Here is a 55,325-nt window from a genome sequence, read left to right as displayed (position 1 = left end):
TCCGCGCCAACGCCGTGTCGCCCGGCTGGACCTGGTCGGGCGTGCTCGACCAGATCTCCGGCGGCGACCGGGCCCGGGTCGAGGCCGTGGCCCGGCCCTTCCACATGCTCGGCCGCATCGGCGACCCCACCGAGGTGGCCGAGGCCGTGCTCTTTCTGTGCTCCGACCACGCCCGCTTCATCACCGGCGCCAACCTGGCCGTTGATGGCGGCTATGCCGCCCTGGGCCCCGAACAGGGCCTCACCCCCATCCTGGAGTTGCTGTCATGACCCCGCTGTTCCGCTTTCGTCTGCTGCCGCTGTGCGGCCTGATCCTGGCCGGCCTGGCCGGCCTGGCCACCCTGCCGGCCCACGCCACCAACGGCACCATGCCGCACGGCTACGGCATCGCCTCGCAGGGCATGGGCGGCGCCTCCATCGCGCTGCCGCAGGACGCGGTGGCCGCGGCCAACAACCCCTCGGGCATGGCCTTGCTGGGCCAGCAGCTCGAAGTGGGCCTGGCGGTGGTGCTGCCCAAGCCCTCGGCCACCTTCGGCGGCACCGACTTCGACGGCGGCGGCCTGAAGGCCATCCCGGTGCCGGAGTTCGGCTATGTGCGGCCGCTGGACGACCAGCAGTCGGTCGGCCTCTCGGTCTACGGCAACGGCGTGGCCACCAAGTACCGCCAGTCCATTTCGGGCGGGGCCGGCAGCGCCAACGACGGCGCCAATCTGACCCAGGTGATCTTCTCGCCCACCTATGCCCTCAAGCTCAGCCCCACCCAGGCGGTGGGCGTCTCGCTGGACCTGGCCTACCAGCGCTTTCGCGTCAACGGCGTGCCCGATGTGAATGGCGTCGAAGGCCAGGGCTACGAGTCCTCCACCGGCGCGGGCCTGAAGCTGGGCTGGACCGGCGAGGTGCTGCCTGGCGTCTCGCTGGGGGCGATGTACGCCTCGCGCATCCGCATGGGCAAGCTCAAGGCCTACAGCGCCCTGCTGGCCGACGGCGGGCAGTTCGACGTGCCCGAGCGCTACGGCCTGGGCCTGGCGGTGCGGGCCCCGGCCGGCCTCACCTTCGCGGCCGACGTGATGCGGGTGAACTGGGGCGACATCGCCTCGCTGGGCAACGCCCTGACCAACCCCCAGCCCGGCTTCGGCTGGCGCAACCAGACCATCGTGCGCGCCGGCGTCGCCTGGGACGTCCAGCCCCAATGGACGCTGCGGGCCGGCTACAGCCATGGCACGCAGATCGTCAGCAGCGACAACACGACGCTGAACTACCTGGCCCCCGTCACCCCGCAGGAGCACCTGACCCTGGGCGCGACCTGGAAGCTGGACGCCCGCCAGTCCCTCAGCCTGGCCTATGCGCGGGCCCTGGGCACCACCGTGCATGGCACCGGCCCCAGCACCGGGGTGGACGTGCGCATGTCGCAAAACTGGCTGGCCGCCGCCTGGTCCCGGGCCTGGTGAGGCCGCCTTCCCGCTGACTCCTGAAAGCCGAGCATGACCACGACCTCTCCCCTGACCCCCCTGTGCGCCGTGGCCGACGTGCCTGCCGGCGGCTGCCGCCGCATCGCGCTGCCCGGCCGGCCGCCGCTGGCGGTGTTCCGCATCGACAGTGGCATCCACGTCACCGACGACACCTGCACCCATGGCGACGCCTCGCTGTGCGATGGCGAGATCGAGGACGGCCTGGTGGAGTGCCCCTACCACCAGGGCGCTTTCGACATCGCCACCGGCAAGCCGGCCGGTGCGCCCTGCACCATCGCGCTGCGGGTCTACCCGGCGCAGGTGCAGGACGGCCAGGTGCTGGCCGCGCTGCCGGTGCAGGAGCCGGCATGACGGTGAGCCTCAACGGCGGCGAGGCCTGCTTCGAGGTCGCCGAGGGCGACACCCTGCTGCGGGCCGCGCTGCGGGCGGGCGTGGCCCTGCCCTACGAATGCGGCGTGGGCGCCTGCGGCTGCTGCCGCTGCGAGGTGGAGCAAGGCCAGGTCGAGGTGCTGTGGGCCGAGGCACCCGGCCTGAGCGAGCGCGACCGCCGCAAGGGCCGGCAGCTGGCCTGCCAATGCCGGCCGCAGGGTGACGTGGCGCTGAAGATGCGCCTGGACCCGCGCGGCACCGCCCCCACGCCGCCCCGGCGCCAGACCGCCACGCTGCGGGCGGTGCGCCCGCTCACGCACGACCTGCGCGAGTTCGTGTTCCAGACCGAGACCCCGGCTGCCTTCGAGCCCGGCCAGTACGCCTTCCTGGGCCTGCCCGGCCTGGCGCGCGAGCGGGCCTATTCGATGGCCAACCTGGCCAACGCGGCGGGCGAGTGGCATTTCTGCGTGCGCCGTGTGCCCGGCGGCGAGGCCAGCCAGTCGCTGTTCGACACCCTGCGGCCGGGCGACAGCGTGGCGCTGGACGGCCCCTACGGCATGGCCTGGCTGCGGCCGGACGTGGTGCGCGACATTGTCTGCATCGCCGGCGGCTCCGGTCTGGCGCCGATGCTGTCGGTGGCCCGCGGCGCGGCCGCCACGCTGCTGCGCGAGGGCCCGCGACGGCTGGACTTCTTCTACGGCGGCCGCACGCCGGCCGACCTGTGCGGCCGGGCCGAGCTGGCGGCGCTGGGGGTGCCGGGCGAGCGTCTGCGCTACCACGCCGCCGTCTCCGATGCGCAGGCCGCGGCCACCGCCGGCTGGACCGGCGCAGTGGGGCCCATCCATGCCCTGGTCGAGCAGACCTTGGGCGAGACCCTGGCCGAGCGGGAGATCTACCTGGCCGGCCCCCCCGGCATGGTGGAGGCGCTGCTGCCCCTGCTGCAGGTCACGCACCGGATCCCTCCGGAGCGGATCCACTTCGACCGCTTCTTCTGAGCCCGCGCGTTCAGTGCCAGCCGCTGGGCGGCACCGGCAGGCGCAGGGCCAGCGCCAGGCCGGTGAAGACGATGAACAGCAGCAGCTCGCCGGCATTGGCCAGCGCGCCCAGCAGGCTCAGCCAGAAGGGCAGGCCCAGGCTGACGGCGACGCACATGGCCACGGTCAGCAGGCCGGCCAGCACGCCGTGCACCTTGACGTAGTGCGGCATCCAGCGGCGCAGGGCGTCCAGGTTGCCCACCCGCATCGCGCGGTGCAGGAACAGGTCCCCCTGGGGGGCCTGCAGCAGGCCTACCGGCAAGAGGTAACGGGTCCAAAGTGAACGGCTGGGTGGCATGCGCAGCTCCCGGATGAACAGCGGTCGGGGATGTCGAGATTGTCCAGCATCAAGGGTTAACCCTTTAATTTGCTGGGGGACTGACAGGGCGTTTCGCGTGCATTTCCACGCGGTTTGCGCCCCTTTCCTCACCGCCAGCCCACTGCCACGTGCCGACAGATGCTGCCAGATTCGGCAGTGCGCGGCAGACTTGCGCCGGCAGAGGCGACACGGGCTGGCGCCGTCGCCATCGGGCAAGTCATTGTCCAGATTGGACTTTTCGGCGGGATGGGGGCTGGCATGGGGCTTGATAGCTTGGCCAGGAACATGAGCCCATGCCCCTGCCCTGGAGACCCCCACGCATGACCCCTTCTCCCACCCCCTACGACCGCCTGGGCGGCGAGGCCGGCGTGCGGCGCCTGGTCGAGCGCTTCTACGCGCTGATGGACGAGCTGCCCGAGGCCTACACCGTGCGGCAGATCCACCCCGAGAGCCTGGCCGGCAGCGCCGCCAGCCTGTTCAAGTACCTCAGCGGCTGGTTTGGCGGGCCACCGCTGTACACCGCCGAGAAGGGCCACCCGCGCCTGCGCATGCGCCATCTGCCCTACCGGGTGGGGCCGGTGGAGCGCGACGAGTGGATGCTGTGCATGCGCCAGGCCCTGGCCGAGACGGTGGACGACGCGCCGCTGCGGGCCGCGCTGGAGAAGGCCTTTGCCGACATGGCGGAGCACATGGTCAACACCGCGGGCGAGGCCTGCGCGGGTGCGGCCCCGGCCACTTTGCTCTGAACCGGTCTTTGGCGGCGGTTCAGGCGTCCTGCACCAGGCTGCCCAGCGTGCGCAGGGCCGTCTCCACCGCGTCGTCCATGGCGCGGCCGCAGCTCAGGCGCACGCAGCCGTCGTAGCGCCGGCCGGTGGAGAACATGGAGCCCGGCGCGATCTTGATGCCCCGGGCCAGCGCGGCGTCGAACAGGGTGTCGCCGCTGGCGCCGTCGGGCAGCTGCAGCCACAGCAGCATGCCGCCCTCGGGCAGGGTCACCCGGGTGCCGGGCGGGAAGTGGGTGGCGATGCGGTCGGCGTAGGCGTCGCGGTGCTGGCGCAGCGCCTCGTTCAGCCGCCGCAGGTGGCGGTCGTAGGCGGGGCTGTCCAGGAACTCGGCCACCGTGGCCTGGGGCAGCTCCTCCGGGAAGCGGCTCTGGGTGTACTTGAGCATCTCCACCCGGGCCTGCCAGCGCCCGGCCAGCATCCAGCCCAGGCGCAGGCCGGGCGCCAGGATCTTGCTCAGCGAGTTGCAGTGGATGACGCCGCCGGCCCGGTCCCAGGCCTTGAGCGGGCGCGCCGGCTGGGGGTTCATCTCGCCGTAGATGTCGTCTTCGATCAGCGCCACGCCGCGTTCGGCGCACAAGGCCACCAGGGCGGCCTTGCGCTCGTCGGGCATGGTGCAGCTCAGGGGGTTGTGCAGGGTGGGCATGACGGCGACCGCCTGGATGGACGGGTCGCTGTCCAGCGCAAAGGCCAGGGCCTCCACCGACAGGCCGTCGCGCGGGCTGGTGGGCAGCTCGATGGCGCGCAGGCCCAGGGCCTCGATGATCTGCAGCAGGCCGTAGAAGCTGGGCGACTCCACCGCCACCGTGCCGCCGGGCCGGGTCACCGCCCGCAGGGCCAGGTTCATCGCCTCGGTGGCCCCCTGGGTGATGACCACTTCTTCCGGCGCGGCTGTCACACCGCGGGCCAGGGCGCGTCGGGCCAGCGCGGCGCGCAGCAGCGGGTGGCCGTACCGGCGGGTCATGCTGACCAGGACGTTGGGCTGCAGCCGCAGCTTGCGCTGCATGATGCGCGAGAGCGCCTCGCCCGGATACAGCGCGCTGGGCCCCACCGCCAGCGCCAGGTTGGCGCTCACCGGCTGGCGTTGACCGCGGGCCAGGATCTCCGAGACATGGGCCGAGATGCCGACATAGGCCGCCGGGTCGATGGGCTGCAGGCCCTGCTCGGTGGCCGGGGGCAGGCCGCGCCGGCGTGGGTGCTGCACGAAGTAGCCCGAGCGCGCGCGGGCCTCCAGCCAGCCTTCATCCTCCAGTTGGCGGCAGGCCTGCAGCGCGGTCGACAGGCTGACGGTGTGGGTGCGCATCAGCGTGCGCACCGACGGGAAGCGGTCGCCCGGGCGCAGCGAGCCGGCGTGGATGGCTGACCGGTACTGGTCGGCGATGCGGCGGTACAGCGGGTTCATGGCGCGGGCCAGTGTGGGGGCGGGGCGGGCATCGGAACAGGCACAGAGTGTCGCGGATCGGACCGGAACAGATGGCCTGCAAGGCCGCTGTTGCGGGGCGCCCCGTGCGCGGCTGTGCCTGCCGGGCAGCGGACCGGCCGCGCACAGTGGAGGCCATGCACAGCGATGATCTGACCCCTCCCGCCGCCGTCACCCACACCCTGGCCGCCGGCCAGTGCCTGAGCCTGCAGCTGCGCCGGGGCGACCGGCTCTGGCTGGCCCAGGGGCGCCTGCAGGCCCGGCCGCCCGCCCAGTGGCTGGGCGAACGCCTGTGGCGGCCGGTGGCCGTCTGGGCCGAGGGGCATCAGGGGGAGGTGCAGGACGCGGGCGAGTGGCAGTGGCAGGCCCTGTCGGCCGCCACGCTGCGGCTGCAGCGGCGGGCCCCGCTGGGGGCGCGGCTGTGGGGCTGGACGGTCGGCGGGTGGGCCCGTCTCACAGCTCGCTGGCCCGGTCGGCCCGCCCGCGTGCCTTCTCCACCGGGTATTTGGCCGCGTTGACCACCATCTTGCGCGCGGCCGCGTCCAGCAGGTCCACCTCCAGCGCGCTGGCCAACTGCACCAGGTAGAGCAGCACGTCGGCCATCTCGGCGGCCACCGCGTCCTTGGCCGGCCCCGGCTGGGCCAGGGCGCGGCTCTGGTCCTCGGTCAGCCACTGGAAGTGCTCCAGCAGCTCGCCGGCCTCGACGATCAGCGCCGAGGCCAGGTTCTTGGGGGCATGAAAGGGCTGCCAGTCGCGCTCGGCAGCGAAGTCGTGCAGGCGTTGGGGCAGGGTCTCCCAGCGCAGGGGGTCGGCATCGTTTTTCATCGGGCATGTGTGCTGCCGGGCGGGGCAGCTCAATTTGTATACAGATGTGTCGATGGCGTGAAGGGCACGGTTCCGGCGTCTGCCAGATCCGCCTGGCGTGCGAGGCCACATTGTCGATCGCCGCTCCGCTGGCCTGGGCTGCCGACGCACCGCCGCCCCCCACCCTGGCCCATTGCGATGCGCCCGTGGCCTCCGTGATGGTGGGCAAGATGCAGTGCAAGGCCGCCAACGGCAACAACGGCGGCGCGGGGGCCTGCGGTCTGGCCGCCCTGCTGCAGATGGCCGATGCGGCCAATGGCGGGCTGAGCAATGTCAGCGGCATCGCCGACGGCATCAAGGACGTGCTGGTGACCGCTCTGTCCGAAAGCGGCTGTTTTGAAGTGCAGGACCGCGAGCAGCTCGACGAGATCGCCAAGGAACTGGAACTGGCCGGCAAGAAGGTGCAGACCCAGCAGGCCGAGTTCCTGATCTCCGGCGCGGTGACCCAGATCGATGTCAGCACCGAGAACAAGAGCTTCGGCGCCGGCCTGCCGCCCTTCGTGGGCTCCATCGGCACCAAGACCCAGAAGGCCGCGGTGGCCCTGGACATGAAGCTGGTGTGCGTGGAGACCGCCAAGGTCGTGGCCTCCAAGCGCGCCACCGCTTCCACCGAGGACAGCTCCTTCTCGGTCGGCGGCTTCGGCGGCTCCCTGTCCAGCCTGAAGGGCACCAACCTGGAGGCGGTGACCAAGGACGCCATCGTGCAGTCGGTCAACTTCCTGGTGGACGCGGCCCGCGGCGCCCGCACCGCCAGCGTGGCGGGCGCCCAGCCGACGCCCTGATCGCACGGGCGCATTGCACCCCGATCAGCAACGAAAAAGCCCCCGGGGGTACCGGGGGCTCGTGCCTCGCAGACCTTCAGGCCCGCGAAGAGGACTGGGGCTGTTCAGCCACTCAGTTGCTGGCGGCCGGGGCAGCGGCTTCGGCCTTGGCAGCGGCCTTCTTCTTGGCAGCGTGCTTCTTCTTGGCAACCTTGTGCTTGGTGGCGGAAGCGGCGGCGGCCGGCGCAGCAGCGGCGTCGGTGGCAGGAGCATCCGCGGCAAAGGCGCCGGCGGCGAACACGGTGGCGATCAGGGCAGCGAACAGCTTGGTCATGATGGGCAAGGACTTGGAGTCCGTGGGTTGAAGATGTCTGTACAACGAAGCCCGGAAACCTCCGGTTGACGGTCTCGAGGACAATTTGCAAAAAGTTGTCTCTGAGCTGTCTTGAACCTGTCCACCTTGCTCGACGCCATCGCCCACCTCCAGCCGGTGGATTCTGCCCAGCGCCTCTTCCACGGCCGCGGTGGCCGCCATCCCGGCTGCGAGGACTGGACCCTGGACGCCTACCCGCCGGTCTGGCTGCTGACCTGCTTCGCCCCGGTGGACGAGACCACCCTGGCCACCGTCCAGGCTGCCTTCGCGCGGCGCTGGGCCGAGGTGGCGCCCGGCCAGGCCCTGAACCTGGTCTTCCAGCAGCGCGACGAGGTGCGGGCCCAGACCCGTCTGCTCAGCGGCAGCGTGCCCGAGCCCCACACCGTGGTCGAGGACGGTGCCCGCTACAAGGTGCACCTGCTGCGCGGCTTCAACCATGGCCTGTTCCTGGACATGGCCGAGGGCCGGCGCTGGGTGCGGGCCCAGGCTGTGGCCCGGCCTGGCTTGACCGTGCTCAATCTCTTTGCCTACACCTGCGCCTTCTCGGTGGCGGCCCTGCAGGGCGGTGCCGGCCGGGTGGTCAATGTGGACATGGCCGCCGGCGCCCTGGGCATCGGCAAGGCCAACCATGCCCTCAACGGCCTGAGCGCCGGGGCCAGCTTCCTGCCGCATGACCTGTTCAGCAGCTGGGGCAAGGTGGGCCGCGGCGGGCCCTACGACCTGGTCATCGCCGACCCGCCCAGCTACCAGAAGGGCAGCTTCGTGGCCGAGAAGGACTATCCCCGCCTGCTGCGCCGCCTGCCCGAGCTGCTGACGCCCGGCGGCCAGGCCCTGCTGTGCCTGAACTCCCCCAAGCGCACCGAGGCCGAGCTGCGCACCTGGGTGGCCGAGCACGCGCCCACCCTGCAGGTCACCGAGCGCCTGCCCAACCCGGCGGCCTTTGCCGATGCGGATGAGACGCGCTCGCTCAAGGTGCTGGTGGCGCGGCGGCCGGACTGAGCCCGCCGCGGCCTGTCCTGGTTAGCATGGGCCGATGAGCTTTCCCACGCTGGAGACCCCGCGGCTGCGGCTGCGCGAACTGACGCTGGACGACGCCCCCGCCCTGCTGGCCATCCATGGCGACGGCCCGGCCATGCGCCACTTCGGCACGGACCCCCTTACCACCTTGGCCGAGGCCGAGGACCTGGTGCGGCGTTTTGCCGCCTGGCGCCAGCAGCCCCACCCCGGCGTGCGCTGGGGGCTGGAGCGCCGTGCCGATGGCGTCCTGGTGGGCAGTTGCGGCCTGTTCGCCTGGAACCGCGAATGGGCCAAGTGCAGCACCGGCTACGAGCTGGCCCGCACGGCCCGCGGCCAGGGGCTGATGCGCGAGGCCCTGTGCGCGGCCTTCGACTGGGGCTTCGCGCAGATGGGCCTGCACCGCATCGAGGCCCAGATCCACCCGGACAACGCCCCTTCGCTGGCCCTGGCCGAGGGCCTGGGCTTCGCGCGCGAGGGCCGGCTGCGCGAGGTCGGCTTCTGGGGCGGGCAGCGGCACGATCTGCTGCAGCTGGGTCTCTTGCGCGGCGACTGGGCGCTCCGCCGGGGCTGAGACACCGGCGCCACCGCATCAGGCGGCTTCCCGGCCCGGTTTTCCGGGCTTTGCCCCGGGCCCGCGCGCCCAACACTGGCGGCATCCCGAGGACACCGCCATGAACACCTCTCTGCCCGCGGCCGTCGGGGCCGCCCTGGCCCTGTGGGCCCTGCTGACCAGCCCGGCCCAGGCCGACCTGAGCCCGCTGGACACGCCCGCGCTGCGGGCGGTGAGCGCCCAGGCCAGCCCGCAGCCGCCCTTGCCGGGTGGCCTGGCCGCGCTGCTGCCCGCGGGCAGCTACAGCGTGGACACCGTCGACCGCGCCACCTTCCTGGCCCAGTTGGCCCAGCGCGGTGTCAATGGCCTGCCCGCAGCGCTCTATGACGGCCGCGACGTCAGCCAGTACAACTTCGCCGACCAGCCCTTCGACCTCAGCCTGGACCTGGCCCGGGTGATCGCCCAGCAGGCCGCGCCCAGCCTGCACCCCCTGGGCACGCTGACCTTCAGCGGCATGAACCTGGGCGGCACGGTGGTCTGGGTCTGGGGCCATTGAGCCGGGGCGCCTGCGGCGCGGACAATCCAGGGTTCTGAACCCTTGTCCTGTCCCGGACACCCGGAGCCCCGCGTGAAGCCCTACACCATCGAAGTCCAGCGCCTGAAGTCCATCCGCCACGACCACCACGGCCTCATCGAAGTCAGCCTGGACGCGCTGGTCTCGGCCCGTCAGGCCGCGCGCGATGACAGCGAGGCCGGCGCGCCCTCCACCTGCCTGAGCATCCCGGTGGAGCACGCCCGCACCCTGGTGCTGCTGCTCAAGCAGCAGTTGAACGAGCTGGACAAGCTCAACCCGCGCAGCCGGCGCTCCGGTCGGGCCTGAGCGCACTCAGCCCGCTGTCTCGTCGCCATTCCCCACCGGGGAGGGCTGGGTCGCCAGCACGTCGGCCAGCCGGGGGGCCTGTCCCTGACCCTGGGTGTTGGCCATCCAGTCGTCGAAGGCCTGCTGCAGATCCGGCGGCGCGTTGGATGGGCTCACCTGGGTGTCCAGGCCGTCGTCGGCGCTGGCGGGGCTGAAGCGCCAGGAGGTGTCGCTTGGGGTCATGGTGATGTCCATGTCACGGGTCCTTCTGTCAGGGGGAGTCGGCCATGCCAGGCCGAACCCCCATCAGACGGCGAACCGCGCCCCGGCGATGACACGATGAGGCCCCACGTGTCAGCGCCTTTCACATGGGCTTCACGCCGGTTCGCGCCGCGACGGCTTGGCGACAGCCTGGAGGCCATATCGCCTCATCTCAACGACGGGCCAGCGACCACTTCATCGGCAGGCCGGCGCAACAAAGCACCTGTTGCTGGTAACGGTGCAAAGTCACGTAGTCAGCTGCCTCGCGCAGGGGCAGGTCAAGTTGCTGCCTCAGCAAGGCATGGGCCGCCCGAATGATGTCCTCACACTGCTGCGGACGATGCAGCAGATCGGCCACGGTGGCCTCGATGGCCTCGCGTTCAGGAGGAACCGGGACGTAGTGGACCCAGGGCTCCAGGCCGGCGTCCAGTGCGGTTTCCCATTCGGACTCGACCATCAGCGTGACGGAGTTGGAGAGCAGGCTCCAATACTTGTTGGAGCCGATGTCATTGCCATCCACGACCAGCAGGAACTTGGCTTGTTGCTGCTCTTGCTGGGTCAACCGCTCTCCCACCAGCCCTGACATCAGATCCTGCAGCAGAGGGATCTTTGGCAAGACGGAAAGCTCCTGCTCGTTCAAGGTGAATTTCACATCGGCGATGCGGGAGTCCTTCAGGGCGTGAGCCACTCGCCAGCGCGCCATCTGAGGAAGATATTTCTCGGTGAGACTTTCCCGGCCCTCCCGAAACGATGAAACAGCCCACCACAGATCGGTGCCCTCCAGTCGCGCCGTGCCTGTGCACCGACCGCGCCATACCACTTTGTCGGCCTTGTGCTGAAAGGGCAGTGGGTCGGGGGAGATCGGCAGGTTGGGACCTCCGGGTCCCATGTAGTTCCATGCCAATGGCATCAACACCACCTGCCCTCTTTGGCTGCGGCGTCGGCAAAACTGAATCAGGGGAACGCCGTTCAACTCTGGCAGCGACTGCTGATAGTCCCAGCCTTGAGCGTCATGCCAGTTCGTGGCGAACTTGCCACTGAGCTTCCAGTCATGGCACAGGTTGGCAAAACGGGTTTGACGCCGGGCCAGGCCGGCATGTTGGGGTGGACCGTTCTCCACGAACATCTGGCCAGATTCGTCCCATTTGCTGCGAACGCCCCCTTGGGTGGGCGTGAAATAACGCAGTCCATCGAGATCGAGAACGCCGATGTGAGAGATCCGTCGGCAAGCGTCCAGTCCAGATGCGCTGAGCACCAGCGCCCGATCTTCCGGAATGTCGGCCCAACGGAACTTGATCTGGTCATCTAGCCAAGTCATACGTCAAACTGCTCGTTTGGATACCCAATACACCTGATCCGGCGGTGGGGTTGTCACGCGTGGCCTGTCCAGGGGGGCGACGAATGGCCCGGGGTTGGCCTCTCGATGCGCTCACGGGACGAGTGCCCTCAGGCCATCAATTTCAAGGGGCCCATCGCCCCATTGTGCCGCCTGTTTCTCGTGGGACCACCTCACCATGCCCCGGCTTCCCGCGCCCGAGCCGGTCCGAGTGCCTGGCGCCGCAGCCGGCCCGGGCTCTGCCCCGTCCAGCGCCGGAAGGCCTGGTTGAACACGCTCTGGTCGGCATAGCCCAGCTGCCGGGCCAGCGCGGCCAGCGGCAGCGTGCCTTGCCGCAGCAGGGTCAGCGCCAGGGCGTGGCGGTGCGCATCCAGCAGGGCCGAGAAGTGCGTGCCCTGGGCGGCCAGCCGCCGCTGCAGTGCGCGCGGGTGCAGGCCCAGGGCACGGGCTACCGTGGCCTGGGTGCACGGGCCCGGCGGCAGCAGGCGCGCGATGTGCTGATGCACCAGTGCCACCGTGTCGGGCGCGTCCGGCGCGTCCGGCGTGCCCGGTCTCGGGGGCGCGGTCAGCCGGGCCAGGGTGTCGCGGATCAGCGGCGCGTACTGCGTGTCCTGGATGGCGGTGGGGGCGTCCAGCAGCGCGGCATCCAGCTGCAGTGCGGTCTGTGGCGCGCCCCAGCGCAGCGACGCGCCCAGGCCGCGCGCCAGGGCCCGGCGCACGGCGGCATCGGCCGGGGCCGGGCAGGCTAGCCGCACCGCCTGCGGCGCGAAGTCCGGCTGACCGCTGACGAAGGCCACCGCATTGCGGGTCACCGCCATCGCAAAGGCCAGTAGCTGGGTCTTGGGCTCCTCGGGGCAGGCCGGGCGGTAGCTCAGCACGGCCCGCGGGCCGGCCACCTCCAGCGCCATCGTGAAGGCGTCCGAATGGGCGCCCAGCCGGTCGCCCAGGGCCGTCAGGGCCTCGCCCACCCGGGCCGGCAGCCGCGCCGCCAGGCCCACCGCGCCCAGCAGGCTCAGGTGCTGCACGGCCGCCAGCCGCAGCCCGAAATCCGGGCAGGCCCAGTCGCGCGCGCCGGCCTCCAGCAGCCGGCACAGGCCGCGGTAGGGCAGTCGCACCTCCGGGTCGTCCAGCGCGGCCAGCGGCAGCTTCTGGCGGGCCAGCAGGGCCTCGGCGTCCTGCCCCAGCTGCGCCGCCAGCGCGCGCAGGCCACGCAGGGCGCCCGCGCGGGTCCACGGCTCGGCCCGGCGCCGGGGGGGCTTGGTAGATGAGGGCGGCGTGGCGGGCATGTCGCGCATCCTAAAAAACCTGGCGCGCCGGCTCAAGCCGCCGGCTGGCCGAGGCCCTATCGTTCGGCCCAGAACAAACAGGAGACCTCCCCATGACCCAGGGCGCGACCGCCATGCTGCGCACGCTGCTCGACGCCGGCGTCGACACCTGCTTCACCAACCCCGGCACCTCGGAGATGCACTTCGTCGCCGCGCTGGACGCCACGCCGACCATGCGCGCGGTGCTGACCCTGTTTGAGGGTGTGGCCACCGGCGCGGCGGACGGCTACGCCCGCATGGCCGACCGGCCCGCCGCCACGCTGCTGCACCTGGGCTGCGGCCTGGGCAACGGCCTGGCCAACCTGCACAACGCCCGCAAGGCGCGGGTGCCGCTGGTCAACATCGTGGGCGAGCACGCCACCCACCACGCGGCGCTGGACACGCCGCTGCAGTCGGACATCGCCACCGCGGCGCGCAATGTCTCCAGCTGGGTGCGCACCGCGCAGCAGCCCGCCACCCTGGGCACCGACGTGGCCGAGGCGGTGGCCGCGGCCAAGGGCCCACCCGGCCAGGTGGCCACGCTGATCCTGCCGGCCGATGTTTCCTGGGGCGAAGGCGCCCGCCCCGCGGCCCCGCAGCCACCGGCCACCCCCGCGCCAGCCGATGCGGCCCGCGTGGCCGCCATCGCCCAGGCCCTGCGCGAGGCCAGCGCCCAGGGCGGGCGCTGCGCCCTGCTGCTGGGCGGGCGGGCCCTGCGCGAACCGGCGCTGCGCGAGGCCGGCCGCATCGCCGCCCACCTGGGCCTGCGCCTGCTGGGCGAGGTCTTCCCGACGCGGCTGACCCGCGGTGCCGGCCTGCCGCCGGTGGAGCGCCTGGCCTACCTGGCCGAGATGGCCTCGGTGCAGCTGGCCGGCCTGACCCACCTGGTGCTGGTGGACGCCCGCTCCCCGGTGTCCTTTTTTGCCTACCCCGGCCAGCCCAGCACGCTCACGCCGGCCGGCTGCACCCTGCACACCCTGGCCGCGCCGGACGAGGACGTGCTGGCCAGCCTGAGCGCCCTGGTGGCCGCGCTGGGGGCGCAGGCCGCCGTGCCCGCGCTGCAGCCGCCCTGGCGGCCCGGCGCCCCGCGCGGCAAGCTCACGGCGGAAAAGGTCTGCAAGGCCGTGGGCCACCTGCTGCCCGAAGGCGCCATCGTGGTGGACGAGGCCCAGACCTCCGGCACCCTGCTGCCGGGCTTCACTGCCGGGGCGCCGCGGCACGAGCTGCTGGCGCTGACCGGCGGGGCCATTGGCCAGGGCCTGCCGCTGGCGCTGGGCGCGGCCGTGGCCTGCCCGGACCGCCCGGTGCTGGCCCTGGTGGGCGACGGCGCGGCCATGTACACCCTGCAGGCGCTGTGGAGCATGGCGCGCGAGCGGGCCCACGTCGTGAGCGTCATCTTCAACAACCGCGCCTACGGCATCCTGAACCTGGAGCTGCAGCGGGTGGGCGCCCAGCGCCCAGGCCCGCGTGCGCTGGCCCAGTTCGACCTGGGGCAGCCGGCGCTGGACTTCGTGCAGCTGGCCCAGGGCATGGGGGTGAGCGCTTGCCGCGTGGACACGGCCGAGGCCTTCACCGCCGCGCTGGCGCGGGCCCTGGCCCAGCCCGGGCCGCAGCTGATCGAGGCGGTGGTGCCCAGCGCCTTCTCGGGCCTGAAGCTGCGCGTGCTGCCCTGGCTGCTGCGCGTCCTGGGCCAGATGCCGCTGCCGGTGGCCCGGGCCCTGAAGCGGAAGATCGCACCATGAACCAGCGCATGGGCGACACCCTGGATGCCGACCTGCTGGTGGTGGGCGGCGGCCTGGCCGGCCTGCTCACCGCGCTGGGGGCCGTGCAGCGCGGTCTGCGGGTGACGGTGGTGGAGCGCGACACGCGCGAGCGCCTGGGCGGCCTGGCGCGCTGGGCCTTCGGCGGCATGGCCCTGGTGGGCACGCCGCTGCAGGCGCGGGCCAAGATCCCCGACCACCCCGAGCGCGCCCTGGCCGACTGGCTGCGCTGGGGCGGGCTGAGCCCGGCGGAGCCGGCTGACCGCTGGCCCCTGGCCTGGGCGCGCCACTACGTCGAGCGCTCCCGCCCGGATGTGCACGACTGGCTGCGCGGCCTGGGCCTGCGCTTCCTGCCGGCTGTCAACTGGGTGGAGCGGGGCCTGAACGGCGAGGGCAACAGCCTGCCGCGCTACCACGTGCTGTGGGGCACCTCGCGCCTGCTGACGCTGCGGGTGATCGCCGCGCTGGAGCAGGCCGCCAGCGGGCCCCGGGCCGACCGGCTGACCCTGCTGTGCGGCACCCGGGTGACCGCGCTGGACTGGACCGACGGCGCGGTGAGCGGCGCCCAGGCGCTGGACGAGGCCAGCGGCCGTGTGTTGCGCCTGCGCGCGCCGCAGGTGGTGCTGGCCACCGGCGGCCTCAACGGCACGCTGGAAGGGGTGCGGGCCCATTGGCCCGCGGGCCAGCCCTGCCCCGCCGAGCTGCTCAACGGCGCCCACCCCTTTGCCGATGGCGCCCTGCACCGGGCCGCCGAGCAGGCCGGCGCGCGCATCGCCGCGCCGGGGGCCATGTGGAACTACGCCGCCGGCATCCCGCACCCCCAGCCGCATTTCGAAGGTCACGGCCTGTCGCTGGTGCCGCCCAAGTCGGCCCTGTGGCTGGATGCGAGCGGGCAGCGCATCGGCCCCGCGCCCCTGGTCACCGGCTACGACACCCCCGACCTGTGCCGGCAGGTGGCGGCCCAGGCCCAGCCCTGGACCTGGCAGCTGCTCAACCGCCGCATCGCCCGGCGCGAGCTGGCCATCTCCGGGGCCGAGCACAACCCCCGCATCCGCGAGCGGCAGTGGCTGCCCTTCCTGGCCGAGACCCTGCTGGGCAGCGAGCGCCTGCTGGACCAGCTGCTGCGCGAGAGCCCCCAGGTGCTGGCCCACGAACGGCTGGACGGCCTGGCCGCGCAGATGAACGCGCTGAGCGGCGGGCCGCATGTGGACCCGGCGGTGCTGCAGGCCACGGTGGACGCCTTCGACGCCCACTTTGTGCCCGGCCAGGGCCTGCGCCTGGCCAACGACGACCAGCTGCGCCGCATCCAGCACGCCCGCCAGTGGGGGCCGGACCGGCTGCGCACCTGCGCGCCCGCACCGCTGCAGCGCCGCGGCGACGGGCCCTTCGTCGCCATCCAGCTGCGGCTCATCACCCGCAAGAGCCTGGGCGGCCTGGTGACCGACCTGCACAGCCGGGTGCTGGACGCGCAGGACCGGCCTCTGCCCGGCCTCTACGCGGTGGGCGAGGCGGCGGGCTTCGGTGGCGGCAATGCCAGCGGCCGGCGCTCGCTGGAGGGCACCTTCCTGCCGGGCTGTATCCTCACCGCGCAGGCGGCGGCGCGGCACCTGGATGGTGGCAAGCGGTCTGCCTAGAATGCGCGGTCCGCATACCGCAATAGGTATGTGATCGTTCTCCCTTTCCGGCCTGTGCCATGTCTCCACATCCTCGGCGCCTCCCTTGCCCGCCCCGCTCCTGCCGCAGAGACCGGAGGCAGGGTTGATGCTGCCGCTGGCCGACTGGGGCCCGCTGGGCTGCCTGGGCCTGCTGGTGGGCGCCGTGCTGGCGCTGACCGGCGCGGGCGGCGGCGCGCTGGCCGTGCCCCTGCTGGTGCTGGTGCTGGGCTGGTCCATCCACCTGGCGGCGCCGGTGGCGCTGGTGGCGGTGGGCCTGTCGGCCTGGCTGGGGGCGGGCTTTGCGTTGCGCGAGGGCATCGTGCGCTACCGGGCCGCCGGGGTGCTGGGGGCCGCCGGCATGGCGGCCGCACCCCTGGGCGTGTGGCTGGCCCAGCGCCTGCCACAGGGCGTGCTGCTGCTGGCTTTCGTGCTGTTCATGCTCTTCACCGCCCGCCGCATGTGGCGTGACGGCCCGGCCCAGGCCGGCCCCCAGAAGGCCCCGGCCTGCGTGCGGCCCGAGGGTGAGCAGCGCCTGCACTGGACCCGGCCTTGCCTGTGCGTGATGCTGCGGGTGGGGGCGCTGGCGGGCGTGCTCAGCGGCCTGCTGGGCATCGGCGGCGGCTTCGTCATCGTGCCGGCGCTGGACCGCCATTCCAACCTGGACCTGCGCAGCATCCAGGCCACCTCGCTGGCGGTGATTGCGCTGGTGTCCGTCTCCGGCCTGACGGCGGCCTGGTGGAGCGGGCAGCTGCAGACGGCCGCGGCGGTGCCCTTCGCGGTGGGCGCGGTGGCGGGCCTGCTGGTGGGCCGGCGCTGGGCCATGCGCCTGTCCACCCGCGCCTTGCGCCGCGGCTTTGCGGTGGTGGCGGTGGGGGTGGCGGTGATGCTGCTGCTGCGCACGCTGAGTCACTTCTGAACACCGCCCCCGTCCCCTCGGCCTGGGGCAGGGCGGTGTTACGCTTAATCCGACACGGGGACCATGACCCGGCCCAAGCGCGGCCGGGCGTGTTCGAGGGGGGCTGGGGCCATGGCGCTGCGGGTGAGTCTTTGGGGAAGCATTCTGGGCAGCTGTGCCCTGCAGGCGCTGGCACAGACGCCGGCCGCGCCGCCGCCAACAGCGGCACCGGACGAGGCCCTGCTGACGCCGGCCCGCGCCATGGTTATGCTCGACAATCAGGTGCTGCGCGTGCCGGGCGACGAGGACATCGACCTCACCGGCTTTCACGTCTACCACCAGGTCAATGACTGGCTCTCGCTGGGCGCGGGCGTGTACGCGCCGCTGCTCAAGGGCCAATACGGCGGCTTCACCGCCTTCGACGTGGGCGCCCATCTGCAGCAGCGGCTGACCGACCGCATCTTCGTCACCGCCGGCCTGGCGGGCGGTGGTGGTGGGGGCGGGCGCAGCATCGAGCAGAGCAAGGTGCTGTCGGGCACCGGCGGCTTCTACAAGGCCTATGCCGGCCTGGGCTACGACTTCGGCCCGGTGGCCGTGGGCATGAACCTGGCCAAGATGAAGTTCACCCACTCGGCCATCGACAGCACCCAGGCCAACGTCTTCGTCGAGATCCCCTACAGCTACCTGGTCGCGCCGTTCAGCCACCATGGCCAGGGCCTGTCGGCCAGCGATGCGCGCCTGGCCGCCGAGGACAGCGGCGAGAACATGCTGACCCTGGTGCTGGACAACTTCAAGCAGATCCGCCCGGAGGGCTCCTTCAAGGGCACGCTGGGCGTGGCCGACCTGCAGTACGCCCACTTTCTCGCCCCCAACACCTACTGGTATGCCGGCCTGGGCGTGGGCTATTACGGCCTGCCGCTCTACAACCAGGTGCTGGGCGGCCTGGGCCAGCGGTTGCGCGTGTCGCCGCGGGTGAACCTGTATGCCCAGCTGGGTGTGGGCTCGGGCGGCTACGCGCCGGAGAAGATCAACACCGACTCCGGCCTGCTGGTCTATCCGAAGGTCTCGGCCGAATACGCCCTCACCCCGTCGCTGGGCCTGTCGCTGTCGGCCGGCTACCTGGCGGCGCCCAAGGGCTCGTCGCGCAATGTGACCTACGGCTTGGCGCTGACCCACCACCTGCGCTCGGGCGCGGCCGCCGCCGGCTGGGGCGATGCGGGCGCTGGCAGCCACTACAAGGCCTTCCGCGTCAGCCTGTTCCAGCAGACCGAGTTCCATGTGCGCTACCGCGAGCAGGACCGCGGCAACCTGCAGATGGTGGGCACCCAGATGGACGCCATGCTCGACGATCGCTGGTTCATCCCGGTGCAGGCGGCCGTGGCCTACAGCGCCTATCTGAGCTACCCCGGCTACGGCGAACTGCTGGCCGGCCTGGGCCTGCAGACCCGCGCCGCCCCCGGCGAGCGCTTGCAGGCCTTCGGCCAGCTGATGGCCGGCACCAATGTGCATGGCCCGGCCGTCAAGGCCAGTGCCGGCCTGCGCTACGCGCTGAGCGACCGCCTGGCCCTGAACCTCAACGCCGGCCGCACCGAAGCCCGCAGCAGCTCGGGCCAGCGCTTTGGCGCCACCAGCCTGGGGCTGGGCGTGGATTACCTGTTCGCGGTGCCGGTGCGCTAGACGTTTTCGGTCGCCATGGCTTGACCGGATCCGACCCCCTTGGCAACCCCCGAGTGCGTGGCGTGGCGAGCCCATGCGCGCCGCTAACATCGCCCGCACAAACATCACCTTAGGGGGAACCGAAGATGGACTTCAAAGATGCCGTGCGCACCTGCTTCAACAACTATGCGAACTTCGACGGCCGGGCCGGCCGTTCCGAGTTCTGGTGGTGGGCGCTCTTCTGCCTGCTGGGCAGCCTGATCCTGGGCGTGGTCAGCCACAAGCTGTCGGCCATCTTCTCCCTGGCCACGCTGCTGCCTTACCTCGCCGTGGCGGCGCGCCGCCTGCACGACACCGACCGCAGCGGCTGGCTCCAGCTTGTCGGCCTGATCCCCTTCGTGGGCTGGATCATCCTGATCTATTGGCTGGCCCAGGAGGGCAAGAGCAGCAGCCGGTACGCGTGAACGCTGGCATCAGGCCCAACGCCATCGGCTGCTGCTAGGCTTGCTCCCATCACAAGAAGATTCAGGGAGCCCGGCTGCCATGGCCATCTTTCCGCAAGGTCTGACGAACGTCGACCAGCGTTGCAACCCCGGTGAGCGGCGCGTGCTGCACCAGCTCAAGCGCTGCCTGGGGGACGATTACCTCGTCTGGCACAACGTGCCGCTGGGCCCGCGGGCCCGCCAGCCCGACTTCGTGGTGCTCAGTCCGCGCCAGGGCATCCTGCTGCTGGAGGTGAAGGACTGGAAGCGCGGCACCCTGGTGGCCGCCAACCGCGATGCGGTGGAGCTGGACACGCCCCGCGGCCGGGTGACGGAGGCCAACCCGCTGCGCCAGGCGCGCGACTACGCCTTCGAGCTGGTGGCGCTGATGCAGCAGGACCCGACCCTGGTGCGCGCGGACGGCCCCTTCCAGGGCAAGCTGCTCTTCCCCTACGGCTGGGGTGTGGTGTTCTCCCATCTGCGGCAGACCGATCTGGCCGACACCGCCTGGGGCGACTTCGCCCAGGTCTTCCCGTCCCACCAGACCCTGCTGCGCGACGACCTGGACGAGAGCGTGAGCCCAGGCGACTTCTTCAACCGCCTGTGGGGCCTGTTCACCGTCCACTACCCGCACACGCTCACGCTGCCCCAGCGCGACCGCATCCGCTGGCACCTGTTCCCCGAGATCCGCGTGCACCAGCAGGAGGGGCTGGACTTTGGCGGTGACGCCGCCACCGCGTCGCCCCAGGCGCCGCTGCTGCCCGACCTGATGCAGGTGATGGACCTGCAGCAGGAACAGATCGCCCGCACGCTGGGCGAGGGCCACCGCGTCATTCACGGCGTGGCCGGCTCGGGCAAGACCATGATCCTGATCTACCGGGCGCAGCAACTGGCCGCGGCGGCCCGGCCCGACCAGCCCATCCTGGTGCTGTGCTTCAACCGCGCGCTGGCCGACCGCATCGACGCCCTGCTGCGCCAGCGCGGCGTGGACGAGCGGGTGCAGGTGCGCACCTTCCACAGCTGGTGCCAGGACCTGGTCAACAGCTACCAGCTCTACGTGCCGGACGTGCCCGACCGCGACGCCCACTTCCGCCTGCTGGCCGACACGGTGGAGAAGTCCATCGAAACCGGCTTCATCCCCGGCGGCCAGTACATGGCCCTGCTGATCGACGAGGCCCACGACTTCGAAGAGGCCTGGCTGCGCCTGGCCACCCGCATGGTCAGCCCCAGCACGCAGAGCCTGCTGGTGCTGTACGACGATGCCCAGTCGATCTACCAGAAGAAGCGCCGCCAGTTCAGCCTGGCCAGCGTGGGCATCCAGGCCCAGGGCCGCACCAGCATCCTCAAGCTCAACTACCGCAACACCGCCGAGATCCTGGCCCTGGCCAGCACCTGTGCTCAGTCATTGCTGCAACGGGGCGAGGCGGCGGCGGAAGACCCCGAGGCCCTGCCTCTGGTGCAGCCCGCCAGCGCTGGCCGGCGCGGCCCCATGCCGGTGCTCATCAGCGCCCAAGACCCGGCGGAGGAAGCGCAGCTGCTGGCCGAGCGCGTCGCCGCCCTGGTGGCCGAGGGCGTGCCCCTGAACGACATGGCCGTGCTGTTCCGCGCCAAGTACCAGATGGCGCCGCTGGAGCAGGCCCTCAAGCGCGCCCACATCGCTTTTGACTCGATGAACACCCGCGCCTTCCGGCGCTTCGACTGGTCCACCCCGTCGGTCAAGCTCATCACCCTGCACAGCGCCAAGGGCCTGGAGTTTCCCCACGTCTTCATTGGCGGCCTGCAGGCCCTGCCGATGAAGGACGAGACCCTGGACGACGCCGTGCGCCTGCTCTATGTGGGCATGACCCGCGCCACCCAGCAGCTCACGCTGTCGCGCAGCGGGGAGTCGCTGCTGACCGAGCGGGTGGTGCAGGCGATGGGGCGGGTGGGGGAGATGTTCAGGGCGGAGGCATGAGGTCCCTCGGGGCGACTTCCCGCGTTGCTCACAGGTCCTCGTTCTTCCACCGCGCCGCGTCCGCCACCAGCAGCGTCAGCCGCTCGGCTTGCCGGGCCACGAAGTGGGCCAGGCCTTGCACGAAGGCCCGCTCGGCCGCGTCTTCGTAATCGGTGGCTTGGGCCTGTGCTGCGGCTTCGGCCGCCGCCCGTCTGGCCAGACGCTGCCCCTCCCGGCGCATCAGTTGGCGGTCCACACCGCAGCGTGAGGCAAAGTCCGCCAGGGCAAAGGCGGACACCTCGGCGTGGCTGAAGACATCGCCGTAGGCCATGGCCAACTCGGTGTCGAAGCCCTCGTACTGCAGCACGCTGACCAGGTCGTACCAGGGCGTTGGCTCCAGCAGCCCACCCGGGCGCACAAAGAACGAGAAGTTCTTGCCGTGCGCGTCGCTGTTGCCGATCAGGAACTGGAAGAGCGACCAGCGCAGCAGGGTCAGCCTGGCGGCCGCCTTGTTCGCCGTCAGATCCGCACAGCCGAACAAGCGCTCGAAGCTCATCCCGTCGCGGATGTGGCGCACCGCCGCCCCACTGCCCAGGTTGCGCTCGTACTTGTAGGCCACCGGCAGATCGCAGGCCTGGCAGGCGTCGATGATGTGCCGGCGGTGCACCTGCGTCGGGCCGCTGGCATCGGCTACCTCACGGTCAAAACGGCGGACCACCAGCACCGGCCGGGGGGTGCGCAGCAGCCCCACCTCGGCGGCGGGCAGGCCCATGCGGCGGGCCAGCGACATGCAGAAGTGCTCGTTGACCGCCAGATGGGGTGTCTGAGGCTTGCCGCTGTCGGGCTTGAGGATGTGGGTGGACGCGAGGCGCTGACCGTCCACCAGGAACAAGCGCCCACCATCGGCCAGCGGCCGGTCCAGGTACACCAGCAGCTTGTCCTGCAAGCCGGCCACCGACATGCGCAACTTGCCGTCCCACACCGTCAGCGGAACGTGCTCTCGTTCGGCAATGCGTTGGTCGATCTCCTGCAGCGGGATCTCGCGCAGCGTGGGTTCGCCCGCCGCCGGTGCCGTCCGCTCAAGGCTTGGCGTAGCGCAGGCCCCAGCGGTCGTCGCGCCCCTCGTGCTCGATCATGGCGACCTCGCGGTCTCTTCGACCCAGACGTGCAGGGTGTGCATCATGGCGGTGGCCTCAGGCCGTCGAGCACGGCCAGCGGCTTGCCCAGGCGCGCCGGATCCTGGCCATTCTCAATGGCACTACATCAGGTCCACTCACACGCCCTATCGCCTTTCAGCGTCGTCAATGCGCAAAGGCCGCGACTTGCGGCGCTCGCGCACGCTGGACCCCAGCGGGGTGGCGGATGGAGGGGAAGCATTTCGGAGTTTCAGAGCCAGTGCCCCTAAGACGGGTGATTACCGCTGAATTTCAGTTTTTCCGAAATGATGAGGGTGTCTTTGGGGGGCCAAGCCGGATTTTGGAATGTCGGAATCATCAGTGAGGTGTCCACACCGTAAGCGTCTCCGTCACGCAGCGTGAGACACGCTGCTAGGAGTGACCTTCTCCAGACAGTTGTGGATCAGGCACGACAGGGAGGTAGATGCCCGTCAATCCGAAGTTGACGAACCCGATAAAATAGTCGAATTCGTCAACCAAGGAGAGCACGATGATTCATGATCGAATCCGCCGTGCGCGTTTGCTGAGAGGATTGAGCCTAGCGGCGCTCGCGCAGCGACTCGGCGACATCAGCAAGCAGGCCCTGAGCAAGTATGAGAAGAGTGGCCCACCACCCAACTCAACCCGGCTTCTCCAGCTAGCGAAGGCGCTGTCCGTCAAGCCAGAGTACTTTTTTCGATCTGATGCTGTGCAAATGGCTGCGCTGGAGTTCCGCAAGCTTGCCAGCATGTCACAGAAGCGCCAGGATCAGATCGGTGAGCAGATGCGCGACCACCTGGAGCGCTACGTCAGCCTGGAGCGATGCTTTGAACTCGACGCGGCCGTGCAGCCTGTGCTGCAGCCACCGCGTGCGTTTGTCGTGCGCAGCTTCGACGAGGCAGAGGCGGCGGCCGAGCAATTGCGCTCGCAGTGGGCCATCGGCGGCGACGCCATCGCGCATCTGGCCGAGCTGCTGGAAGAGCATGGCATCAAGGTGGCGTTGCTTGAAGACCACGACGGCTTTGATGGCGCTTGTGCCGCCACCCACGATGAGCGGCATGTGCTGATCGCGCTGAACGGCAGCCGCCCCGGCGAGCGCATCCGCTTCACCGCTGCGCACGAGCTGGGCCACTGGGTGATGGATCTGCCCGCCGATATGCACGATAAAGACAAGGAAACCTGCTGCCATCGGTTCGCAGGCGCCTTCCTGTACCCAGCTGAACGGGTCCGGGCCGACTTCGGTAGTCACTGCCGATCCCGTGTGCTAGCCGTTGAACTGTTGAATGCTAAGCGCCGTTATGGCGTATCGATGGCGGTTGCACTGAGGCGCCTGAAGGACTTGGGTCTGATCACCGAAGCAGGCTATACGGGCATGAACATGCAGTTTTCAGCCAACGGCTGGCGCAAGACTGAGCCTGAGCCCTTACTGCCCGAGCAGCCGCGCCGCTTCGAGTCCATGGTCTATCGGGCTCTGGCTGAAGACCTGATCAGCCTGCCACGCGCTGCTGAACTTCTGCGCTGCCCGGCATCGGAACTCGACCCGTCCCTGGCCCGTCTGAACCCAGCACCGCTAGCGGCCTGAAGTATGCCGCTGGCTTAGGGCAGCCACATAGCCCGGCGGTGCGCGCAATCGGCCTGCGGCAACCGCGCACCGGCATCCAACATGGCCTGCAGCGAAGCAGCGGCGTGGGCCGTAGAGATGATGTGGAGTGCTACCAATTGATCCAGTAGCCACAGCGCGCCACGCACTTCTAGACCGTCCTTCGCGGCCTGCTTTCGCAGGCGACCATCACCGGTGAGCAGTGGCATGCCTTGAGCCTTGGCCACCAGGTAGCAAGACACATCGGCCAGCGAGCTGTTGCCGTGCTGGTCCATCAGTTCGAACAACTCAGCCACCGCCTCTTCACTCAAGGACTCCACCGTCAACCCGCGTGCCAGTAGTTCAGCCGACGAAGGCTTGTCCAATTCGTCCACCACGAACTCCGTGCTTACGAAAGTGAGCGGCAGCGCAAACAGCGCATCCAGCAACCCGGCATTGCCAAAGTCGATCCAGATGTTGGTGTCACTGATATAGACGCGCTGCACAGCGTTCGTCCTCAGGTCGTCACGTCGCCTCAGCCAGCGTCGGAATCCACAAACTTATGCGTCAATGTTCGCCGCCCTCAGCGCATTCGTCTCAATGAAATCCCGCCGCGGCTCCACCTCGTCGCCCATCAGCATGGTGAAGACCTTGTCGGCCTCGATGGCGTCTTCGATCTGCACGCGCAGCAGGCGGCGCACCTCGGGGTCCATGGTCGTTTCCCAGAGCTGCTCGGGGTTCATTTCGCCCAGGCCCTTGTAGCGCTGGCGGCCCACGCTGCTTTCGGCCTGCTGCATCAGCCAGGCCATGGCAGCGCGGAAGTCGGCCACGCGCATTTCCTTGGCCTTCTCGCCTTCGCCGCGCTTGGCCACGGCCTCGTCGCCCAGCAGGCCCTTGAATTCGCGGCCCACCAGGGCCAGGGTCTCGTAGTCGTCGCCGTGCAGGAAGTCCGGGCCGATGATGCTGCTCTTGACGTTGCCGTAGTGGCGGCGGCTGATGCGCAGCAGGTGCTTGTCGGTGCGTTCGTCGAAGACGGCTTCGACGTCGGCGTCGTGCAGTGCGCCCTTCAGGGCCAGGGCGCTGGCTTCGGCCTGGGCGGCGTCGTCCAGGTTCAAGGTCAGGCCATCGCTCAGGGCGCGCAGGGCTTCCACGTCCATCCAGTTGGCCAGGCGGTCGATGACGTTGTTGGCCTGCACGTAGTGGCGGGCCAGTTCGGCCAGGCGTTCGCCCTGCAACACGGGCTGGCCGTTGCCGGGGTTGATACTGGCGCTGTCCAGGGCCACCTTCAGCAGATAGGCGTCCAGGGCCACGCCGTCCTTCAGGTACTGCTCCTGCTTGCCGTGCTTGACCTTGTACAGCGGCGGCTGGGCGATGTAGATGTGGCCGCGTTCCACCAGGTCGGGCATCTGGCGGTAGAAGAAGGTCAGCAGCAGGGTGCGGATGTGGGCACCGTCCACGTCCGCGTCGGTCATGATGATGATGCGGTGGTAGCGCAGCTTGTCGGGGTTGAAGTCGTCCCCGCCCATGCCCTTGCCGATGCCGGTGCCCAGCGCGGTGATCAGCGTGAGGATTTCCTGGCTGGACAGCAGCTTCTCGTAGCGCGCCTTCTCCACGTTCAGGATCTTGCCGCGCAGCGGCAGGATGGCCTGGAACTTCCGGTCGCGGCCCTGCTTGGCAGAGCCGCCGGCGGAGTCGCCCTCCACGATGTAGATCTCGCACATGGCGGGATCCTTCTCCTGGCAGTCGGCCAGCTTGCCGGGCAGGCCCATGCCATCGAGCACGCCCTTGCGGCGGGTCATTTCGCGGGCCTTGCGGGCGGCCTCGCGAGCGCGGGCGGCGTCCACGATCTTGCCGCAGATGATCTTGGCGTCGCTGGGGTTCTCCAGCAGCCAGTCGTTCAGCAGGCGGCTGACGATGTCCTCCACCGGCGCGCGCACTTCGCTGGAGACCAGCTTGTCCTTGGTCTGGCTGCTGAACTTGGGCTCGGGCACCTTGACGCTGACCACGCAGGCCAGGCCTTCGCGCATGTCGTCACCGGCGATGTCGACCTTGGCCTTCTTGGCCAGTTCGTTGTCCTCGATGTACTTGTTGATGACGCGGGTCATCGCGGCGCGCAGGCCGGTCAGGTGGGTGCCGCCGTCGCGCTGGGGGATGTTGTTGGTGAAGCACAGCACCGACTCGCTGAAGGAGTCGTTCCACTGCATCGCCACTTCCACGCCGACGTTGGTGCCCTGGTCGCTCGCCTTGTCGCCCATGGCGTGGAAGATGTTCGGGTGCAGGATCTTCTTGCCCTTGTTCACGAACTCCACGAAGCCCTTGACGCCGCCGGCATAGGCGAAGTTGTCTTCCTTGCCGCCGTTGCGCTCGTCGACCAGGCGGATCTTCACGCCGTTGTTCAGGAAGGAGAGTTCGCGCAGGCGCTTGGCCAGGATGTCGTAGTGGAACTCGCTGTTTTCCTTGAAGATCTCGGTGTCCGGCAGGAAGTGCACCTCGGTGCCGCGCTTGTCGGTGGGGCCGGTGATCTTCATCGGGCTGGTCTCGAAGCCGTCGACGACCTCGATCACGCGGTCCACCGGCACGCCGCGGCGGAACTCGATGGCGTGCACCTGGCCCTCGCGGCGCACGATCAGACGCAGCCACTTGGACAGCGCATTCACGCAGGACACACCCACGCCGTGCAGGCCGCCCGACACCTTGTAGCTGTTCTGGTTGAACTTGCCGCCGGCGTGCAATTCGGTCAGGGCGATTTCCGCGGCCGAGCGCTTGGGCTCGTGCTTGTCGTCCATCTTGACGCCGGTGGGGATGCCGCGGCCGTTGTCCACTACGCTGATGGAGTTGTCGGCGTGGATGGTGACGACGATGTCGTCGCAGTAGCCGGCCAGGGCCTCGTCGATGGAGTTGTCCACCACCTCGAACACCAGGTGGTGCAGGCCGGTGCCGTCCGAGGTGTCACCGATGTACATGCCCGGGCGCTTGCGCACCGCCTCCAGGCCTTCCAGGATCTGGATGGACTCGGCGCCATAGCCGCCGGACCCTTGCAAGGTGGGAGTGGGCTGCTGGCTGTCGGGGGTGGGGGTGGTGTCGCTCATGGGGCTCTCGGGAAACTCTCGAAAGAGGCCCGGCGCTGCAAAAGCGCCGGGGCTTTGAAACGCTTCAAGCGGGTGCCCCGGTCAGAGGCGGTCCCGCTTGTGCTGTGAAAGGCAGGGTGCGGTCAGATCCGCATCGGCATGACCACGTACTTGAAGCCATCCTGCTCGGGCACGGTGATCAGCGCGGCAGAGCTGCCGTCGTGCAGCGCGATCTGCACCATCTCGCTGTCCATGTTGGCCAGCGCGTCCATCAGGTAGGTCACGTTGAAGCCGATCTCGATGGCGGGGCCGCCGTAGTCGATCTCGAGTTCTTCCTTGGCCTCTTCCTGCTCGGCGTTGCTGGAGGCGATGCGCAGGGCGCCCGGCTCCACGTTCATGCGCACGCCCTTGAACTTCTCGCTGGTCAGGATGGCCGCGCGCTGCAGGCTGGCCAGCAGCGGGGTGCGGCCCAGGATGACCATGTTCTTGTGGTTCTTGGGGATGACGCGGTTGTAGTCGGGGTACTTGCCCTCGACCAGCTTGGTCACGAACTCCATGCCCGAGAAGCTGAACTTGGCCTGGTTGCCGGCGAACTGCAGCTCGATCGGGTCTTCGCCGGTGCCCAGCAGGCGCATCAGCTCCAGCACTGTCTTGCGCGGCAGGATGACCTCCTGCTTGGGCATGTCGGTTTCCAGCTCGGCCTGGGCCAGGGCCAGACGGCTGCCGTCGGTGGCCACCAGGGTCAGGGACTTGCCCTCGGCCACGAACAGGATGCCGTTGAGGTAGTAGCGGATGTCATGGACCGCCATCGCGAAGTGCACCTGGTCGATCAGGGCCTTGAGCACCTTCTGTGGCACGCTGAAGGCCGGACCGAAGTCCACGGCCTCGTTGACCAGCGGGAAGTCCTCGGCCGGCAGGGTTTGCAGCGTGAAGCGGCTCTTGCCACCCTGCAGGGTCAGTTTGCTGCCATTGACCGTCAGGCTGACGATCTGGTCGGCCGGCATGGAGCGCAGGATGTCGATCAGCTTGCGCGCGCCCACCGTGGTGCTGAAGCTGCCTTCGTCACCGCCCAGCTCGGCGGTGGTGCGCACCTGGATTTCCAGGTCGCTGGTGGTCAGTTCCGTGCTGGCGCCGTTCTTGCGCAGCAGCACGTTGGCGAGGATGGGCAGGGTATGACGCCGCTCGACGATGCCGGAAACCGCCTGGAGGGCACCCAGCACTTGTTGTTGCGCGGCTTTCAAAACAATCATGTCTTCCTCTTTCAGATGGGGCGTCGTAGCAGGAACGGACCACCGGTATGGAAAACGCCATTTTCACCTGTTTTGACAGGGAGTTAGCCGGCAGCCTTCACTGGGGTTGGGCGGGCGGCTTGCGGCGGGGCAAACAGACAACAACTTCGGCCCGGTTTCAGCCCTTCAGGGTCTGCTCCAGCACGTGCAACTGCTGGTTCAGCTCGGTGTCCTTCTGCCGCTCGCCGCCGATCTTGCGCACCGCGTGCAGCACGGTCGTGTGGTCGCGGCCGCCGAACAGCTCGCCGATCTCGGGCAGGCTCTTCTGGGTCAGCTCCTTGGCCAGGTACATGGCAATCTGGCGCGGCCGGGCGATGCTGGCCGGGCGCTTCTTGCTGTACATGTCGGCGATCTTGATCTTGTAGAAGTCGGCCACCGTCTTCTGGATGTTCTCCACCGAGATCTGCCGGTTCTGGATGGACAGCAGGTCCTTGAGCGCCTCGCGCGCCAGGGCGATGTTGATTTCCTTGTGGCTGAACTTGGCGTAGGCCAGCACCTTGCGCAGCGCGCCTTCCAGCTCGCGCACATTGGCCCGCACGTTCTTGGCCACGAAGAAGGCCACGTCCTCGGGCATGGGCGCACCCTCGGCCTTGGACTTGGCCAGCAGGATGGCCACCCGCATCTCCAGCTCGGGTGGCTCGATGGCCACCGTCAGACCGGCGTCGAAGCGGCTGGTCAGCCGCTCGTCGATGTCCACCAGCCCCTTGGGGTAGGTGTCGCTGGTCATGATGATGTGGGCCTTCTTAGCCAGCAGCGCCTCGAAGGCGTTGAAGAACTCCTCCTGCGTGCGCTCCTTGCCGGCAAAGAACTGCACATCGTCGATCAGCAGCAGGTCCAGCTGGTGGTACTTGGCCTTCAGTTCGTCAAAGGTCTTGCGCTGGTAGTTCTTCACCACGTCCGAGATGAACTGCTCGGCATGCAGGTAAAGCACCCGGGCGTTCGGGTTGTCCTTGAGCAGGGCATTGCCCACCGCGTGGATCAGGTGGGTCTTGCCCAGGCCCACGCCGCCGTAGATGAACAGCGGGTTGTACATGACGCCCGGCGCGCCAGCCACGTGCAGGGCGGCGGTGCGGGCCATCTGGTTGGCGCGGCCGGCCACCAGGTTGTCGAAGGTCAGGGCCGGGTTCAGGCGGCTGCGGCTGGCCGGGCTGGGGGCCGCGGGCGCGCGGCTCTCGACCGGCTCGGGCGCCGGGCGGCCGGCGGGCAGGCCCGCAGCGCCCGGGGCGTTGGCGGGCGCATCCTCGGCGGTCGGGATCAGGGCGGCCTGTTGGCGGGGCACGGCCTGGGCCGGGGCGCTGGTGGCGTAGCTCATCGCGCGCTGCAGCACGGCCGCCGCGCTGTTCGGTCGGGAGGGCAGGGGGCGCGGGCTCAGGGCCGGGGTCTCGCGCGGGGCCAGCGACAGCTCCAGCCGCACCGGCTTGCCGGCGAGTTCGCTCAGCACGGTCTCGATGCGGTGGGCGTACTGGGACCGGATCCAGTCCAGCTTGAAGCGGTTGGGCACGCGCAAGCTGACGACCGCGCCCGCCTCGCCATCCTCCATGACGTCGGCCGGGGGCAGGGGTCGGATCCAGGTGGTGTACTGTTGTTCAGGCAGTTCGGTGGCGAGTCGCTCACAGCCCCGCTGCCAGAGGTCAATGCTCATGTGGACAATTCTTCTTGAGCGGCCGCATTCTACGCACACCTCGGGCCGCCTGGGGCGAGGTTATCCACAGTTTCCTGCCCGGGGTCAATCCCCCCGCGGTGCCGCATGCCGTGGTGCAAGTGTTTGACCAGACTGGCGTTTCTTGGTCTAATCGTGGGTTTCCCGAACGCCTGGGTGGGCTTTCGCCTGTCGAACTTGCTGGGTCTCTTCGCAATCTTGTGGGTTGTGGGGTGGCCAGGGCCCTTGACATGCGCTGGTGCCGTGCCTGGGCACCCCCAGGCTCACCAGAGCTCCCTTGCAGCACATGCACTCCTGGAAAGGAGTGCCACTACCCAGTAGGTACACAACATGAAGCGCACCTATCAGCCTTCCAAGGTCCGCCGCGCCCGCACGCACGGTTTCCTCGTTCGCATGAAGACCCGTGGTGGCCGCGCCGTCATCAACGCGCGTCGCGCCAAGGGCCGCAAGCAGCTGTCGCGGGTCTGATCCCGGCGCCATGATCGGCCGCATCGTGCGTCCGGCCGATTTCGAGCGCGTGCTGGCAGCCCCGCAGCGTTCCCGCAGTGCCCACTTCGCCATTCACCACGTGAGTGGCGAGCCGCAGGCTTCGCGCCCGCCGCAGGTGTCCACGGGGAATGCACCGCTTATCCCGGTGTTGTCACCAGAGTTATCCACAGGCGGCATGCCCTCCTCTGGGGCGCCTGTGGATGAATCCGGTGCATCGGGCGCTGGCGGTCCGTCCCCTGGCCCGTCCGGCCATTGGCTCGGGCTGGTCGTGCCCAAGCGGCATGCCAAGCGGGCGGTCACCCGCAACCTGATCAAGCGTCAGGCACGCGCCGCGATGGCGCGCCATCTGGCCACGCTGCCCGCAGGTCTGTGGGTGGTGCGCTTGCGTGCGCCCTTCGACCGTGCGCAGTTCAGCAGTCCGGCCTCGGACGCCCTGCGCGAGGCGACCCACGCCGAGATGGACACGCTGTTCGACCGCGCCATCCGCCAGCCCCTGCCCGTCGATGGCGGGGGGCGGATGCGGCCTCGTTCGCGCGCCAAACCGGCCCAGGCCTGACGCCGCGTCCTGCCATGCCGACCCGCCAGCGTCCGCTCCCTGCCCTGCGTCTGCTGCCCCGGCGGCTGCTGCAGGCTGGCGTGCGGGGCTACCGACTGCTGCTCAGCCCCTGGCTGGGCAACCAGTGCCGCTTCGAGCCCACCTGCTCGCGTTATGCGCTGGAGGCGCTCGAGCGCCATGGCGCCGCGGCCGGCAGCTACCTGGCCGTGGTGCGCATCGCGCGCTGTGCGCCCTGGTGCACGGGCGGTTGCGACCCGGTGCCCGTCGAGCGGCCTCGCCTGTTTCGGCACCTGCTGTCCGGTGCCACCGTGCCGGTGGCCTCCTCCGTGGCCGCCGGCCCGTCTGACACGACCACGTCAGCCGAGCCGACGACCATCGTTCCCCTGACTTCTTCCAGGCCATCCTCATGACCGATATGCGCCGCACCCTGCTGTGGGTGGTGTTCACCATGTCGCTCGTCCTGCTGTGGGACGCGTGGAGCCGCCACAACGGCCAGCCCACCCTGTTCGGCGGCCCGGTGCCCGCGGCCTCGACGGCGGCTTCCGGCAACGGCGTGCCCTCGCCCGCCTCGGCGGCGGCCCAAGGTGCCGCGCCTGCCGTGGCCGGCGCCTCGGCGCCCGCGGCGGTCCAGAGCGAGACCTTCACCGTCCACACCGATGTGATGACGGCCACCTTCGACACCCTGGGCGGCACCCTGCGCCAGGTGGCGCTCAACAAGTACCAGAGCGACGTCGACGCCAAGCAGCCCATGCTGGTGCTGGACGAGAAGGGCCACCGCTATGAAGCCCAGACCGGCTACATCAGCGCCGCGGCCACGCCGCTGCCCACCCACCTGACGCTGATGAGCGCGGTGCCGGGCGAACGCGACCTGAAGGTTGGCCAGGACACCCTGACCGTGCGCTTCGAGTCGCCCGAGGTGGGCGGTGCCAAGCTGGTCAAGACCTACACCTTCCACCGCGGCCAGTACACCGTCGGGGTGCAGCACGCGCTCACCAACGTCGGCAGCGCCCCGCTGCAGCCCCAGCTTTACCTGCAGCTGCAGCGCGACGACAAGGCCCCGGGCGTCACCTCGTCCTTCTACAGCACCTTCACCGGCCCGGCCGTCTACACCGACGAGAAGCGCTACCAGAAGGTCAAGTTCGAGGACATCGCCAAGCACCAGCCGGGTGATTCGCCGTTGCATGTGCAGAAGGCCAACGACGGCTGGATCGCCATGGTCCAGCACTACTTCGCCGCCGCCTGGCTGGTGAAGGACGGCTCGCCGCGTGAGTTCCGCACCACCAAGGTCGGCCCGGACCTGTTCGCCGTGGCCTTGGTGCAACCGCTGGCCGCCGTGGCGCCGGGTGCCACCCAGACCAACGACGCCACCCTGTTCGTCGGCCCGCAGGAAGAGAAGAAGCTCGCCACCCTGGCCCCGGGTCTGGAACTGGTGAAGGACTACGGCTGGTTCAAGGTGCTGGCCGAACCCCTGTTCTGGGTGCTGGACAAGATCCACGCCTTCATCGGCAACTGGGGCTGGTCCATCATCCTGCTGGTGGTGCTGCTCAAGGCGGCCTTCTACTGGCTGAACGCCAACGCCTACAAGTCGATGGCCAAGATGAAGGCGGTCAACCCGCGCATCATGGAACTGCGCGAGCGCCTGAAGGACAAGCCGCAGGAGATGCAGCAGGAAATGATGCGCATCTACCGTGAGGAGAAGGTCAACCCGCTGGGCGGTTGCCTGCCCATCTTCATCCAGATGCCCTTCTTCATGGCGCTGTACTGGGTGCTGATGTCCACCGTCGAGATGCGCGGCGCGCCCTGGATGGGCTGGATCACCGACCTGTCGGCCAAGGATCCGCTGTTCATCCTGCCGGTGCTGATGACGATGTCCAGCCTGCTGCAGGTCTGGCTCTCGCCCAAGCAGGCCGACCCGATGCAGCAGAAGATGATGTGGATCATGCCGCTGGCCTTCAGCTTCATGTTCTTCTTCTTCCCGTCCGGCCTGGTGCTGTACTGGCTGACGAACAACCTGCTGTCCATTGCCCAGCAGTACGTCATCAACAAGCGCATGGGCGTGCTCTGACGCTCCCCTGACGCTGGACCCGCTGCACACAACGGGCTCAAGCGCGAAGGCCCCGGAGGATTTCACGGTCCCCGGGGCCTTGTCACATGGGTGATCGTTTTCCCTGATCGAAGCCCGGCGGTGGCGACCCGATATTCAGATGGCGGGGATGAACGGCGCGCCCTTTTCACGTGCAGTTCGCGTGCAGGGCCAGGCAGGAGCCGGTGACGGCAAGCGCCGGCCCGCCCCCCGCGCCACATGCCGTTCTAGGGTGGCGGACAATCCCGCCATGCCCCTGGCCCGCCTGCATGACCCCATCGTCGCCATCGCCACCGCCCCCGGGCGCGGGGCGGTGGGCATCGTCCGCGTCTCCGGGCCGGATCTGAAACCCCTGGCCCAGGCCCTGCTGGGCCAAGTGCCGACGCCGCGCCAGGCGCTGTACGGCCCCTTCCGCGAGGCCGATGGCGCCCTGATCGACCACGGCCTGGCGCTCTACTTCCCCGCGCCCCACAGCTACACCGGCGAGGACGTGCTGGAGCTGCAGGCCCACGGCGGCCCGGTGGTGCTGCAACTGCTGCTGGCCCGTTGCCTGAGCGCAGGCGCCGCGCTGGGTTGGGCTCTGCGCCTGGCCGAGCCCGGCGAGTTCACCCAGCGCGCCTTCCTCAACGACAAGCTGGACCTGGCCCAGGCCGAGGCGGTGGCCGACCTGATCGACGCCAGCACTGAGGCCGCCGCGCGCAGCGCCACCCGCTCGCTGGCCGGCGCCTTCTCGCAGGAGATCGAAGCCCTGGCCGAGCGCATCGTCACCCTGCGCATGCTGGTGGAGGCCACGCTGGACTTCCCCGAGGAAGAAATCGACTTCCTGGAAAAGGCCGATGCGCGCGGCAAGCTGCGCGCCATCCAGGCCGCGGTGGATGCGGTGCTGGGCCGGGCCCGCCAGGGCGCGCTGCTGCGCGAGGGTCTGCGGGTGGTGCTGGCCGGCCAGCCCAATGTGGGCAAGAGCTCGCTGCTCAACGCCCTGGCCGGGGCCGAGCTGGCCATCGTCACGCCGATCGCCGGCACGACGCGCGACCGGGTCAGCGAAACGATCCAGATCGAGGGCGTGCCCATCCACATCACCGACACCGCGGGCCTGCGCGACGATGCCGCTGCCAGCGACGAGGTGGAGCGCATCGGCATGGCGCGCAGCTGGGAATCCATCGCCAGCGCGGACGCGGTGCTCTTCCTGCACGACCTGACCCGCTTGCGCGACGCCGACTACCAGGCCGCCGATGCGCTGATCGCGCAGAAGCTGCAGGGCGTGGACCCCGCGCGCCTGATCCAGGTCTTCAACAAGGCCGACAGCGGCAGCCCGGCGCCGCCGGGCCACCCCGGGGGCGAGGCGACGCTCCTCATCTCGGCCCGCACCGGCCAGGGCCTGGAGGCGCTGCGTCACCTGCTGCTGGAGCGTGCCGGCTGGCAGGCCGCGCCCGAGGGCGTCTACATCGCCCGCACCCGCCATGTGCAGGCCCTGCGCGAGGCGGCCGCGCACCTGGCGCTGGCGGCCGCGCACGCCGACCAGGCCGATGCCGCGCTGGACCTGCTGGCCGAGGAGCTGCGCCTGGCGCACGAAGCCCTGCAGCAGATCACCGGCCGCTTCAGCGCCGATGACCTGCTGGGCGAAATCTTCAGCCGCTTCTGCATCGGTAAGTAGCCGTGGGGCCCGTGATGGCGTCTCGGCGGCCCTCGGCCAGCACCTTCCGGGAATCGTTGCGCCTCTTGCTGACGCGGCGTTTTGGCACCTTCTGGCTGGCCAGCCTGCTGTCCAACATCGGCACCTGGGCCCAGCAGGTGGCCCAGCCCTGGCTGCTGCTGTCGCTGGGTGCCTCGCCCTGGCTGCTGGGGCTGGATTCCTTCGCCCTGGGCGGGCCGGGCCTGCTGCTGACCCTGGTGGGCGGCGTGCTGGCCGACCGGGCTGACCGCCGCCTGCTGATCGCCACGCTGCAGTCGATCCAGATGCTGTGCCCGGTGCTGATCGTGGTGCTGCTGCTGCACGGCTCCATCCAGCCCTGGATCATCGTGGCGCTCTCGCTGGTGGTGGGTGTGACGGACGCGCTGTCCATGCCCTCCTTCCAGACCATCGTCTCGACCCTGGTGTCGCGCCAGCAACTCCCCACCGGCATCGCGCTCAACACCACGCAGTTCAACCTCTCGCGCATCCTGGGGCCGTCACTGGCCGGGGTGCTGATGGCCAGCATCGGCGCGGTGGGGGCGTTTGCGGTCAGCGCTGCCTCGTACCTGCCTTTCATCGCGGTGGCGCTGTGGATCCTGCCGCGGGCCACGGTGCGGGTGGTGGCGCCGGCCGAGGGCGGCGGGGATGGCCACCTGCTGGCTGGCGCGCGGGCGGTGCTGGCCCAGCCCGCCCTGCGCGGCGCGGTGCTCACCGTGCTGATGGGCAGCCTGCTGTGCAGCCCGCTGCTGACCTTCTGCCCGGTGCTGGTCAAGACGGAGTTCCAGGCGGACGTGGCGCAGTTCAGCCTGACGGTGAGCGCCTTCGGCGCGGGCGGCCTGCTGGGCGGTTTGCTGCTGATGGCGGTGGACCCCGCGCGCGACCGCCGTCCGCTGGCCTCCTGGGCCGCCAGCGGCTTCGCGGCGGTCGTGCTGCTCTCGGCCCTGAACCCCTGGGCCTGGGCCTTGCCGCTGCTGTTCGTCGCGGGCGGGCTGGCGATGACGGCCGCCAATGCCTCGGCCAATGCCTGGCTGCAATCCCAGGCACCGGCGGCCATCCGGGGGCAGACGGTCAGCCTGTTCATGCTGGCCATGCGCGGGGGCACCGCGCTGGGCGGCCTGCTCACCGGCCTGACCGTCAGCGCCTGGGGGGTGCGCGAGGCGCTGGCGCTCAACGGCTTGCTGGCGCTGCTGGCCGTGGCGATGGTGCGGCGTGGCTGGCTGCGGGCCAGACCTCCCGCGGCAGTGGCCTGACACGGGGGATGGTGTTCCGCAGCCGCCGTGCCGATGGACAGACGGTGTCTGCGAGGCGACAGGCGCGCGCCAGCACCTCCAGTCAGGGGATTGGCCGGCCCGAGGCGGACCCTGATAATCAGCGCACCGCAGCCTCACAGGGAGACCGTCGTGAGGGCGCGGTTTCTCCACTTCCTGGGACCTGGCCATGTCAATCGAGCAGTTGGTCGAAGCCACCGCGTCGCTGAACGCATCGGACGCCTTCCGCCCCCGTTTTGATGCCAAGCGATGGGCGCAGTTCGGCAGCTACCTGCAGCAGCACAAGCTGCGGGCCGGCGACATGCTGGTGCGCTTCCACGACCAGGACCGCAACATGTACCTGCTCGAAAGCGGCAACCTGCAGGTCTATGTGCCCGACAACGGCAGCCCTGCGCCCCAGCGGCGGCCGGTGGCCATCCTGCGCCCGGGCGCGGTGGTGGGCGAACCCAGCATGTTCGGCGACACCCCGCGCATGGCCCAGGTCGAAGCCATGTCGCCCGCCGTGGTGTGGGTGCTCACCCGCCCCCGGTTCGAGGAGCTGCTGGTTCGGGTGCCCGATCTGGGCATCGAGTTGCTGCGCGCCATCGGCGCGGTGATGGCCGAGCGCATGCGCGCCAACCTGGAGCGCGGTCAGCCCATCGTCTGACCACGGCACCCTCCCTCATCAGGCCCTCAGTGGCCTGAAAAGTCCACCAGCGTGAACAGCGGCAGGCCGGCTTCGCGCAGGCGGTCGGAGCCGCCCAGTTCGGGCAGGTCGACGATGGCTGCGCCTTCCAGCACGGTGGCGCCCAGTTTCTCCAGCAGGCGCTTGCCGGCCATCATCGTGCCGCCGGTGGCGATCAGGTCGTCCACCAGCACCACGCGGTCGCCGGCCTTCACCGCGTCGGTGTGCAGCTCCACCGTGGCGCTGCCGTACTCCAGCTCGTAGGTTTCCTCCACCGTGGTGAAGGGCAGCTTGCCCTTCTTGCGGATGGGCACGAAGCCGATGCCCAACTCATAGGCCAGCACCGAGCCGATGATGAAGCCGCGCGCGTCCAGGCCGGCGATCACATCGGGCTTGACGTCGAAATAACGGTGCACGAACTGGTCGATCAGCACCCGGAAGACACGCGGGTTCTGCAGCAGCGGCGTGATGTCGCGGAACTGCACCCCCGGCTCGGGCCAATCGGGCACGGTGCGGATGGTGCTGCGGATCAGCTCGGTGGGGCGATCCAGCAGGGGGTCGGGGCGGGGCAGGGACATGGTGTTCGGTGCGCACACAGCGGCGCGCGAGGCCTGGGCGGGCCGGCATTGTGCCGCCAAGCGCCGGGCCGGCGTCAACCGTCGGGGGGCATGTGGCTCAACCGGTCAGCAGCCGGGCTTCCGCCAGGGCCAGGGCTTCCGGGCGCCCGGAGAGCACCAACGTGTCCCCGGCGCTGAGCATGAAGTCGTCCTCGCCGGCGCGCACATGGCCGTCGGCGCCTCGCACCGACACCACATGCACCCCCAGTCCGTCCAGGGCGAGCAGACCCAGGGTGCGCCCCACGCTGACCGCCCCGGGCGGCAGGCTGATGGTGCGCAGCCGGGGCTGCTGGGCCTCGCTGGCGGTGTCGTCGTCGGCACCATGGAAGTAGTCGCGCAGCAGGCCGTAGCGTTCGTAGCGGGCGTCCTGCACCAGGCGGATCACCCGGCGCAGCGGCACGCCCACCAGGGCCAGGGCCTGGGACGCCAGCATCAGTGAGCCTTCCAAGGCTTCGGGCACCACCTCGGTGGCGCCGGCTGCGCGCAGCTTCTCCAGGTCGCTGTCGTCCAGCGTGCGCACCACCACCGGCACCTGGGCGGCATGCTGCTGGACCAGGTGCAGCACCTTCAGGGCCGAGGGGGTGTCGTGATAGCTGATGACCACCGCGCTGGCGCGCGAGAGGCCGGCGGCCACCAGGCTGGTCAGCCGCGCCGCGTCGCCGAAGACCACGCTCTGGCCCGCGGCCGCCGCCTGACGCACCCGGTCCGGGTCCAGGTCCAGCGCCATGTAGGGGATGTGTTCCTGCTCCAGCAGCCGGGCCAGGTTCTGCCCGCTGCGTCCGTAGCCGCAGATGATGACGTGGGCCTCGTTGCGGATGGCCTTCTTGGCGATGGCGGTCAGCTGCACCGACTGCATCAGCCAGTCGCTGCTGGCCAGCCGCAGCACGATGCGGTCGCTGTGCAGGATGACAAAGGGCGTGGCCAGCATCGACAGCACCATGGAGGCCAGCACCGGGCTCTGCCAGCGCGGGTCGATCAGGCCGTGCTCGCCCCCCAGGGTCAGCAGCACGAAGCCGAACTCGCCGGCCTGAGCCAGGTACAGGCCGGTGCGCAGGGCCACGCCGGGGGTGGCTCGGAAGCCGCGGGCCAGCGCCGCGACCAGGGCGGCCTTGGTCAGCACCGGCAGGGTGGTGAGCGTCAGCACCAGCCCCCAGTGGTCCCAGACCGGGTGCCAGTCCAGCTTCATGCCGATGGTGATGAAGAACAGGCCCAGCAGCACGTCGTGGAAGGGCCGGATGTCGGCTTCCACCTGGTGCTTGTATTCGGTTTCGGCCACCAGCATGCCGGCCACGAAGGCGCCCAGGGCCAGCGAGAGCCCGAAGTGTTCGGTCAGCCAGGCCAGGCCCAGGGTCACCAGCAGCAGGTTGAGCATGAACAGCTCTTCGCTCTTGCGCCGGGCCACCAGGGTCAGCCACCAGCGCATGACGCGCTGCCCCCCCACCAGCAGCAGCGCTAGCAGCAGCACTGCCTTGAGCAGGGCGCTGCCCAGCGCCGTGGCCAGACCCTCGCCGCCGCTGCCCAGGGCCGGGATCAGCACCAGCAGCGGCACCACCGCCAGATCCTGGAACAGCAGCACGCCCATCACTCGGCGACCGTGCTCGCTTTCCAGCTCCAGCCGCTCGGCCATCAGCTTGACCACGATGGCGGTGGAGGACATGGCCATGGCCGCACCCAGCACGAAGGCACCCTCCCAGCCCAGATCCCAGCGCACGCCCAGCCAGCCCGACACGGTGGTGAGCAGGACGTTGCCGGCGACCGAGCCCAGCACCGTCAGCACCACCTGGGTCAGGCCCAGGCCGAACACCAGGGTGCGCATGCTCTTGAGCTTGGGCAGGTTGAATTCCAGCCCGATCGCGAACATCAGGAACACCACCCCGAACTCGGCCAGATTGGCCATGGCAGCAGAGTCCTTGGCGAAGGCCAGCGCGTTCGGGCCAATCACCACCCCCACGGCCAGATAGCCCAGCATGGGTGGGAGCTTGAGCAGGCGGCAGCCCACCACGCCCAGCACGGCGGCGATCAGGTACAGCAGGACGACTTCGAGCGTGGTGGCCATGGGCGGTGTCGGGACAGGAGGCCGGCCAAGCGGCCGCCGGGTGGGGCGCCTAAAATGCGCTGCCCCATTCTGAATCAGACCCGCTCCTTGAACGCACACACTTCCTTCGAACCCGAGCGCGCCCTGCAACTGGCACGCGATGCCGTCACCGTCGAGGCGCAGGCCTTGCTGGCCATGCGCGACCGGTTGGGCGAGGCCCTTGTGCAGGCGGTGCAGGCCATGCTGGACACCAGCCACCGCGTGGTGGTGATGGGCATGGGCAAGAGCGGCCATGTGGGCCGCAAGATCGCGGCCACCCTGGCATCCACCGGCACGCCCGCCTTCTTCGTCCACCCGGGCGAGGCCTCGCATGGGGATCTGGGCATGGTGATGCCGGGCGACACCGTGATTGCCTTGTCCAACTCGGGCGAGAGCGGCGAGATCAACGCCATCCTGCCGGCCCTGCGCCGTCTGGGTGTGCGTCTGGTGGCCATGACCGGCAAGCCGGACTCGACGCTGGCCCGCCACGCCGACATCGTGCTCGATTCTTCAGTGAGCCAGGAGGCCTGCCCGCTCAACCTGGCGCCCACCGCCAGCACCACGGTGCAGATCGCACTGGGGGACGCGCTGGCCGTGGCTCTGCTGGATGCGCGGGGTTTCCGCGAAGAGGATTTCGCGGCCTCCCATCCGGGCGGCGCCCTGGGCCGCAAGCTGCTGATGCATGTGCGCGACCTGATGCGCAGCGGCGACCAGGTGCCGCGCGTCGGCCCCGAGGCCAGCTTTGGCGAGACCATGCGCGAGATGTCGCGCACCGGCCTGGGCGCCACCGCCGTGGTCGAGGGCGACCGGGTGCTGGGCATCTTCACCGACGGCGACCTGCGCCGGCGCATCGAGGCCGGGGAAGACCTGCGTGCCTTGCTGGCCCGGGACCTGATGCACCCCTCGCCCAAGCTGATCCGGGCCGATGCGCTGGCCGTGGACGCGGCCGAGCTGATGGAGCGCCACCGCATCACCAGCGTGCTGGTGGTGGAGGACGATGGCCGCCTGATCGGCGCGCTCAACAGCAACGACCTGATGCGCGCCAAGGTGATCTGAGATGACCGAACCTGCCCTGCGCTTTCCCCCCGAACTGCTGGTGCGTGCCCAGGGCGCGGGCCTGGGCGTCAAGGTTGCGTTGTTCGATGTGGACGGGGTGCTGACCGATGGCAGCGTCTTCATCGGCGAGCAGGGCGAGGTCTTCAAGGCCTTCTCCACCCTGGATGGCCACGGCCTGAAGCTGCTGGCGCAGGCGGGCATCGAGCCGGTGATCATCACCGGCCGGGATTCGGCGGCGGTGCGCCGTCGCGTGGCCGATCTGGGCCTGCGCCACGCCCTGTATGGCGTGAAGGACAAGCTGGCCGCGGCCACGCCGCTGCTGGCCTCGCTGGGGGCGGACTGGTCCGAGGTGGCGGCCATCGGCGACGATTGGCCGGACCTGCCGCTGCTGGCCCGTGCGGCCTTTGCCTGCGCGCCGGCCAATGCCCATGCCGAGGTGAAGGCGGTGGCGCACCATGTCACGGCGGTCCCGGGCGGTCAGGGGGCTGCGCGCGAGTTCTGCGACCTGCTGCTGATGGCCGCGGGCCGCTACGGTGCGCTGTTCCACGGCCACCTGCAGACGCTGGACGGCCGCTGAGATGAGCGGGCTGGGTCTGCTCCTGGGCCAGGTGGGCAGCCGATGAGCGGCGAACTTCACCTGCCCGATCTGCCGGAGGTGCCGGTCAGCCTGGGCAAGGACCCTGGCGCACCCTGCCGGCCCCGTCTGGCCTGGCGCGCCCGTCTGGGCAGTCTGGCCGGGACGGCCCTGCCCCTGTTCACCATGGCCGTGCTGGCCGCCGGGACCTGGTGGCTGGTGAAGAACGCCCCTCAGCCTGAGACAACGCGTCCCCAAGCCGGCGTGCGCCACGTGCCTGATTACCAGGTGGAGCACTTCACGCTGGAGCGCTACGACGCGCAAGGCCGGCCGACCACCCGGATCGAGGGCGAGCATTCGCGCCATTACCCCGACACCGACGAGATCGAGATCGACACCGTCCACGCCCTGTTCTATCACCCCGATGGCCGGGTGACGCGGGCCACGGCGCGCGAGGCGCTGGCCGCGGGCGACGGCAGCAAGGTGCAGCTGATGGGCGCGGCCCATGTGATCAGCACCAGCACCTCGGGCGAAACGGTGACCATGCTGGGCGAGGAGTTGACTGCGGAGCCCAGGCTCCGGCGGGTGTCCTCGGACAAACCCGTGTCGGTCCGACAGGGCAACACCGAAGTGGTCGCCGATGCCTTCAGCTACGACCAGGCCAGCGGGCTGGTCACCCTGAGAGGCCACACCCGCGCCGTGCTGATGCCGCGTGCCGCCAGCGCCGCGCAGCGCTGAGATCCCCCGGAAGCCTTCGGGGCATCGATTTCGGCCCGGAAAGAACAATGCCCCGGAAGACCGGGGCATTGTTCAGGGGCAGCGCGAGGCTGCCAGGGGATCAGTAGCCGCCGCGGCCACCGCCACCACTGCGGCCACCGCCGCCGTAGGGGCTGCGGCCACCGCCGCCGCCGCCACCACCGTAGCCGCCGCCGCTGCCACCACCGCCGTAGGGGCTGCGGCCACCGCCGCCGCCACCGCCGAAGCCGCCGCGGCTACCGCCGCCGCCGAAGCCGCCCGGACGCTCTTCGCGGGGACGGGCCTCGTTGACCACGATGTTGCGGCCTTCCAGGGGCTGGCCGTTCATGCCGTTGATTGCGGCCTGGGCTTCGGCGTCCGAGCCCATTTCCACAAAGCCGAAGCCCTTGGAACGACCGGTTTCACGGTCCATCATCACCTTGGCAGAGGTGACGGTGCCGAACTCGGAGAACGCTTGTTGCAGGGAGTCGTCGCGCACGCTGTAGGCGAGGTTGCCGACGTAAAGTTTGTTTCCCATGGGGGAAGCTCCTTTCAATCACCAAAAGACCATGTGGAGCTTCAACCCAGCGTGAACCATCAAGCGAAGGTGCCGCGTCCAGACACAGCATTCATCACCCGTTTGACAACGGGTTGCGAGGCATTATGAACACAAAAGATTCGGAAGAGTAAAGGGGTCAACTGCAATCTGTTGTTTTGATGCTCCGATGGCCCGGGGCGGTGGATGGAATTCGGTGTTTGCGCCCCGTCGCCGAGAGGTTCACGCTGCGAAAAACCCACAGTTGCCGCCAGAATCGGCGGCATGGACCTGATCAAGCCCCTGATTGCGCTGCTGGCGATCGTCAACCCGATCGGGGCGGTGCCGTTCTTCATTCACTTCACCCAGGGGCTGACGCCTCAGGAGCGGCGACGCACGATCCGGGTCAGCTCGCTGACTGCCTTTGCGGTCATCGCCATCAGCGGCATCGCCGGCCTGAAGATCATCGCCTTCTTCGGTATCTCGGTGGCCTCCTTCCAGGTGGGCGGCGGCATGTTGCTGCTGGTGTCTTCACTGAACATGCTCAACGCCCGGCCCGGTGAGAGCCGCCCAGGGGATGCGGACCAGGGGCGGGCCAAGGCGGAATCCGGGGCCTCGGTGGCGGTGGTGCCGCTGGGCATTCCGTTGCTGACCGGTCCGGCCACCATCTCGACCATGGTGATCTACGCCGAGAAGACGCGGACCTTCTGGGAACACGCGGTGCTGGTGGGCTACGGCGTGGTGATCGGCGCGGCCACTTTCCTGGCCTTCTCGGCCGCGGGCCGCATCGCCCGGGTGCTGGGCCAGACCGGCATCAACGTGATGGTGCGGCTGATGGGTTTGATCCTGGCGGCGATGGCGGTGGAGCTGCTGGCCGACGGATTGGGCGTGCTGTTTCCGGTGCTGACGTCGCACGCCCGTTGAGCGACCGCTCAGGGGCCGCTGCGCCAGACGGCGGCGGCGGCCTCGAACAGGGTGTCCAGGGCCTCCGCCCGGGCCGGATCGTCCTGACTCTCCAGGGCGCCCAGCGACAGCGTGGTGTCCAGTCGGTGCTCGCGGGACACGGCCAGTCCGCCCACATGGGCCTCGCGCAGCGCCACCGCTTCCCGCGCCAGGCTCAGGCCGAAGCCGGCCCGCACCAGGTCCAGCATGGAGGCCTCCTGGTCCACCCGGGCCACGGTGCTGCGAGGCCGCCCGCCGAAGATGGGCCGCAGCAGGGCGTGGTGCACCGATTCCTTGGGTGTGTCGATCCACGGCAGGGCCGCCAGGTCCTCCCAGCGCCGTCCCTCCAGTCGGCCCTGCCAGCCCCGCGGCGCCACCACCACGTAGCGCACCGGGGCCAGGGTCTGCACCCGCCAGCCCGGGCCCTCGGCCTCGCCCAGGAAGAAGCCCAGGTCCACCCGGCCGTCCTGCACCTCCCGCAGCACGCTGCCCGAGATGCCGTGGCGCAGTTCCGGGTGCAGCTGCGGCCCCCGTTCGCGCACCGCGCGCAGGAACTCGCCCAGCCGAATGGCCGGCGGGTCCAGGATGGTGCCCACCACCACCGGCACGGCCGGCGCCGGCTGGCCGTCCACCGGGGCCGCGCGGGCCAGCTGGGCAAAGCGCTCGGCGGCATGCACCGTGTCGCGCGCCGCCGGCAGCAGGCGCTCGCCCTCGGCGCTCAGGCGCAGCCCGCGGCCGGTGCGCTCGGTCAGCACCTGGCCGATGCGGGCCTCCAGGGCGGAGAGCTGCATGGACAGGGCCGAGGGGCTGCAGTGCAGCGCATCGGCGGCACGGCCCAAGGTGCCATGGTCGGCAATGGCCACCAGGGCCTGGAGCTGGCGCAGATCGGCACGCATGCGATTTCAGGAATCTTGAAATGAGAGCTGGGGCAGAAGTGTGCTCAGTCCCGGCTACTTTGCCTAGAGTGCTTCATCAGGAGACAAGCCAAATTGAAATCAAACACCGCTTCCACGGCCCGCATGCCGGGCGCCGTCCAGGACTTCGATGTGGTCATCGTCGGTGCTGGCACCGCGGGCTGCCTGCTGGCCAACCGGCTGTCGGCCGATCCCGCCTGCCGTGTGCTGCTGATCGAGGCGGGCGGCAAGGACGACTACCTCTGGATCCACATCCCGGTGGGCTACCTGTACTGCATCGGCAACCCGCGCACCGACTGGCTCTACCAGACCGATTCCGACCCGGGCCTCAATGGCCGGCGCCTGCGCTACCCGCGCGGCAAGGTGCTGGGCGGCTGCTCCAGCATCAACGGCATGATCTACATGCGTGGCCAGTCACGCGACTACGACCGTTGGGCCGAACAGGTGGGCGATGCGGCCTGGCGCTGGGACGAGTGCCTGCCCGCCTTCCTGGCCCACGAGGACCATTGGCGTGGCGCCAGCGAACACCACGCCGCGCCGGGCCTTGATCCCAAGGGCGGGCGCGCTGGTGGCGAGTGGCGGGTCGAGCGCCAGCGCCTGTCCTGGAAGATCCTGGACGCTTTTGCTGCCGCAGCCCAGGAGGCCGGCATCCCGGCCACCGAGGACTTCAACCGGGGCAACAACGAGGGTGTGGGCTATTTCGAGGTCAACCAGCGCAATGGCTGGCGCTGGAACGCGGCCAAGGCCTTTCTGCGCCCAGCGCTGTTGCGCGACCACCGTGACAATCTGCATGTGTGGACCGGTGCCACCGTCAGCCGCCTGCTGATCGACACCGATGCCGACGGTGCGTCGCGCGTCACCGGGGTGGAGGTTCTGCCGCTGGGCGGCGGTGCGCCGCTGGTGGCGCGGGCCCGCCAGGAGGTGGTGATGGCTGCCGGCGCGGTCGGCACGCCGTCCATCCTGCAGCGCTCCGGGGTGGGCGATGGTGCCTTCCTGCACGGCCTGGGCATCACCCCGGTGCATGAGCTGCCCGGCGTGGGTGGGAACCTGCAGGACCATCTGCAGATCCGCGCGGTCTTCCAGGTGGACGGGGTGCCCACGCTCAACACGCTGGCCCAGACCTGGTGGGGCAAGGCCCGAATCGGCCTGGACTATGCGCTGCGCCGACGCGGGCCGATGAGCATGGCGCCGTCACAGCTGGGGGCCTTCACCCGCTCGTCGGAACGTTACGCCTGGCCCAATGTGCAGTACCACGTGCAGCCGCTGTCGCTGGAGGCCTTCGGCGAGCCCCTGCACAGCTTCAATGCCTTCACGGCCAGCGTCTGCAACCTCAACCCGAGCTCCCGCGGCCGCATCCGGATCACCTCGGCCGATCCGGAGGCCGCGCCGTCCATCCTGGCCAACTACCTCAGCACCGAGGAGGACCGTCAGGTCGCCGCGGACTCGCTGCGCCTGACCCGCCGCATCGCCGCCATGCCGTCGCTGGCGCCCTACCGGCCGCGGGAGGTCAAGCCCGGCGTCCAGTACCAGAGCGACGAGGACCTGGCCCGCCTGGCCGGGGACATTGGCACCACCATCTTCCATCCGGTGGGCACCTGCAAGATGGGGCGGTCGGACGATCCGATGGCGGTGGTGGACAGCCGCCTGCGCGTGCGTGGCCTGCGGGGCCTGCGGGTGGCTGACGCCAGCGTGATGCCCTCCATCACCAGCGGCAACACCAACTCGCCCACGCTGATGATCGCCGAGCGGGCGGCTGGCTGGATTCGCCAGGACCGGGGTTAGCCCTGATGTGCCTCAAGCCCCCGCGCCATTAAAGTGCGTCCACTCTCAGCGATAAGCCCCTGTGTGGTGCGCTGCTGTAGGGGGCCGAGGAGACAAAAACCGTTGGGCTGAGACTCAGAACTCAAGCCAGCCCATCCGGCGGGACCGACAACCGGGACCTGACCGGATCGTCACAATGTGACAATCAAGGGCGCCAGCCACCGCTGGCGCCCTTGTTCATTTCCGGCGTGCAAAGCGCCTCTGTTTCGCGCTTGCGCACCTCTGACGATGTGGGATTTGCTGCTGGTGGCGGCGGCCTCCGGGCTGGCCGGGTGTGTGGATGCCATCGTGGGTGGCGGCGGCCTGATCCTGGTGCCGGCCTTGTTCGCCACCTATCCCGCGGCCCCGCCGGCCACGCTGATGGGCACCAACAAGGGCGGTGCCATCTGGGGCACGGCCTGGGCGGCCGGCCAGTTCGCGCGCCGGGTGCAGCTGCGCTGGGCGGCGCTGGGGCCGGCGGTGGGCGCGGCCCTGCTGGGCAGCTTCGTGGGCGCCTGGACACTGACCCAGGTGCATGCCGACAGCCTGCGCCGTGCCCTGCCCTTCGTGCTGGCGGCCATCCTGCTCTACACCCTGCTGCGCAAGGACCTCGGTCGGGTCCACGCCCCGCGTCTGGCCGGCCGGGCGGAGGCCACCGCCGCCGGCCTGATCGGCCTGGGCATCGGCTTCTACGACGGCTTCTTCGGCCCAGGGACCGGCAGCTTCTTCGTGTTCCTGTTCGTGCGCGTGCTGGGCTACGACTTCCTCAACGCCTCGGCCGCGGCCAAGCTGCTCAACACTGCCACCAATGCGGCCGCGCTGGCGCTGTTCATCGCCAAGGGTCACCTCTGGTGGCAGGTGGCGGCGATGCTGGCCGTGGCCAATGTGGCCGGCAGCCTGCTGGGCACCCGCTTGGCGCTGCGCCACGGCGCCGGCTTCGTGCGCGGCGTGTTCATCGTGGTGGTCAGTCTGCTGATCCTCAAGACCGGCAGGGACGCGTTCGGGCACTGAGGTCCGCCCATGAAAAAGGGCCACCCCGTGGGGTGGCCCTGTGTCAGGCAACGCAGCGGGCTCAGGCGCGGCGGGCGGCCTTGACCTTCAGGCGCCAGGCGTGCAGCAGCGGCTCGGTGTAGCCGCTGGGCTGGGCCAGGCCCTTGAAGACCAGGTCCAGCGCCGCGCGGTAGGCGTAGCTGGTCTCGGCGTGGCCGGCCATCGGCAGGTACAGCGGGTCACCGGCGTTCTGCTGGTCCACCTTGGCGGCCATGCGCTCGAAGGTCTCGCGCACCTGGGCCTCGCTCACCACGCCGTGGTGCAGCCAGTTGGCCACGTGCTGGCTGGAGATGCGCAGCGTGGCGCGGTCTTCCATCAGGCCGATGTCGTTGATGTCGGGCACCTTGGAGCAGCCCACGCCCTGGTCGATCCAGCGCACCACGTAGCCCAGGATGCCCTGGATGTTGTTGTCGATCTCCTGTTGGCGCTCGGTCGCGCTCCAGGTTGCTTTGGCCACCACGGGGATGGTCAGCAGATCGTTGAGCAGCTTCTCGTGCAGGCCGCTGGTGGCCATGCTGGCGGCCTCGGCTTCCAGCGTCTGCTGCACCTCGGCCACGCTGACCTGGTGGTAGTGCAGCGCGTGCAGGGTGGCGGCGGTGGGGCTGGGCACCCAGGCGGTGTTGGCGCCGGCCTTGGGGTGGCCGATCTTCTGCTTGAGCATCTCGGCCATCAGGTCGGGCATGGCCCACATGCCCTTGCCGATCTGGGCGCGGCCGCGCAGGCCGCACTGCAGGCCGATCAGCACGTTGCGACGCTCGTAGGCGGCGATCCAGGCGCTGCCCTTGATGTCGCCCTTGCGCATCACCGGGCCGGCCAGCATGGCGGTGTGCATCTCGTCGCCGGTGCGGTCCAGGAAGCCGGTGTTGATGAAGGCCACGCGGCTGGCGGCCGCGGCGATGCAGGCCTTCAGGTTGACCGAGGTGCGGCGCTCCTCGTCCATGATGCCCAGCTTGACGGTGCTGGCCGGCAGGCCCAGCAGCTGCTCGACGCGGCCGAACAGCTCGTTGGCAAAGGCCACTTCGGTTGGGCCGTGCATCTTGGGCTTGACGATGTAGACCGAGCCCGCGCGGGAATTGGTGATGCCGTTCTGCCCATGGCGCTGCAGGTCGTGCATCGCGATGGCGGTGGTGATCACCGCGTCCAGGATGCCCTCGGGGATCTCGCGGCCGTCGGCGCCCCACAGGATGGCCGGGTTGGTCATCAGGTGGCCGACATTGCGCACGAACATCAGGCTGCGGCCGTGCAGGGCGACAGTGCCCTGGCCGCTCGGGGCGGTGTAGACGCGGTCGGCGTTCAGGCGGCGGGTGAAGGTGCTGCCGCCCTTGCTCACTTCCTCGGTCAGCGTGCCCAGCTGGATGCCCAGCCAGTTGCGGTAGGCCAGCACCTTGTCCTCGGCATCCACCGCGGCCACGGAGTCTTCCAGGTCCAGGATGGTGGACAGGGCGGCTTCCATGATGATGTCGCTCACGCCGGCGGCATCGCTCTGGCCGATCGGGGTGCTGCGGTCGATCTGGATGTCCAGGTGCAGGCCGTGGTGGGCCAGCAGCACGCTCTTGGGCGCGGCGGCCTCGCCCTGGTAGCCCACCAGCTGGGCCGGGTTGGTCAGGCCGGTGTGGGTGCCGTTCTTCAGCTTGACCACCAGCTGGCCGGCCTCGATGGCGTAGCCGGCGGCGTCCACATGGCTGGCGCTGACCAGCGGCGCGGCCTGGTCCAGCACCTGGCGGGCGAAGGCGATGACCTTGGCGCCACGCACCGGGTTGTAGCCGCGGCCCTTCTCGGCGCCGTCGGCCTCGGGGATGGCGTCGGTGCCGTACAGCGCGTCGTACAGGCTGCCCCAGCGCGCGTTGGCGGCGTTCAGGGCGTAGCGGGCGTTCAGGATGGGCACCACCAGCTGCGGGCCGGCCTGCACGGCCAGCTCGGCGTCCACGTTCGTGGTGGTGGCGCTCACGCAGGCCGGCTCGGGCACGATGTAGCCGATCTTCTCCAGGAAGCCGCGGTAGGCCGGCATGTCGGCGATGGGGCCCGGGTGGGCGCGGTGCCAGGCGTCCATCTCGGCCTGGATGCGGTCACGCTCGGCCAGCAGGGCGGCATTCTTGGGCGCCAGGTCGGCGACGATCTTGTCGAAGCCGGCCCAGAAGGCGGCGGCGTCCACGCCGGTGCCCGGCAGCACCTCGTCCTCGACGAAGCGGAAGAGTTCGTTGGCCACCTGCAGGCCGTGGATGGTGGTGCGTGCGTTCATATCGTCACCTCGGGTCGGTCAGAGAAGAAAGGGAAGGAAAACGGGGTGCGGCCTCAGGCCGCGGGAAAGAAGTCCAGCACGTCGCGCAGGCTGTGGCCGATGCGCGTGGGTTCGGTGCCCAGCCGCTCCAGCGGGCCGCCGGCGCGGTTCACCCACAGCGTGGTGAAGCCGGACCAGGTGGCGCCGATGGCGTCCCAGCCGTTGCTGGAGACGAAGAGGATCTCGCGGGCGGGCAGTTGCAGCGCGTCCGGGCCCACCTGGTAGGCGGTCGGGTCGGTCTTGAAGCGGCGGGTCTCATGCACGCTCAGCACCGGGTCCAGCAGGCCGCCGAAGCCGGCGCTGCGCACCGCGATGGCCAGCATCTCGGGGTCGCCGTTGGACAGGATGCCGGCGCGCACGCCGCGCGCCTTCAGCGCCTGCAGCACCTCGCGGTTCTCCGGGAAGGCCGACAGGTGCCGGTACTCGTTCATCAGCCGGTCCTCGGCCTCGGGCGCCAGGGTCAGGCCCAGCTTCTCGGCGCTGAACTGCAGGGCGCTGCGGGTCAGGGTCCAGAAGGGCTGGTAGGTGCCGCTCATCGACACCAGCCGGGTGTATTCGATCTGCTTGTCACGCCAGAGCTGGGCCAGGCGCTCGCCCGCGCCCGGGAACAGCTGCTCGGCCAGCAGCCCGACGCTGTACACGTCGAACAGGGTGCCGTAGGCGTCGAAGAGCACGGCACGGGGCTGGGGGCGCTTTTCCATGTCGACAATCTATTCGATACTTGCCAGAACATTGATAGCCGCAAAGTCGATTGATTCGTGACAAAAAGGTTCGAATCCTCGCGCTGACCCCATGGACCGCCTCAAGCAGATGGAAACCTTCGTGGCCGTGGCCACCCGCGGCTCGCTCAGCGCGGCCGCCCAGGCCGAGGGCGTGGCGCCGGCCATCATCGGCCGGCGCATGGATGCGCTGGAGGCCCGGCTGGGTGTCAAGCTGCTGACCCGCACCACCCGGCGCATCACCCTCACCCACGAGGGCAGCGCCTTCCTGGAAGATTGTCAGCGCCTGATCACCGACTTCAACAACGCCGAGGCCAGCGTGTCCGAAGGCGGCGTGAAAGCGAGTGGTCACTTGCGTCTGACCGCGCCGGCCGGCTTCGGCCGCCGCCATGTGGCGCCGCTGGTGCCGGCCTTCCTGGCCGAGCACCCGGACGTGACGCTGTCGCTGAACCTGTCCGACCGGGTGGTGGACATCGTCAACGAGGCGGTGGACTGTGCGGTGCGGGTGGGTGACCTGCCGGACTCGCGCCTGGTCAGCGTGCGCCTTGCCGACAACCGCCGCCTGTGCGTGGCATCACCCGCCTACCTGGCCCGGGCCGGCCAGCCGCAGCATCCGTCCGAACTGCTGCGGCACGAATGCCTGACGCTGAGCTCCGACGCCAGCCAGACCCGCGGCTGGGCCTTCCGCATCGACGGCGAGGTGCAGTACCTGCGCCCGCGCGGCCGGCTGGACTGCAGCGACGGTCAGGTGCTGCACGAGTGGTGCCTGCAGGGCCTGGGCATCGCCTGGCGCAGCACCTGGGAGGTGCAGGCCGACCTGGCGGCCGGCCGGCTGCTCAGCGTGCTGGACGATTTCGCGGCGCCGCCCAACGGCATCTACGCCGTCTTCCCCAGCGCCCGCCACCTGGCGCTGCGGGTGCGGTTGTGGATCGACTTTCTCAAGCACAGCTACGGCGACGCCGCCTACTGGGGCAGGCGCTGAGCGCGGCTGTTTTGCGCTTTCCCCTTGCGGTCGACCCGACCGGCCTGCTAGCCTGGGGCCGGCATGTGCCACCGGTCTGCAAGGAGACGCCGATGATGGACAAGGTTCAGATGGAAATGGCCAAGACGCTGTGGGAGCAATCCCGCGCCGCCGCCCGACAGGCGCAGGATGCCTGGGCCATGGTGCTGAAATCCCAGCAGACCCTGCTCAACTCGATGCGGCCCGCGGGCGCCCCTTTCGCCATGGCGGCCGACCAGTTCGAGAAGCTGGTGCAGTTCCAGACCGAACAGCAGCAGGCGGCGGTGGCCTTTGTCGAGAAGGTGTCGGCCGACTACACCAAGCTGCTGGAACAGCAGAAGAAGTGAAGACCGGCCCGCGCTCCGCACTCCGGACGCGATGAAAAAAGCCCGGCTTCGGCCGGGCTTTGTCGTTCTGGCGGCAAGCCGCCGTCAACAGCTCACTTCGCGCTCAGGCATTCCTTCATGAAGGCCTTGCGCTCGGCGCCGGCCAGGTTCTTGGCCTTGGCGTCGGCGTTGCAGGTCTTCATCTTCTCCTGCTGGGCCGTCTTGGCCGAGCCCGAGGCCGCTGCCTCCGGCGCCTTGGCGCTCAGGCAGCTCTTCATGAAGGCCTTGCGCTCGGCGCCCTTCTTGTCGCCGGCCTGCTCGTTGCAGGCGCCCATCTTGCTCTGCTGGGCCGTCTTGACCTTGGGGGCGGAAGCAGCCGGAGCGGCGGCGGTTTGTGCCATGGCGAAACCAGCGACGGAGGCCAGGGCGGCAGCCAGGATGAAGTGCTTCATGAAGTCCTCTGCATTTTGAGATGGTGGGTGGGACAGTGCCGCAAGCGTATGACACTGTCCTGACCATTTCAACGCGGACAGTCCCATCCCGTTGACCCTCCTGTGGGGGAGAGGCCTCAACTGGCCTGGGGACGCCGGGGGATCAGAGGATGCGCTGCGGGTGCCGCAGGGCCTCATGGGCCTCGTGCAGCCGGCGCACCAGCACCCGGATGAAGCCGCTGTCGAAGCGGTGGCGGGTGCGTTCGCTGAGTTGCTCCAGCGCATCGGGCGTGAAGGAGATCGTGGTGCAGGGCTCGCTCACCACCACGTCGGCCGAATGCTTGCGCAACTCGGCGCTGGGTGCCAGGTAGGCCAGCTCGCCCACCGAGGTGCCCGCGCCAAAGCTGGCCACCTTCTGCCCATCGCGGAAGACCTCCACCTCGCCCTGGGCGATGATGTGGAAACGCCGCCCCTCTTGCCCGACCTTGTAGATGTGGTGGCCCAGCGGAAAGCGCTGCCAGCGCGCCCGGTGCACCACCTCCCACAGCTCCACGTCGCCGAAGCCGGTGAAGAAGTCCAGGCTGCGCAACAGGGTGAAACGTTCCGAGTCCAGCACCCGCTGCAGCGGGCCGCGGGGCACCTCGTTGTTCGTGATCAGGGCGGAGAGCTGGTTGGCGAAGTGCTCCCAGTCGGCGGGGCGGTCCTCGGCCTTCTTGGCCAGGGCGTGGCGGATGACCTGGTCCAGCGCCTCGGTCACGCCCTCGCGGCTGCCCACCAGGGTGTCGGGCTCGCGGTGCCAGATCATGTTGAGCAGCGCGCCCTGGTTGTCCGCCTCGAAGGGCGGGCGGCCGGCCACCAGGTGGTAGAGCACCGCGGCCAGGGAATAGATGTCGGCCCGGCAGTCCACGGACGCACCATCGAGCTGTTCGGGCGAGATGTAGGCCAGCGAGCCGACGCGGTGGATCTGGGTCTGGTCCGAGCCCAGGTCCAGCACGCTGCCGAAGTCGCTGATCTTCAGGTCGGTGATGTCGTCGCCGTCGGTGGTGACCAGGATGTTGGCCGGCTTCACGTCGCGGTGCACCAGGCCCTGGCGGTACATGTAACCCAGGGCCATCGCGCACTTGAAGCCCACTTCCACCACCTGTTCCAGCGACAGCAGTCGCTCCGGGCTGCAGAAGTGCCGCAGCGTGACGCCCGGCACGTACTCCATCACAAGGTAGCGGGAATCGGGTTCTTCCACCGCGTCGAGCAGCTGCACCACGTTCGGGTGGTTGAGCTTGCCCACCAGGGCAGCCTCGGCGGCGAAGAAGCGGTTGGAAAAGCGCGTTTCCACCTCGGTGGCATGGGGGCGGGCCTGCACCCGCTTGATCGCCACCGGCCGGTCGTTGAAGCGGTCGTGCGCCAGGAAGACCTCGCTGGTGGCCCCGGTGCCCAGACGCGAAGCCACCCGGTACTTGCCGATGTGCGCCGGCAGATCCGGCTGCAGCGCCAGCGTCACGGTGGATTCGTGGCGGCCGGAGCGGGTCGGATTCGAGTGGGTGGGCGAGACGGTCGAGGACATGGGCGCACGCCCGGGCGGGACGGTCGTTCAAGAGTCCCCACTGTGCCAGCACTCTGACAGGTCCAGCGCCGGAACAGAGCGGTCAGCGTCCGGCTTTTCGGCAGGCGCAACCTTAGAATCCGCCCATGATCCAAGCCAAGGCAGAGCTCCAGCGCGCGCTGGCCGCTGCGGTCGCGCAGCTGGCCCCTGACGCCGCCCTCACCCCCCAATTCGAATCGCCCAAGCAGGCCGCCCATGGCGACCTGGCCATCACCGTGGCGATGCAGCTGGCCAAGCCGCTGCGTTCCAACCCCCGTGCCGTGGCCGAGCAGCTGGTGGCCGCCCTGAAGGCGCAGCCGGCCTTCGAGCGCTGGGTGTCCGCGCTCGAGATCGCCGGCCCCGGCTTCATCAACCTGCGCCTGGCCCCGGCGGCCAAGCAGGCCGTGGTGGCCGAGGTGCTGGCCGCGCCCGACGCCTTCGGTCGCCAGCCGGCCAATGGCCAGAAGCTGATGGTGGAGTTCGTCTCGGCCAACCCCACCGGGCCGCTGCATGTGGGCCATGCCCGCCAGGGCGCGCTGGGCGACAGCCTGTGCCACCTGTTCCAGACCCAGGGCTGGGACGTCACCCGCGAGTTCTACTACAACGACGCGGGCGTGCAGATCGCCACGCTGGCCAACTCCACCCTGTGCCGCATCAAGGGGCTCAAACCCGGCGACGCTGATTGGCCGGAAAGTGCCTACAACGGCGACTACATTGCCGACATCGCCGCTGATTTCCTGGCCAAGAAGACAGTCAAGGCCGACGACCGCGAGTTCACCGCCTCGGGGGATCCGGACGACCTGGACGGCATCCGCCAGTTCGCCGTGGCCTACCTGCGCCACGAGCAGGACCTGGACCTGCAGGCCTTCAGCGTGCAGTTCGACAACTACTACCTCGAGTCCAGCCTCTACACCAGCGGCCGGGTCGAGAAGACCGTCAACGCGCTGATCGCCGCGGGCAAGACCTACGAGAAGGATGGCGCGCTGTGGCTGCGCTCCACCGACGACGGGGACGACAAGGACCGGGTCATGCGCAAGACCGACGGCTCCTTCACCTACTTTGTGCCGGACGTGGCCTACCACATCGCCAAGTGGGAGCGCGGCTTCACCAAGGTCATCAACTGCCAGGGCACCGACCACCACGGCACCATCGCCCGGGTGCGTGCCGGCCTGCAGGGCGTGGGCCTGGGCATCCCCCAGGGCTACCCCGACTACGTGCTCAACACCATGGTGCGGGTGATGCGCAACGGCGCCGAGGTCAAGATCAGCAAGCGCGCAGGCAGCTACGTCACGCTGCGCGACCTGATCGACTGGACCAGCCGGGACGCGGTGCGCTTCTTCCTGATCAGCCGCAAGGCCGACACCGAGTTCACCTTCGACATCGACCTGGCGCTCAAGCAGAACGACGAGAACCCGGTGTTCTACGTGCAGTACGCCCATGCCCGCATCTGCTCGGTGCTGGCCCAGGGTGCAGCCCAGGGCCTGTCGCCTGAGGGCGCCGATCTGTCGCTGCTGACCGCGCCGGCCGAGCTGGCGCTGATGCTCAAGCTGTCCGAATACCCCGAGATGCTCAGCTCGGCGGCGGCCTCGCTGGCGCCGCACGACGTGGCCTTCTATGTGCGTGACCTGGCCGCAGCCTTCCACAGCTACTACGCGGCTGAGCGCTTCCTGGTGGAGGACAAGGCGCTGGCGCAAGCCCGCCTGGCCCTGCTGTCGGCCACGCGCCACGTGCTGCGCAACGCGCTGGCGGTGCTGGGCGTGAGCGCCCCAGAATCCATGGTTCGCGCGGAACAACAGGAGAACGCATGAAGCTCGGCAGCGGTGCCCGCCGGCAGGCACAGCGGGGTGGTTTCGTCCTGGGCATGATCGTCGGCCTGCTGGTGGGCCTGGCCATCGCCCTGGGGGTGGCGCTCTACATCGCCAAGGTGCCGGTGCCCTTCATGGACAAGGTCGGCCACCGCACCCCCGAGCAGGAGGCCCAGGAGACCGAGAAGCTCAAGACCTGGGACCCCAACGCCGGCCTGGCCGGCAAGCAGGCGCCCCGTCCGGCCATGGCCGCTTCCGAGGCCGGCAGCGCGCCGCTGCCTTATGTCGGCGGGGCCTCCTCGCCGGTGCC

55 protein-coding genes (2 of these 55 cut by a window edge) are annotated in these 55,325 nt (G+C 69.7%); 35 read left to right on the top strand and 20 right to left on the bottom strand.

The annotated features are described in order from the left end of the window. The 4 genes in view from M0L44_RS13945 to M0L44_RS13930 are tightly spaced (at most 33 nt apart) and all read left to right on the top strand, a layout consistent with a single transcriptional unit that may run on beyond the window. Positions 1-269 carry the final stretch of an SDR family oxidoreductase gene (locus M0L44_RS13945; RefSeq protein WP_252770329.1) on the top strand. 514 nt of this gene lie to the left of the window's left edge, so the window shows 269 of its 783 coding nt (coding positions 515-783); its start codon lies off the left edge, out of view; the stop codon is at positions 267-269. Then, positions 266-1,447, top strand: a complete 1,182-nt coding sequence (locus M0L44_RS13940) for an OmpP1/FadL family transporter (RefSeq protein WP_252770328.1) — start codon at positions 266-268, stop codon at positions 1,445-1,447. Before M0L44_RS13945 ends, M0L44_RS13940 begins: the two co-directional genes overlap by 4 nt. 33 nt (positions 1,448-1,480) lie before the next feature. Further along, a complete protein-coding gene (locus tag M0L44_RS13935; protein WP_252770326.1) occupies positions 1,481-1,819 on the top strand; it encodes a non-heme iron oxygenase ferredoxin subunit in 339 nt (112 codons plus the stop codon). Continuing rightward, positions 1,816-2,832: a 2Fe-2S iron-sulfur cluster-binding protein gene (locus tag M0L44_RS13930; protein ID WP_252770324.1), complete on the top strand. Its 1,017-nt coding sequence runs from the start codon at positions 1,816-1,818 to the stop codon at positions 2,830-2,832. The genes M0L44_RS13935 and M0L44_RS13930 overlap by 4 nt, the downstream gene beginning before the upstream one ends. Before the next feature lie 10 nt (positions 2,833-2,842). Here the strand turns inward: M0L44_RS13930 and M0L44_RS13925 are convergent, their stop codons facing one another. After that, positions 2,843-3,169 carry a hypothetical protein gene (locus M0L44_RS13925; protein ID WP_252770322.1) on the bottom strand — a complete coding sequence of 109 codons (327 nt, stop codon included), beginning with the start codon at positions 3,167-3,169 and terminating at the stop codon, positions 2,843-2,845. Between the two features lie 341 nt (positions 3,170-3,510). Between M0L44_RS13925 and M0L44_RS13920 the strand changes: the two genes are divergently transcribed. Further along, positions 3,511-3,936, top strand: coding sequence for a group II truncated hemoglobin (locus M0L44_RS13920; protein WP_252770320.1), 426 nt, complete (start codon positions 3,511-3,513; stop codon positions 3,934-3,936). A 19-nt stretch (positions 3,937-3,955) separates the two neighbouring features. Here M0L44_RS13920 and M0L44_RS13915 read toward each other — a convergent pair whose 3' ends face one another. Beyond that, on the bottom strand, positions 3,956-5,374 hold the full coding sequence (locus tag M0L44_RS13915) for an aminotransferase-like domain-containing protein (RefSeq protein ID WP_252770318.1): 1,419 nt from the start codon (positions 5,372-5,374) through the stop codon (positions 3,956-3,958). A gap of 155 nt (positions 5,375-5,529) precedes the next feature. Between M0L44_RS13915 and M0L44_RS13910 the strand changes: the two genes are divergently transcribed. Then, the gene (locus tag M0L44_RS13910; protein ID WP_252770316.1) at positions 5,530-5,910 is read left to right on the top strand and encodes a hypothetical protein; all 381 of its coding nucleotides are present in this window, start codon (positions 5,530-5,532) and stop codon (positions 5,908-5,910) included. On the opposite strand, the gene M0L44_RS13905 is transcribed toward M0L44_RS13910, so the two are convergent. Beyond that, on the bottom strand, positions 5,846-6,217 hold the full coding sequence (locus tag M0L44_RS13905; RefSeq protein WP_252770315.1) for a nucleotide pyrophosphohydrolase: 372 nt from the start codon (positions 6,215-6,217) through the stop codon (positions 5,846-5,848). The two genes, M0L44_RS13910 and M0L44_RS13905, sit on opposite strands and share 65 nt — an antisense overlap. 110 nt (positions 6,218-6,327) lie before the next feature. Here M0L44_RS13905 and M0L44_RS13900 point away from each other — a divergent pair, with 110 nt between their 5' ends. Continuing rightward, positions 6,328-7,038, top strand: a complete 711-nt coding sequence (locus tag M0L44_RS13900; protein WP_252770313.1) for a CsgG/HfaB family protein — start codon at positions 6,328-6,330, stop codon at positions 7,036-7,038. A gap of 112 nt (positions 7,039-7,150) precedes the next feature. Here the strand turns inward: M0L44_RS13900 and M0L44_RS13895 are convergent, their stop codons facing one another. Beyond that, positions 7,151-7,351, bottom strand: coding sequence for a hypothetical protein (locus tag M0L44_RS13895; RefSeq protein ID WP_252770312.1), 201 nt, complete (start codon positions 7,349-7,351; stop codon positions 7,151-7,153). A gap of 117 nt (positions 7,352-7,468) precedes the next feature. On the opposite strand from M0L44_RS13895, the gene M0L44_RS13890 reads away from it, so the two are divergent. The 4 genes from M0L44_RS13890 to M0L44_RS13875 all read left to right on the top strand — a co-directional run bounded on the left by M0L44_RS13890 (position 7,469) and on the right by M0L44_RS13875 (position 9,837). Next, positions 7,469-8,389, top strand: coding sequence for a class I SAM-dependent methyltransferase (locus M0L44_RS13890; protein WP_252770435.1), 921 nt, complete (start codon positions 7,469-7,471; stop codon positions 8,387-8,389). A 34-nt stretch (positions 8,390-8,423) separates the two neighbouring features. Further along, on the top strand, positions 8,424-8,978 hold the full coding sequence (locus M0L44_RS13885; protein ID WP_252770311.1) for a GNAT family N-acetyltransferase: 555 nt from the start codon (positions 8,424-8,426) through the stop codon (positions 8,976-8,978). Between the two features lie 100 nt (positions 8,979-9,078). Then, positions 9,079-9,513: a hypothetical protein gene (locus M0L44_RS13880; RefSeq protein WP_252770310.1), complete on the top strand. Its 435-nt coding sequence runs from the start codon at positions 9,079-9,081 to the stop codon at positions 9,511-9,513. Between the two features lie 72 nt (positions 9,514-9,585). Continuing rightward, positions 9,586-9,837, top strand: a complete 252-nt coding sequence (locus tag M0L44_RS13875) for a hypothetical protein (protein WP_252770309.1) — start codon at positions 9,586-9,588, stop codon at positions 9,835-9,837. Positions 9,838-9,843: 6 nt separating this feature from the next. Here M0L44_RS13875 and M0L44_RS13870 read toward each other — a convergent pair whose 3' ends face one another. The 3 genes from M0L44_RS13870 to M0L44_RS13860 all read right to left on the bottom strand — a co-directional run bounded on the left by M0L44_RS13870 (position 9,844) and on the right by M0L44_RS13860 (position 12,699). Beyond that, a complete protein-coding gene (locus M0L44_RS13870; protein ID WP_252770307.1) occupies positions 9,844-10,059 on the bottom strand; it encodes a hypothetical protein in 216 nt (71 codons plus the stop codon). 190 nt (positions 10,060-10,249) lie between these two features. Next, the gene (locus M0L44_RS13865; RefSeq protein WP_252770305.1) at positions 10,250-11,395 is read right to left on the bottom strand and encodes a glycosyl transferase family 90; all 1,146 of its coding nucleotides are present in this window, start codon (positions 11,393-11,395) and stop codon (positions 10,250-10,252) included. 191 nt (positions 11,396-11,586) lie between these two features. Next, positions 11,587-12,699, bottom strand: a complete 1,113-nt coding sequence (locus tag M0L44_RS13860) for an AraC family transcriptional regulator (protein WP_252770304.1) — start codon at positions 12,697-12,699, stop codon at positions 11,587-11,589. Positions 12,700-12,791: 92 nt separating this feature from the next. Here M0L44_RS13860 and M0L44_RS13855 point away from each other — a divergent pair, with 92 nt between their 5' ends. From M0L44_RS13855 to M0L44_RS13830, 6 genes are all read left to right on the top strand, one after another. Beyond that, positions 12,792-14,459 carry an acetolactate synthase large subunit gene (locus tag M0L44_RS13855; RefSeq protein WP_252770302.1) on the top strand — a complete coding sequence of 556 codons (1,668 nt, stop codon included), beginning with the start codon at positions 12,792-12,794 and terminating at the stop codon, positions 14,457-14,459. Beyond that, positions 14,456-16,111, top strand: a complete 1,656-nt coding sequence (locus M0L44_RS13850; protein ID WP_252770301.1) for an FAD-dependent oxidoreductase — start codon at positions 14,456-14,458, stop codon at positions 16,109-16,111. The genes M0L44_RS13855 and M0L44_RS13850 overlap by 4 nt, the downstream gene beginning before the upstream one ends. Before the next feature lie 130 nt (positions 16,112-16,241). Next, on the top strand, positions 16,242-17,048 hold the full coding sequence (locus M0L44_RS13845; RefSeq protein ID WP_435526422.1) for a sulfite exporter TauE/SafE family protein: 807 nt from the start codon (positions 16,242-16,244) through the stop codon (positions 17,046-17,048). Between the two features lie 123 nt (positions 17,049-17,171). Continuing rightward, a complete protein-coding gene (locus M0L44_RS13840) occupies positions 17,172-18,704 on the top strand; it encodes a hypothetical protein (RefSeq protein WP_252770299.1) in 1,533 nt (510 codons plus the stop codon). Positions 18,705-18,829: 125 nt separating this feature from the next. After that, positions 18,830-19,147, top strand: a complete 318-nt coding sequence (locus M0L44_RS13835; protein WP_252770298.1) for a DUF805 domain-containing protein — start codon at positions 18,830-18,832, stop codon at positions 19,145-19,147. A 79-nt stretch (positions 19,148-19,226) separates the two neighbouring features. Beyond that, entirely contained in the window at positions 19,227-21,119 is a 1,893-nt protein-coding gene (locus M0L44_RS13830) for a DEAD/DEAH box helicase (protein ID WP_252770297.1), read from the top strand. Between the two features lie 28 nt (positions 21,120-21,147). Here the strand turns inward: M0L44_RS13830 and M0L44_RS13825 are convergent, their stop codons facing one another. Next, positions 21,148-22,080 (bottom strand): HipA domain-containing protein, encoded by a 933-nt coding sequence (locus tag M0L44_RS13825; protein WP_252770296.1) that lies wholly within the window; start codon positions 22,078-22,080, stop codon positions 21,148-21,150. A 683-nt stretch (positions 22,081-22,763) separates the two neighbouring features. Here M0L44_RS13825 and M0L44_RS13820 point away from each other — a divergent pair. Further along, positions 22,764-23,834: a helix-turn-helix domain-containing protein gene (locus M0L44_RS13820; protein WP_252770295.1), complete on the top strand. Its 1,071-nt coding sequence runs from the start codon at positions 22,764-22,766 to the stop codon at positions 23,832-23,834. Between the two features lie 14 nt (positions 23,835-23,848). Here M0L44_RS13820 and M0L44_RS13815 read toward each other — a convergent pair whose 3' ends face one another. From M0L44_RS13815 to dnaA, 4 genes are all read right to left on the bottom strand, one after another. Beyond that, positions 23,849-24,337: a PIN domain-containing protein gene (locus M0L44_RS13815; RefSeq protein WP_252770293.1), complete on the bottom strand. Its 489-nt coding sequence runs from the start codon at positions 24,335-24,337 to the stop codon at positions 23,849-23,851. Positions 24,338-24,391: 54 nt separating this feature from the next. Further along, entirely contained in the window at positions 24,392-26,920 is a 2,529-nt protein-coding gene (gene gyrB / locus M0L44_RS13810) for a DNA topoisomerase (ATP-hydrolyzing) subunit B (protein WP_252770291.1), read from the bottom strand. 122 nt (positions 26,921-27,042) lie between these two features. After that, complete coding sequence (gene dnaN, locus M0L44_RS13805) at positions 27,043-28,149, bottom strand: DNA polymerase III subunit beta (protein ID WP_252770290.1); 1,107 nt, start codon at positions 28,147-28,149, stop codon at positions 27,043-27,045. 157 nt (positions 28,150-28,306) lie between these two features. Continuing rightward, the gene (dnaA, locus tag M0L44_RS13800; protein WP_252770289.1) at positions 28,307-29,830 is read right to left on the bottom strand and encodes a chromosomal replication initiator protein DnaA; all 1,524 of its coding nucleotides are present in this window, start codon (positions 29,828-29,830) and stop codon (positions 28,307-28,309) included. 348 nt (positions 29,831-30,178) lie between these two features. On the opposite strand from dnaA, the gene rpmH reads away from it, so the two are divergent. The 7 genes from rpmH to M0L44_RS13765 all read left to right on the top strand — a co-directional run bounded on the left by rpmH (position 30,179) and on the right by M0L44_RS13765 (position 36,562). After that, positions 30,179-30,316 (top strand): 50S ribosomal protein L34, encoded by a 138-nt coding sequence (gene rpmH, locus M0L44_RS13795; RefSeq protein WP_151126018.1) that lies wholly within the window; start codon positions 30,179-30,181, stop codon positions 30,314-30,316. A 289-nt stretch (positions 30,317-30,605) separates the two neighbouring features. After that, complete coding sequence (locus M0L44_RS22205) at positions 30,606-30,893, top strand: ribonuclease P protein component (RefSeq protein WP_354004131.1); 288 nt, start codon at positions 30,606-30,608, stop codon at positions 30,891-30,893. A 53-nt stretch (positions 30,894-30,946) separates the two neighbouring features. Beyond that, positions 30,947-31,303 carry a membrane protein insertion efficiency factor YidD gene (gene yidD, locus M0L44_RS13785; protein WP_252770433.1) on the top strand — a complete coding sequence of 119 codons (357 nt, stop codon included), beginning with the start codon at positions 30,947-30,949 and terminating at the stop codon, positions 31,301-31,303. Continuing rightward, positions 31,300-32,958, top strand: a complete 1,659-nt coding sequence (gene yidC, locus M0L44_RS13780) for a membrane protein insertase YidC (protein WP_252770286.1) — start codon at positions 31,300-31,302, stop codon at positions 32,956-32,958. Before yidD ends, yidC begins: the two co-directional genes overlap by 4 nt. Positions 32,959-33,226: 268 nt before the next feature. Then, positions 33,227-34,630: a tRNA uridine-5-carboxymethylaminomethyl(34) synthesis GTPase MnmE gene (mnmE, locus tag M0L44_RS13775; protein WP_252770284.1), complete on the top strand. Its 1,404-nt coding sequence runs from the start codon at positions 33,227-33,229 to the stop codon at positions 34,628-34,630. A gap of 56 nt (positions 34,631-34,686) precedes the next feature. Then, on the top strand, positions 34,687-35,898 hold the full coding sequence (locus M0L44_RS13770) for an MFS transporter (protein ID WP_252770282.1): 1,212 nt from the start codon (positions 34,687-34,689) through the stop codon (positions 35,896-35,898). A gap of 187 nt (positions 35,899-36,085) precedes the next feature. After that, positions 36,086-36,562 carry a Crp/Fnr family transcriptional regulator gene (locus tag M0L44_RS13765; protein ID WP_252770280.1) on the top strand — a complete coding sequence of 159 codons (477 nt, stop codon included), beginning with the start codon at positions 36,086-36,088 and terminating at the stop codon, positions 36,560-36,562. Between the two features lie 26 nt (positions 36,563-36,588). Here the strand turns inward: M0L44_RS13765 and M0L44_RS13760 are convergent, their stop codons facing one another. Both M0L44_RS13760 and M0L44_RS13755 read right to left on the bottom strand, forming a co-directional pair. Next, positions 36,589-37,158 carry an adenine phosphoribosyltransferase gene (locus M0L44_RS13760; protein WP_252770278.1) on the bottom strand — a complete coding sequence of 190 codons (570 nt, stop codon included), beginning with the start codon at positions 37,156-37,158 and terminating at the stop codon, positions 36,589-36,591. Positions 37,159-37,255: 97 nt separating this feature from the next. Further along, complete coding sequence (locus tag M0L44_RS13755) at positions 37,256-39,253, bottom strand: cation:proton antiporter domain-containing protein (RefSeq protein ID WP_252770276.1); 1,998 nt, start codon at positions 39,251-39,253, stop codon at positions 37,256-37,258. Between the two features lie 54 nt (positions 39,254-39,307). Here M0L44_RS13755 and M0L44_RS13750 point away from each other — a divergent pair, with 54 nt between their 5' ends. Genes M0L44_RS13750 through lptC form a run of 3 tightly spaced genes read left to right on the top strand, consistent with a single transcriptional unit; the run spans position 39,308 to position 41,639 of the window. Then, complete coding sequence (locus M0L44_RS13750; RefSeq protein ID WP_290429060.1) at positions 39,308-40,327, top strand: KpsF/GutQ family sugar-phosphate isomerase; 1,020 nt, start codon at positions 39,308-39,310, stop codon at positions 40,325-40,327. A 1-nt stretch (position 40,328) separates the two neighbouring features. Then, a complete protein-coding gene (locus M0L44_RS13745; RefSeq protein WP_252770275.1) occupies positions 40,329-40,904 on the top strand; it encodes a KdsC family phosphatase in 576 nt (191 codons plus the stop codon). A gap of 42 nt (positions 40,905-40,946) precedes the next feature. Next, a complete protein-coding gene (lptC, locus tag M0L44_RS13740; RefSeq protein ID WP_252770274.1) occupies positions 40,947-41,639 on the top strand; it encodes an LPS export ABC transporter periplasmic protein LptC in 693 nt (230 codons plus the stop codon). Positions 41,640-41,739: 100 nt separating this feature from the next. On the opposite strand, the gene rbp is transcribed toward lptC, so the two are convergent. Next, the gene (gene rbp, locus M0L44_RS13735) at positions 41,740-42,174 is read right to left on the bottom strand and encodes an RNA-binding regulator (protein WP_252770273.1); all 435 of its coding nucleotides are present in this window, start codon (positions 42,172-42,174) and stop codon (positions 41,740-41,742) included. Between the two features lie 282 nt (positions 42,175-42,456). Between rbp and M0L44_RS13730 the strand changes: the two genes are divergently transcribed. After that, on the top strand, positions 42,457-43,095 hold the full coding sequence (locus tag M0L44_RS13730; protein ID WP_252770272.1) for a MarC family protein: 639 nt from the start codon (positions 42,457-42,459) through the stop codon (positions 43,093-43,095). A gap of 8 nt (positions 43,096-43,103) precedes the next feature. Here the strand turns inward: M0L44_RS13730 and M0L44_RS13725 are convergent, their stop codons facing one another. After that, positions 43,104-44,009 (bottom strand): LysR family transcriptional regulator, encoded by a 906-nt coding sequence (locus M0L44_RS13725; protein WP_252770271.1) that lies wholly within the window; start codon positions 44,007-44,009, stop codon positions 43,104-43,106. 123 nt (positions 44,010-44,132) lie between these two features. Here M0L44_RS13725 and M0L44_RS13720 point away from each other — a divergent pair, with 123 nt between their 5' ends. Next, a complete protein-coding gene (locus M0L44_RS13720) occupies positions 44,133-45,809 on the top strand; it encodes a GMC family oxidoreductase (protein WP_252770429.1) in 1,677 nt (558 codons plus the stop codon). A gap of 267 nt (positions 45,810-46,076) precedes the next feature. After that, on the top strand, positions 46,077-46,838 hold the full coding sequence (locus M0L44_RS13715) for a sulfite exporter TauE/SafE family protein (protein ID WP_252770270.1): 762 nt from the start codon (positions 46,077-46,079) through the stop codon (positions 46,836-46,838). Positions 46,839-46,899: 61 nt separating this feature from the next. Here the strand turns inward: M0L44_RS13715 and M0L44_RS13710 are convergent, their stop codons facing one another. Beyond that, a complete protein-coding gene (locus M0L44_RS13710) occupies positions 46,900-49,116 on the bottom strand; it encodes a malate synthase G (protein WP_252770269.1) in 2,217 nt (738 codons plus the stop codon). Positions 49,117-49,169: 53 nt separating this feature from the next. Further along, a complete protein-coding gene (locus M0L44_RS13705) occupies positions 49,170-49,856 on the bottom strand; it encodes a haloacid dehalogenase type II (protein WP_252770268.1) in 687 nt (228 codons plus the stop codon). Positions 49,857-49,947: 91 nt separating this feature from the next. Here M0L44_RS13705 and M0L44_RS13700 point away from each other — a divergent pair, with 91 nt between their 5' ends. Further along, positions 49,948-50,856: a LysR family transcriptional regulator gene (locus M0L44_RS13700; RefSeq protein ID WP_252770267.1), complete on the top strand. Its 909-nt coding sequence runs from the start codon at positions 49,948-49,950 to the stop codon at positions 50,854-50,856. Between the two features lie 92 nt (positions 50,857-50,948). Then, a complete protein-coding gene (locus tag M0L44_RS13695; protein WP_252770265.1) occupies positions 50,949-51,221 on the top strand; it encodes a hypothetical protein in 273 nt (90 codons plus the stop codon). 92 nt (positions 51,222-51,313) lie between these two features. Here M0L44_RS13695 and M0L44_RS13690 read toward each other — a convergent pair whose 3' ends face one another. Together M0L44_RS13690 and M0L44_RS13685 are read right to left on the bottom strand one after the other, a co-directional pair. After that, positions 51,314-51,652, bottom strand: a complete 339-nt coding sequence (locus tag M0L44_RS13690) for a PsiF family protein (protein WP_435526419.1) — start codon at positions 51,650-51,652, stop codon at positions 51,314-51,316. 142 nt (positions 51,653-51,794) lie between these two features. Continuing rightward, positions 51,795-53,192: a serine/threonine-protein kinase gene (locus M0L44_RS13685; RefSeq protein ID WP_252770263.1), complete on the bottom strand. Its 1,398-nt coding sequence runs from the start codon at positions 53,190-53,192 to the stop codon at positions 51,795-51,797. Between the two features lie 125 nt (positions 53,193-53,317). Here M0L44_RS13685 and argS point away from each other — a divergent pair, with 125 nt between their 5' ends. Together argS and M0L44_RS13675 are read left to right on the top strand one after the other, a co-directional pair. After that, positions 53,318-55,018: an arginine--tRNA ligase gene (argS, locus tag M0L44_RS13680; RefSeq protein ID WP_252770262.1), complete on the top strand. Its 1,701-nt coding sequence runs from the start codon at positions 53,318-53,320 to the stop codon at positions 55,016-55,018. Beyond that, positions 55,015-55,325, top strand: partial view of an SPOR domain-containing protein gene (locus tag M0L44_RS13675; protein WP_252770260.1) — the beginning only. It continues 424 nt past the right edge of the window; 311 of the gene's 735 nt are visible here — the first part of the coding sequence; its start codon is at positions 55,015-55,017; its stop codon lies off the right edge, out of view. The genes argS and M0L44_RS13675 overlap by 4 nt, the downstream gene beginning before the upstream one ends.

This window comes from Ideonella oryzae, assembly GCF_024055665.1.
Lineage (GTDB): Bacteria > Pseudomonadota > Gammaproteobacteria > Burkholderiales > Burkholderiaceae_C > Ideonella > Ideonella oryzae.
The sequence above is the reverse complement of the archived record's forward strand: the minus strand, read 5'-3'. Positions and strand labels throughout refer to the sequence as shown.

Bases quoted from the DNA above. Each gene is read 5' to 3' on its own strand.
- dnaN (WP_252770290.1), bottom strand. From the start codon at position 28,149: ATGATTGTTTTGAAAGCCGCGCAACAACAAGTGCTGGGTGCCCTCCAG.
- M0L44_RS13685 (WP_252770263.1), bottom strand. From the start codon at position 53,192: ATGTCCTCGACCGTCTCGCCCACCCACTCGAATCCGACCCGCTCCGGC.
- lptC (WP_252770274.1), top strand. From the start codon at position 40,947: ATGAGCGGCGAACTTCACCTGCCCGATCTGCCGGAGGTGCCGGTCAGC.
- mnmE (WP_252770284.1), top strand. From the start codon at position 33,227: ATGCCCCTGGCCCGCCTGCATGACCCCATCGTCGCCATCGCCACCGCC.
- rbp (WP_252770273.1), bottom strand. From the start codon at position 42,174: ATGGGAAACAAACTTTACGTCGGCAACCTCGCCTACAGCGTGCGCGAC.
- M0L44_RS13880 (WP_252770310.1), top strand. From the start codon at position 9,079: ATGAACACCTCTCTGCCCGCGGCCGTCGGGGCCGCCCTGGCCCTGTGG.
- dnaA (WP_252770289.1), bottom strand. From the start codon at position 29,830: ATGAGCATTGACCTCTGGCAGCGGGGCTGTGAGCGACTCGCCACCGAA.
- M0L44_RS13700 (WP_252770267.1), top strand. From the start codon at position 49,948: ATGGACCGCCTCAAGCAGATGGAAACCTTCGTGGCCGTGGCCACCCGC.
- M0L44_RS13705 (WP_252770268.1), bottom strand. From the start codon at position 49,856: ATGGAAAAGCGCCCCCAGCCCCGTGCCGTGCTCTTCGACGCCTACGGC.
- M0L44_RS13765 (WP_252770280.1), top strand. From the start codon at position 36,086: ATGTCAATCGAGCAGTTGGTCGAAGCCACCGCGTCGCTGAACGCATCG.
- M0L44_RS13755 (WP_252770276.1), bottom strand. From the start codon at position 39,253: ATGGCCACCACGCTCGAAGTCGTCCTGCTGTACCTGATCGCCGCCGTG.
- gyrB (WP_252770291.1), bottom strand. From the start codon at position 26,920: ATGAGCGACACCACCCCCACCCCCGACAGCCAGCAGCCCACTCCCACC.
- M0L44_RS13855 (WP_252770302.1), top strand. From the start codon at position 12,792: ATGACCCAGGGCGCGACCGCCATGCTGCGCACGCTGCTCGACGCCGGC.
- M0L44_RS13925 (WP_252770322.1), bottom strand. From the start codon at position 3,169: ATGCCACCCAGCCGTTCACTTTGGACCCGTTACCTCTTGCCGGTAGGC.
- M0L44_RS13910 (WP_252770316.1), top strand. From the start codon at position 5,530: ATGCACAGCGATGATCTGACCCCTCCCGCCGCCGTCACCCACACCCTG.
- M0L44_RS13895 (WP_252770312.1), bottom strand. From the start codon at position 7,351: ATGACCAAGCTGTTCGCTGCCCTGATCGCCACCGTGTTCGCCGCCGGC.
- M0L44_RS13820 (WP_252770295.1), top strand. From the start codon at position 22,764: ATGATTCATGATCGAATCCGCCGTGCGCGTTTGCTGAGAGGATTGAGC.
- M0L44_RS13720 (WP_252770429.1), top strand. From the start codon at position 44,133: ATGCCGGGCGCCGTCCAGGACTTCGATGTGGTCATCGTCGGTGCTGGC.
- M0L44_RS13915 (WP_252770318.1), bottom strand. From the start codon at position 5,374: ATGAACCCGCTGTACCGCCGCATCGCCGACCAGTACCGGTCAGCCATC.
- M0L44_RS13725 (WP_252770271.1), bottom strand. From the start codon at position 44,009: ATGCGTGCCGATCTGCGCCAGCTCCAGGCCCTGGTGGCCATTGCCGAC.
- M0L44_RS13715 (WP_252770270.1), top strand. From the start codon at position 46,077: ATGTGGGATTTGCTGCTGGTGGCGGCGGCCTCCGGGCTGGCCGGGTGT.
- argS (WP_252770262.1), top strand. From the start codon at position 53,318: ATGATCCAAGCCAAGGCAGAGCTCCAGCGCGCGCTGGCCGCTGCGGTC.
- M0L44_RS13930 (WP_252770324.1), top strand. From the start codon at position 1,816: ATGACGGTGAGCCTCAACGGCGGCGAGGCCTGCTTCGAGGTCGCCGAG.
- M0L44_RS13905 (WP_252770315.1), bottom strand. From the start codon at position 6,217: ATGAAAAACGATGCCGACCCCCTGCGCTGGGAGACCCTGCCCCAACGC.
- M0L44_RS13835 (WP_252770298.1), top strand. From the start codon at position 18,830: ATGGACTTCAAAGATGCCGTGCGCACCTGCTTCAACAACTATGCGAAC.
- M0L44_RS13760 (WP_252770278.1), bottom strand. From the start codon at position 37,158: ATGTCCCTGCCCCGCCCCGACCCCCTGCTGGATCGCCCCACCGAGCTG.
- M0L44_RS13940 (WP_252770328.1), top strand. From the start codon at position 266: ATGACCCCGCTGTTCCGCTTTCGTCTGCTGCCGCTGTGCGGCCTGATC.
- M0L44_RS13865 (WP_252770305.1), bottom strand. From the start codon at position 11,395: ATGACTTGGCTAGATGACCAGATCAAGTTCCGTTGGGCCGACATTCCG.
- M0L44_RS13690 (WP_435526419.1), bottom strand. From the start codon at position 51,652: ATGAAGCACTTCATCCTGGCTGCCGCCCTGGCCTCCGTCGCTGGTTTC.
- yidC (WP_252770286.1), top strand. From the start codon at position 31,300: ATGACCGATATGCGCCGCACCCTGCTGTGGGTGGTGTTCACCATGTCG.
- M0L44_RS13750 (WP_290429060.1), top strand. From the start codon at position 39,308: ATGCGCTGCCCCATTCTGAATCAGACCCGCTCCTTGAACGCACACACT.
- M0L44_RS13860 (WP_252770304.1), bottom strand. From the start codon at position 12,699: ATGCCCGCCACGCCGCCCTCATCTACCAAGCCCCCCCGGCGCCGGGCC.
- M0L44_RS13730 (WP_252770272.1), top strand. From the start codon at position 42,457: ATGGACCTGATCAAGCCCCTGATTGCGCTGCTGGCGATCGTCAACCCG.
- M0L44_RS13850 (WP_252770301.1), top strand. From the start codon at position 14,456: ATGAACCAGCGCATGGGCGACACCCTGGATGCCGACCTGCTGGTGGTG.
- M0L44_RS13745 (WP_252770275.1), top strand. From the start codon at position 40,329: ATGACCGAACCTGCCCTGCGCTTTCCCCCCGAACTGCTGGTGCGTGCC.
- M0L44_RS13710 (WP_252770269.1), bottom strand. From the start codon at position 49,116: ATGAACGCACGCACCACCATCCACGGCCTGCAGGTGGCCAACGAACTC.
- M0L44_RS13830 (WP_252770297.1), top strand. From the start codon at position 19,227: ATGGCCATCTTTCCGCAAGGTCTGACGAACGTCGACCAGCGTTGCAAC.
- M0L44_RS13920 (WP_252770320.1), top strand. From the start codon at position 3,511: ATGACCCCTTCTCCCACCCCCTACGACCGCCTGGGCGGCGAGGCCGGC.
- M0L44_RS13870 (WP_252770307.1), bottom strand. From the start codon at position 10,059: ATGACCCCAAGCGACACCTCCTGGCGCTTCAGCCCCGCCAGCGCCGAC.
- M0L44_RS13885 (WP_252770311.1), top strand. From the start codon at position 8,424: ATGAGCTTTCCCACGCTGGAGACCCCGCGGCTGCGGCTGCGCGAACTG.
- M0L44_RS13935 (WP_252770326.1), top strand. From the start codon at position 1,481: ATGACCACGACCTCTCCCCTGACCCCCCTGTGCGCCGTGGCCGACGTG.
- rpmH (WP_151126018.1), top strand. From the start codon at position 30,179: ATGAAGCGCACCTATCAGCCTTCCAAGGTCCGCCGCGCCCGCACGCAC.
- M0L44_RS13695 (WP_252770265.1), top strand. From the start codon at position 50,949: ATGATGGACAAGGTTCAGATGGAAATGGCCAAGACGCTGTGGGAGCAA.